The organism is Haloarcula sp. S1AR25-4, assembly GCF_031624555.1.
Taxonomy (GTDB): Archaea; Halobacteriota; Halobacteria; order Halobacteriales; family Haloarculaceae; genus Haloarcula; species Haloarcula pellucida.
This window is the reverse complement of sequence record NZ_JAMQOR010000002.1, coordinates 1-56337: the sequence shown is the minus strand read 5'-3', so window position 1 is coordinate 56337 and position 56337 is coordinate 1. Positions and strand designations below refer to the sequence as shown.

The window sequence follows — 56337 nt, the reverse complement described above, 5'->3', positions numbered from 1 at the left end:
GGGCGCCCCAGCGGCGAAGTGCATATTCTCACCGCTCGAGGTGATTCCGAGCGCGTCACATGGCTCGGCGGCCACGGTACCGCCTGTCACGTCGATGCGGACGAAACTGTGTTTTTTCGTCACCTCACAGGCCTCCCTGGTTACCGACCCGCCGTCATTCTTGACGACGACGACACGGACGACATCGCCGGTCGGGTTCCAGATGTGCATCTGCCATGTGTTCGTGTTGCCGCTCGCTGCGAGTGAGTCATCCCTGACCTCTATCTCGAACGACGTGGCGTTGTTCGATCCGTCTATCTCGCTCGCATTGATGACGAACGCGCGCGTAGCATTCTCGCCGGCTATCCCGGACCGCGTGACGTCCTCAGCGACCACGTAGTTCGCACTCCCCGATGTGGACGTGAAGTCGTCGCCGGTCGAACTATTCTGGGCGATGCGCCGCCCGTCGACGTTGGCGCCGGGGTCGCCGGGTCTGTACGAGACGTTCACCAGCGTGCCGGTCATCGCCTGCTGTTGCTCTGTCTGCATGCTCGTGTTGTTGACAGCGAACGTGATGGCCTCGTCACGGACGCTGTCGGTGCTGTAGTTGTATCGGTTGGCGTCGTCCAGCGCGTAGCCGGCGTTGGTCTCGACCATCGCCCGCATCGCCAGCGCGTCGTCGCTGCCCGCCGTCTCGCCCCGACTCGCGAGGTTCTCGGTGAAGATGGCGGAGTTGACGATGAGCGCCAGCGCGACGAACGTCACCGCGAGCGCGAACGCCGCGATGAGGATTATCTGCCCCCGGTCGTCGCGGTTTAGATCCGCCACGCGATCACCTCCACACGGACCGTGTTGTAGACGTTAGAGGGAAGGTTCGGTATCGGATACGTGTCCCTGTCGTCCCGTATGACCGTCGCGTTCCTCGTCTCGTTGGCGTCGTACAGGTGATCGTGGTCCATCAGCGTTATCGTGTGGCTCGCGCCGACGGCGTTGTCGCTCGGGACGCCGCTGTAGATGTACCGTCGACTGATGACGTCGCCGTCCTCGTTCTGGAACCAGAAGTAGACGTTGTAGGCGATGCCTCGCCTGTCGAACGACCGGTTGAGCATCTGACCCAGCGTGTTGTTCGGTGGCCCACTCGTATAGTAGCCTAAGTTCTCGTTCGTGCCGTGGAACTGCTCTGAGGTGTTGTTCCAGTAGAGGACGGCGGGCTTGAGCGAGTCGTTCTGTGCCGCCGCCGCCAGCACGCCACTCCCCGTCGCCTGCTGCTGGTTTTCGATGTGCTGGCTCGACGTACTCGCAGACAGCGGCGTCACCGCCGTCATCTGCAACGCGAAGACGAGACTCGACAGCAACATCAGTCCGGCGACGACTGCCTCCAGCGTGTGTGCTTGCCCGCGCATGTTACCACATCTCCACGTAGAGGGTGACGTCCTCCAAGTTCAGCGAGACGACCCGCAGTGCGGTCACCGTCTCGTCGTTCGTCGACGGCGGCGTGTCGCCGCGGGCGAGTCGGACATCGCTCCCCACACAGTCTGACTGCTCCAGTAACCGTTCGTCCGAGACATCCCAACACAGAATCTCCTCTCGTTCGCTCGGCTGTTTCGTCACGTTCCCACGGATGGTGACGTTGACGTGCTGCCGATTCGCGTCCAGTCCCAACTGCTCGCTTAGCGACTCGTCGTCGAACACACAGCGGCCCGGCCCGTTCCCATCGAAGAACTCGACGGTACAGAACCGGTCGATGGTGTACGGCTGGTCGGGCCCGCCGAGCGTCGACTTCGTCAACTGGTCTGCGACCCGGTTGGTGGTGACCGTCTCGTCCTGTGCCCCCGCCGTGAACGGAGACAGCAGGCCGGGAATGAACAGGAAGACGAAGATGAGCACCGCCAGAAAGAGACTCATCCCGATGGCGAAGTCGAGCGTCGTCTGTCCGCGCATCAGTTCCCCCGCCCCACTTCGAAGCCGTACCACTGACGGCCACCCAGCCTATCGGTGCTAGTTCCCTTGCCGTACATGTGTCGCCTCGCGCAGCCCCACGCTACGCGGTGTCTGACGGACTGTCGCACTCGACGCTCTTGTACATTGTGGCAGTCCCGGCTGGGAGTGCGGGACGGCAGCGACTCGCACGTTCGATTCGGTTCGATGGGTTTAAGAAAGCCCGTCGGATACGATTGGATGCAACGAGGGCTCGTAGATCAGGGGTAGATCACTCCCTTGGCATGGGAGAGGCCCCGGGTTCAAATCCCGGCGAGTCCACTCAAATTTTACCGGCGTAGCCGGGGAAATTACAACACGGAGAGCGAGTCGCTTCTTTCCGATTTCACCGGAATTGGGGTTCTGCGTATCTCCCTCTGGAAAGAGAGTTCACCCGGAATCCGGATGCACCCCTCGCTGTCCTGCGGTTATTTTGAGGGAGTGTCCTCTTTCGACATTTCTCGGAGGTGGTCGCTGTGTCGCGTAAGCGCGACCTCGCTCGTCCTACTACTGATTGGCCCTATCCTCGTGACGAGTTCGTCCGCGCGTCGCGCCTCCTGGAGGCGACCGACGAGGATGTTCGTCGAGCCATCGAGCGCCAATCACCGTCCGCACCAACTCGACCAGCCGGCAGCACCCCCTCGCGGGGTGACCCGGAAGCCCGAGCGTCTCCCCCGAACCCGGAGGGTGAGGGGAATCCTAACAGCGACACGCCGGGCCAGCACGTCGACGATGCCCACCCAACCAGTCCCGAATGAGCGTCGTCGAGCCGCCGGGACACCTGGGCGGGCTCGACCTCGCCGATAGATGTAACACTCCCGTACTGGCAGACCTCCTGGAAGAGCGCGATCTACTCGGTCACGGTCAGCTCATCGACGGAACTCTCACAGAACGTGACACAGATCGCGTGCGCGTCGCTAAGTTCATTGCGGCGCATCCAGAGGGTACACCGCTTTCTCACGTTGTTTCGTACGCAGTCAAAGGTGTCTCGCCCGAAGCCTGCGAGCGTGTCGAAGGCTCTGACCCCGACTACCAGTTTGCATACCGCTTCGTCGACGACCTCGTAGCCCCCGAAGACCCCTACGTGCGAAAATCACGGTCCTCAGGGGTCCTGATGGTGACCCCAACCCTCCGCCTTCTTGACTTGATTACAGAAGGCATTACTCAAACGGCCCACACAGAGGGCGTAACCTATGACCGCGAGTTCCTTCGTAACTACCTCTCTCGGGTTGATTCTGTAGACGATGACCTGCGGGAATTGCTGAAAGACGGTTTTACATCCTACCTGAATCGCATCAAAGACTACCGCCTGCTGTTTGACGTTCACTTCGTCGATCGCCGTGGTGGCGAGTCTACCCAGCGGATGACAAAGGACTACAAGACGCGATTCAACGACCAAGGCCGTGTCTCGAAACAGTTCGCCCGCTTCAACGATGCGCTGGAATGGGCGTACGAACACGCAGAGAACGCGGCAGTGGCGACGTTCACCACCGACCCGAAGCGTCAAAGTCCCTGCTCGACGGTGTGGACAGCATTAACCCGAACTTCAACCGGTTGCTGTCTTATCTCGATTCGGACCCGTCGACGAAAGACGATACACGTGACTCCGACGTGCGTGGTTGGCGGCCCGACCTCGATGATGACGTGACCGGGCGACCTCGGGAACGACCAAACTACATCAAGGCGCTGGAGTTCACCGAGAAGGGCTATCCACACCTGCACGTGCTTTTCTTCGATGTGCCGACCCGCGATGAAGACGGAATGCCGTGGCTGTGCGATAAGCCTGAACTGGCCGCGAAGTGGGCCGACTACGGACAAGGCGAAATCATAGACGTGTACCCGCTGACGTACCGCGACGACCTCGACGACCTCGAACCAGAGTTCCAGAGTGACGAAGGCTTTGTCGACTGGTACCGGTTCGGCGACCACGATCATGGAGAAGAGTGGGTCCGCGAACGGACCCGCTCACATGAGCTAATCGAGTTCGGTGATGACGGTCACGAGATGGAGTCCACCGCTGGTGCGTACCTCGGGAAGTACCTGAGTGCGACGTTCGGTTCCTTACTCGACGCGACCGAATCGTTCGTCGAGTCCGAGGAAGAACGCGAGTCGTTTGTCGACAAGGCGGCGACATGGAAGCTCGCTCTGTACTGGGCGACCAACCGCCGGTTCTGGTCTTGCTCCCAGTCGATCATCGAGGGAATCGACCCGAACGACCACCTGCAAGATCCAGATGTGCGTGAGGCCATCCGGTGGTGTTCACTTGACTCGACGAAAGTCGCGAGCGAACGCGAGATACGTGACGACCTCGCTCGGCGGCATTGGGACGATCTCGATGACCTCGACGCCGCAATAGAGCGGGCGATTTCCGACGTGGAACAGCCACGGGTACAGTCGACGTTGCCTGAAGACGTATCGTTCCGGTGTATCGTCGACTATATCGGAGCGTATGCGTACTGGGACCTCCCGAGTAGCGAGTTAGGAGACGGATCGCATGACTTCGAGGCCGCCGAGGACTGTATTGCTGATTGCGATGAGTTAGTTGTCAATAGTGAGAACGACCCGCCGATAGTTGATGTGTGGTCCTGACTTCCGAGCGGGAAACACCATATCGCAACGATAGTCCATAATTTCATAATTGTCGTCAAATAAATCCCAGATAATGGAGGACGACGAAGAGGAGATTATTATAGAGGAAACCGCCGAGATACTGTTCCAACAACAGTTTGAGATATATCAGCACATCCAAACACAGGCGGTAAATTTACTGAGGACTGTCATTGCTGCTGGAGCCTTTCTCATGGTCGCCGTCGGTACTATCTTGCCATCTAGTCCAACGAAGGTAATTAGCCAGTACAACTCAACAGCGGCATATCAGTCAGCGTCTCAAGAACTTGGGACAGACATTACAAATGTCCTATTCTTTGCCCTAAGCAGTCGTGTATCTGGTTTCACTATTTTGGCTGCTGGTGGACTTATTGGCATAGTTGGATTGATAAACGTCGCTAAAGTACTCCGTTCGAAGCCTTTTGATCCGGTATCCAACGATACACTGTATCATATTCTTCCAGAAGAGTGGAATTCAGGCCATGTTGATGAACAAAAAATAAGGCCAAATCCAAGATACTTTGAGAGTAAAATTGACCAAGAATGGTTAAATAAAAATAACGACAAAATATCTACTGCTCAAGCATTACTCTCAACTGGTCAGAAGGTTCTTGTTGCGTCTGGCGGCGTACTCTTTTTTGGCCTCGTTCTTATGGGTATGAGCTATTTAGGCGATATTAGAGGATTGATCATGGCGAACTTCACGATTGTCGCCACAACTCTGCTTATTTTACTTATGTATTCATGGGCAATAATTGTCGGTAGAGACCGCCAGTCTTTATCTTCTTTACTACCGGATATTTGGGATCTTAACGATGGTAACGTTATGTTATTAGCTATAGCCGCACTATTTGTGATTCTTGGTATAATTTTCAATTTTATTGGTGTATTTTTCTGGATAATATCGGTAGACTTCTATCCACTAGTCCAAATATAGCTTCTCGATTTCTTATCTTAACTGGAAAACTTGTTGTGGGCGGTGTGCATCAATTGAACTATTCTACTATAACTACCTAACTCTAAATGAAGGGTAATATTTTTGAACGGATTGTCTGTGCTCGATTCCGTGCTAGTTCGTCCTGATTCCACTCACTCTCGTTCCATGATATAGTCAATCTACCTGAATTTTTGACTGTGATCATATTTTCATCACCCCTTTTGGTATTCAGTTGCTTCACTTCAAGTGCATCAACAGCAGCGTCGATCACACTATTTCCTTGTAAATTTCCGTCTCCTTGTCCAGTACTGAATGTCAGTCCTTCACACAACTCTGCAAGATCTCCAATATCATCGCCGAGTCCATTCCCGGAGATATTCTCGCTGTCGCCCGGATGATTAAAGGCTATTTTACTAATAGTGTCTGCATTCTGGTACACCGACCTCATTTTATCACTCTCGAAGAACTTCCGAGTGAAAAAGTCGTTATCGACATCCATGTCAGCGATCTTCGCAATGAATGCGGGTATCCAGGCTTCTGCTATGTCTTGGCGAGTCTGGAAAGCGAATTCACCCGTGTCAAAATAGATTACGCTGGCTGTCTCTAGAACAGTCTCATTTTGTTCGACCTCTTCATTATCATCATTCCGTATTCTGAAACTTTCTGGAGTGTCTGTGACATATCGGAAATAGCAGAAATTGTACGAATCTCTGTTCATTTCATAGTGGGCGTTCCTACCCTTTTCGAGATAGTCTAGTGTCTCCCCACTGACTGGATCTTCCTCTTCATTTCTCTGTGAAAATTCGTCATTAATGTTCTCTGCTAATTCCTCTGGTGTAGGAAGCTCATCTTGCGGGAGATCAAACTCTGCAATCCTGAATGTCTGTCGAACCGTCATAATACCCCATTAAAGTGATGGTAATAAATACCTTCTGCTGAATCAGACCTCTCTAAAAATCAGTCATGTCTTTCAGACTGGTTTGGTGTCCACCAGATCCAGCTTCGTCCAGCTTGTTTACCATTGATACGAATCTCGTTGAGAAGTTCTTTTAATCGAACTCGTGTCTCATTGGATTTTATTGGGAGTTGTTCAGCAACTTCGTTAGTTGATAACACGGGATCGCTAGCCTGAGATAAGACTGAGATTATCTCGTCATCTGTCACAGGAGGTTATCCGCGAGACGTATCCGTTTCTCAAGAGTGGATTCACGAAACCGGATAAACGCCGTTATCCCATCTTCTGAAACCAGTAGTCCAGATACATCCTCTTATCCGTCAAATTGGACTCCTTGTATTTTGCCATAGGAAAATTTGTTAATATATGGAGGGATGATATTTCGATGAGGGTCATCAGATTAGAAAACTCGTCAGCAATCAATCCCTGTTGTATATGTTATTCAGGCGTAGAGAGGTTTAACATCTCTTCAAGCATTGATCGCCCAGACTCACTGAGAGCAACAGTAGAAAAGACGGTTTCAACCGGTAGGTAAGTCACTCCTTCAGGGATTTTGTCGGGTTTAGAGCTCTGTTTTGCAAACATCAGTACTCTAGCATTGCCAGTGTAATCCTCAAGAGTCTCCAATTTTGACCGAACAGTTCCTGTTCCGCCCATTGTTACTTGACCCCAAATTCGAGTATCACCTGAAATCCCCGAAATATCAATATCTGCCGAAGTACCACCAATTCCGGCTAATCGTGTGTAGTTTCCGTCGACGATTCGAAGAAATTCTTCACAGACTACTTCAAGTTGATCAGGCTTGAGAGAATGTACAGAAAACGGTTTTGAGGTCTGGTTAATAATCGCTCGGAGATGCTCTTCTCCATTCCACCAATTACATACAGACCAGTGACGAGGGCGCACGCCGCTTTCAAAGATTATAGGATGTTCTTCAATAGAAACTGTCTGAACATTGCTCAATGGTAGTGTTTTGAGAATCATTGCATCACCTGCCTCAGATGGGGTAGCTTGTCCTGGTTCTACAAATTCACGCTTGACGATATCTGCTCCATCAAAATACAGAAGTTCAATCTCAGATTCTGGTTCCACGACTCCCACTAACATTTCTGTTTTTGTCACATCGCGGTACGATGCTCCGACTATGGCGCCCTCTTCTGCAAACCCATTGAGGTTTGATATTTCTTGGGAGCCACGTCCTGAGTAGTCATCTGGATTAGCACTAGGCAGATCTTTCCAGTGAATTCCAATTTGTTGCTCTTCCCATAATATCTCAGCTCTCGGACTCGCTGCACCGCCTTTGTGTCTAGCAAAACCTGGATTGTATTCTTTGTACATACAGGTGGAATTCAAATCAACTTCTAATAATAATACTGCCTGACAATCAAATCTGATAACTATTATCTCTCCCTCGAAGTCTATTTTCACTTTCACCGAGCTTCAACCCCTAATTAAGTCCAATCACTCGGAATCTCTCCATGTATGGCAACTCAGGAAACGCCATCCTTCGACGACCTCGAACCAGTTGAAAGCAACTCCGACGACGACTACGATTCCGAGTGGATCGAACTCGAACCCGGAGAGAACGTCGTGGGCGAGATTCGTGATGTCGTCCCGAACTGCGGTCAGTACGACACCACCGTTATCGAACTCTCCCGTGGCATCGGTGATGTCGTCGCCATGTGGTCCAACAGCCAGATCGACAACGCCCTCGACGACAACGATCTCGGTGAGGGAGATGTCGTCGGCATCAAGCACACAGAAAAGACGCGTACGTTCACGACCGACGACGGTGAGGAGCGGAGTACGACGTGTGGGAAGTCCGCCAACTCGGTGGTAGCGAATGAGCTACCAGCGTAAGGCCAGCGGGATGATGGATGACTACCTGAACGTTCGCAACGCCCCGATTGGCCATCGTACACGCTCACGGCCGATTACGCCGTCATGGTGTCGCTTGGTGTGTGGGTCGTCGCGTTCGCTAGCTCGGAGCCCAAACGGTACCACTACCGTTCTTCGGCCGCTTCGCACCATCAGTCGTTCGTGAACTCGCCGAACGCCGTGCGTTCGCTCACTCTCGGCGAGTCCTGGCTCTCCCGTCGTGACCACAGTCCCGAGCGGTGTGCACGTTCGTCGACGCCCGGCTTGGAACCGCTGCCAGTCACGGCGCCGAGTGGAGCGAGGCGATCGCTCCCGCTGGGACGACGGTCCGGCGCGCTCCGCCTCCTCTCACAGCCCGAACGGTCCGAGGACGCCGAAGTCGATGCGGAGCGATTCGATCATCGTCGCGGCGTGGCTCTGCATGAACACGTCGGCGCCGCGGAGTCGGTCGTTCCCCCACGTCTCCAGCGTGGTGTCCGCCGCGACCCGCGACGTCTCGTCTAGATACGCCGCGAACGTCTCCCAGAGGTTGGTTGGCTGGCGTTCCCGGACGACCTGCCCGAGGTCCACCGTGGCGATGGCCTCGCGGCAATTCGCCTCCAGATCCGTAACGAACTCTCGCTGGGTCCGGACGTCCGCCGGCGTCCCGAGTCGAGTCAGGTGGCCGGCGACGAGCGTATCGAAGTCGTACTCGAGGATCTGATCGTGGGCCCTGATGTAGCCCGGAATATCTGACGACTCGGCGAGGTTCTGGAAGGGGATCCACCCCGGGAACACGACGTCGACGAACATGAGGACTCGGTGGGTTGGCGCGTGGATGAAGACGTTTCCGGCGGCGTGGTTCGGTCCGCGGTGTTCGAGTTCGAGGCGTTGGTCCCCGACTTCGAGGGTGTAGCTGTTGCCATCGACGTGTCGACGGTCGGGGCGTTCCTGCTGACCGGCAGTGCTCGGAGTGGCGTTCGTTCTCGGACCGAACACAGTCGTCGGAGACGGGCGGTTGTCGTCACCGACCCGGTCGAGGAATCTGGCGGTCCCCACGTGGGCGATGTACTCGGCGTCGTCGGGGTAGAGCGTCGCAGCGCCGATGTGGTCCGCGTGGTAGTGGCTGTAGACGACGTGGGTGATCGGTTCGTCAGTCACCTCGTCGATCGCGGCGAGGATGTTCTGCCCGATGGTCGGGGGTGCGTCGACGACGACCACGCCCTCGCCCGTCGTGAGAAACAGCATCTGGTAGACGCCCTCGGTGATCCAGTAGATGCCGTCGCCGAGTGCCGCCACCAGATAGCCCTTGTCGGGAATCTCCGGGTCTTCGGGGGCCGAAGTCTGTGCTGCGAGCGCGCTCGTCGCGTCTGAAAGGTCCTGTGCCGACACGGAACCGCTCAAGCCTGCCATCCCGAGCAGACCTGCCGCGCTGGCGGTGAGGTAGCTCCGTCGTGTGACGTCGGGGTCTACCGGACGATTGTTCCCCTGCATGGTGTCTCGACGACGAGTGACGCGCGCAAAGTTATGACCGAGATACCCCTCTCGTCCTGACGGTACCGGTACTGGACGGGGTCACGGGACGCGGATTACCGGCGTGAGCGAGACGGGTGGCGTGGCTCATACTGGTGGCTGTAACAAACTGAAGTAATTCGCCACCCGGGGTGGCGAATATCGTTACGAACGTACAGCCACCAGTATCACTCACAGAGTTGGCTCGGATTACTTCCGGCGGAGTGCGGGGGAGACGAAGAGTCTGCCACCGCGGGCGAGACACGGACGGGTTACCCGACGGCCATCCACACGACGAGCGCTATCGTCGAGAGGACGACGGCGAACTTCACGCCCGCCATCAGGTTCACCTCGCGGATATAGCCGGCGATGAACGAGGAGAGGAGCGCCTGCAGGGTGACAGCGTGGAAGAACAGCATCGACAGGAGGTCGACGTCGACGCTGCCACCGAACCCGCCGCCGGGCGCGCCGGACCCGCTGGCACCGGAGGCCTGACTCGACAGGCCGGACATCACGTCGAGGAACTGCGTCTTCAGCAGCGCCATCACGCCCAGCAGGGTGAGGTAGGTCATGATGATGATGACCATCTGCATCCGGGTTCGGGACTTCCGCTCGCGCTCGATGTCGTCCTGATTCTCCGAGGCCTGTGCGGCCGTCGAGAGGACGTCCTGAATCTGGCTGGAGGCTTCCTGTGCCTCGGCGATGAGTTTCACCGTCCGAGCCAGTCGCGGGACGTGGTACTTGTTGTTGAACTCTCGGAGGGCCTCCTTGAGACTGGTGCCGTAGTTGACCTTCGCGTGCATCGTCTCGAACTCGTCTGAGAGCTTCCCGGCGGACGTCTCGGAGACGACTTTGATGGATTCGAGCAGGGTCATTCCGGTGTCGTTCGCCGAGGCGAGTTTCCGGAGGTTGTCAGAGAGGTTGCCGATGATGGCTTTCCGCGAGCGTTGGTTCCACTCGTAGAATATCGTCAGCGGCACGAAGTTGATGTACATCGGGACGTACACCCAGAAGAACGTCCCCGGTACAGGCCGATTGATCATCCCGTCGAGCGAGAGGGGGGCTTGCCCGAGGACCACGGCGGCGACGATCGAGAGGATAGAGAGCGGAATCGTCAGCCCCAGCACGAGCATCGGGTGGTCGCGGAAGAACAGGTGTGGCTTCTTGAGAATCTGGAGGAACTCGTAGGTCCCTTCGCGACTCTTCACGCGGTCGAAGACGGCGTAACTGCCGCTGTACTGCTCGACGAGACCGAGGTTGAAGACGCCGATGCCTTCGTCGACGACGATGTCGTCTTCGCTGGCGTCTGGCCGGAGGTACCCATCACCGATGGAGTCCTGCGTGACCGTCGAGACGAGCACCAGGAAGGCCATCCCGGTCAGCGGGATGAGACCGTAGACGGTGCCGTAGATGAGCCGCTGCTGGGCGTTGCCCATCATCGACATGATGACGAGGATGATGATGAGCAAGAGCGGGAACAGCGAGAGGGTCATGTACATCTCGCCGAACAGTTCCAGCGTCTCCAGCATCTTCTCTTGCTCCTGCCGGGCGGTCCGCATGTGCTTTTCTTTCTGGTCTTCGAGGAACGAGGTCATGTCCCCACCGGAGTTGATGATAGAGAGCATGTCGGTGAGGAACTGAGAGAGGCTGTCGGAAGGGGTTTCGAGCGCCTGATTCCGAACGGCCGTCCGATAGTCCGTATCGAAGTATTCGGTCTCTAGAACGATAGACTGGAACTCGTGGGCGACCTCTCCGTAGGTATCGTCGGCTTTCGCCATCGCCTGGAGGATCTCGAGTTGGTTCAGCCCACCCACGGAGAGGGCGTACATAAACGAGATGGAGTCCGAGAGGAGGATGTTGATCTCGCGCTCGCGAGCACTGGCCCGGAAGTACGGAATCGAAACGAGCGAGCCGAAGCCGATGCCGAAGCCGATGGCACCGAAGACGACGCCCGTCACGAGAATCAGGAAGGGGAGTTTCAGCGCATCGATGATGGCAAGCAGCGTCTCGTTCTGGATGACGACGCCGATGAACGTCGGCCCCTCCGAGCCAGTAAACAGGATACTGACGAGCAGGTACCCCAGCAGGGTGCCGACGAGCCAGAGTGCCAGTCCCGCGATGACGCCGACGGCGAGGGCGCGTGCGAGGAACATCTCGACGTTGTCGGCCATCCGCGCCTCGGCGAGTTTCGTCTGCACGCTGTCGACGAAATCGCCCTCCTCGTCGAACAGCGTCTGGTAAGCGGGGTAGAAAGCGTCACCCAGAGCGCCACCGCTCCCGAGTTGTTGCTGGCCCTTCGTGTCGAGGCTCATCCGCTATCTGCCTCCTTCCCGGCTTTCGGGACGAACTGGCCGAAGCCGCCGGTCTCTTCTTCCTCTTTTTCGGCCTCCGCCAGTGCGTCGCCGTCCATCAGCGCCGAGACGATGTCGGTGGTGTCGCCGCTCGTGAACTGGTCGAACAGCGGGCCGGCGTTGTCCAGTACGCCTTTCGTCTCCTCGACCATCTCCGGTGGGGCGTCGGGCCGCGGGACCATCTCCTCTTTCTCGGGATCGATGTCGATCTTGACAGACTCCATCTCACGGAGGTCTTCGAGCGACTGTTCGAGTTGGTCGTTAGCGATGAGTGTGAGGATGGTCTCCGGGTCGTTGATGAACGCCTGAATCGTCGCGGCGACCTGCGTGTAGGTGTTTAGCCCCTGTTCGATGAGGTACGCGAGGACGACTTTCCGCTTGAACAGTTCCTCGTCGAGTTTCTCCTGGGTCCACCCGCGGTCGAACTTGACCTCCTCTAAGGTGTTCGAGTTCCCCATCTGGATGTACTCGTCCGTCTCGGCGCGCCACTCGTAGACGTCCCGGACGTTGATTTCGTCGTTCTCGGCGGAGTACTCGTTGATCTCGGTCAGAGACTTGTTCCGGCGGACCTTGTTGCCGTCGACCCGCGTCTGGGTCTGGATCGAGACGAGGTCGAGCGCGGTAAACAGCGTCTTCGAGACGTTGATCGGTTCGGTGGTGAAGCGCTTGATGACCTCGCCGACGGAGTCGGCGTGGAAGGTGGTGTAGGTGGTGTGACCGGTCGACATGACCTGAAACAGGGTGCGACCTTCCTCACCGCGAATCTCACCCATGACGATGTAGTCCGGACGTTGCCGGAGTGCGGCCTCCAGCAGGTCGAACTCGTCGACGTCGCCGGTGTCGTCCTCGCCGAAGGAGGGGCGGGTGACGCTCGCGACCCAGTTGCGCTGTGGCAGTTCCACCTCGCGGGTGTCCTCGATGGAGACGATTTTCGAGTTCGAGGGGATGAACAGCGAGACGGCGTTCAGACTCGTGGTTTTCCCGGATGCGGTCCCGCCCGCGAAGATGAGCGACTTGTGATTCTCGATACAGAGCCAGAGGAACGCCATCTCGTCCAGCGAGAACGTGTTCCAGTTGATGAGGTCGATGGGGGTGAAGGGGACGTCCTTGAACTGCCGGATGGTGTAGTTCGTCCCGTGGTCGGACACTTCCCGGCCGAGCGTCAACTGGGCACGCGACCCGTCCGGCAGCGTCGCGTCGACCTGTGGTTGGCGCTTCGAGATGCCCTTGCCCGAGCGCTGGGCGAGTTTGACGACGAAGTCGTCGAGTTCCGTCTGGCCGTGTTCGACGTTCGAGATGATCTGCTCGTAGTCGGTGTGGTAGACGAACACCCGGGAGTTGTACCCGTCACAGGAGATGTCCTCGACGTTGATGTCGTGTTTGATGCCGTCGATGCGGGCGTACCCGATGAAGTCCCGCTTGAGCATGTACAGCAGTTTCTCGACCTGGTACTCGTTGAGCGTCGCGGGGTCGTCCTCGAGAATCGCCGGTTCGGGCCGCGTCGAGATACCGTCGAGTTGCCCGGCCTCGTCCGGGTCTTCGGCCGCTTCGCCCATGTCGAACAGCTCTTTCACCTGGTCGAGGATGCCGCCGCCGTCGCCGCTGCCGGCACCGACTGTCCCGTCGTAGAGGTCGTACCGCGAGAGGAGGTTCTCGGCCTCTCGCTGGATGACCTCGGCTCGGTCGGCGTTCGACCCCTGAACGATGACCTCGTCCTCGGAGTACTTGATGGCCGTCTTGAGCTTTCCGGAGAGGAACTGCTTGAGGTCGTCCTCGATGGCGTTGAGGTACGGTTCGACGACGTAGTACTTCTTCTCGTTCTCCTTGCGGGAGTGGAAGATGACGACGCAGGCGTAGGGCTTGTTGACCCAGTAGCGCTCTAGCTCTTTGAAGTGAGACTTCTTGCTGTGTGGGACCGCCTTCTCTAGGTCGTACCGGTTGACGACCGTCGTGTGGCCGTGTCTGGTCGAGAAGAACGCGTCCTCGTCTAACTCCGGATTGACGTCGACGGTGTTCTCGTCGACGACGTCGGCCAGTTCGGACGCGAAGTCGTCGGCCTGTGAGAGTCGGGTCTCGGTGTGGTCCGGATCGAAGCCGAGATGCTCTTCGGCGTCGAACGGGACCACCTCGCCCTCCTCGTCCCGAGGGAGAGAGCCGTCCTCGTAGTAGTACTCTTGCTTGAAGTGTTCCCACGTGTAGGCGCCCTTCGTGACGGGCGTCGTCGAGGGGTCGAGATACTCCTCGAACGGCCCGTTCAGCGTGAGCGCCGTACTCGCTGCCGTCTCTAGCTTGTCTCCGAGTTGGCGTGGCTCGAACCCGAGATACTCGCTCCGGTCGAACCGACCTCCATCGTGGAACTCCCGTCGCAAGTCGTCCCACGTGTACTCCCCGACTGCCGCCGACTGGTCGGCACCAGTCCCACCCTCGCCGACCTGATTCGGCTCTGTCCCCCCTGTGTCATCAATTGCCATTATCTGTCATCTGCCGGTCGGCGTGAAAAAACTTATTGCCGGTGAATTGACCCACGATCCCCCGGACGGTGACCCTATGCTGCACGGTTTGACAGTGATTGTGGAGGAACTATCCTTAAGCTTTCGGCACCGCTATTGTGGTTGATAATTGGGTGTCCGCCCCGTCCCGAAACGGTTCTCGAGGCGCTACTGGAGGAACGACTCCATCCGGTTCATCGCCTCTTTGAGGTCGTCTAGCCCCGTTGCATAGGAGAGGCGAAGGTGGCCGTCCCCGCCTTCGCCGAAGGCGGTACCCGGCACGACGGCGACACCCTCGGACTGGAGCAACGACTCGGCGAACTCGCTCGCGTCGTCCCACGGACACTCGGGGAAAGCGTAGAACGCCCCCGACGCGGGGAAGCAGTCCAGTCCCATGCCATCGAGACGCGAGAGGACGTAGTTCCGCCGTCGGTCGTACTGCGAGGTCATCTCCTCGACCTCCTCCCAGCAGTTCTCCAGTGCCTCGATGGCGGCGTACTGAGCGGTGGTCGGCGCCGACAGCATCGTGTACTGGTGAACGCGGTTCATCGCGGTGATGGCCTCCGGCGGCCCCATCGCGTAGCCGAGTCTGAATCCGGTCATCGCGAAGGCCTTCGAGAACCCGTTGAACACGACGGTTCGTTCGCGCATCCCCGGGAGCGTCGCGATAGAGGTGTGGTCGTGTTCGTAGGTCAGGTCGGCGTAGATCTCGTCGGCGAACACCACGAGGTCGTTCTCCCGGCAAAAGGCCGCCACCTCTCGGAGTTCCTCGCCGGTCATCGTCGCGCCCGTCGGGTTGTTCGGGTAGCAGTAGACCAGCGCGTCGGCCTCGGCCGCGCCCGACTGTTCGAGCACCTCGCGGGTGAGTTTGAACTCGTCCTCGACGCGGGTCGGCACGTCGACGACGTCGACGCCGGCGAAGGTCGCACCCGGGACGTAGGAGACGTAACACGGCTGTGCGACCGCGATACTGTCGCCGGGGTCGAGCAGCGCGCGGAACGCCAAGTCGAGCCCCTCGCTCGCGCCGGCGGTGACCAGAATCTCCTCGTCGGGGTCGTAGGTCAGGTCGTGGCGCTCGGTCTCGTAGCCGGCGATGCGCTCGCGGAGTTCGCGCTTCCCGCGGTTGGCGGTGTAGGAGGTCTGGCCCCGTTCCAGCGAGGTTATGGCGGCCTCGCGGGCGGCCCACGGCGCGGAGAAGTCCGGTTCGCCGACGCCCAGCGAGATGATGTCGTCCATCTCCTCGGCCAACTCGAAGAACCGCCGGATACCCGACGGTGGCACCGCGTCGACTCGGTCTGCTGGCTCGAACGTCATGGCGAGACGGAGAGTCTGTCGTCGTCGTCGTGGTCGTCGAAGGTCATCCCCTGTTCCTTGTAGGACTCCATGATGTAGTGGGTGACCGTCTGCGTAATCTCGGGGATGGGCGCTATCTTGTCGCTGATGAAGTGCGACACCTCCCGCATGGAGTCGCCCTCGACTTCGAGGTCGAAGTCGTAGTCACCGCTGACGAGGCGCAGCGAGGTCACTTCGGGGAACTTCCCGATGCGGTCGGCGATGTCGCTGTAGTTGGTCTCGCGGTCCAGTGCCACGTTGAGTTCGACCGTCGCGCGCACTCGCTCCTCGTCGGTGTCGACGGCGCTCCAGTCGACGACGGCCTGATACCCACAGATGACGCCGGCCTCCTCGAACTCCTCGACGATGGTCTCGACCTCGCTCTCGGAGAACCCCGTCATGTGGGCGAGGTCCTCCGTCGTGTAGCGGGCGTTCTCCCGCAGCAGGTTCAGAATCTCGCGGCGACTGCTCATACACAGAGGCGGACGGTCCCGAACAAAAGCCTTGCTCAATGGTGAGACTGACTGGCACGCTTCCGGTCGGTCGCCGAAACCGACGCGAGGTTTAACTAGGTAGCGTCCTACGACTCGGCTGATGTTCGAGGAGGCCGCAAACGAAGAGACAGTCGAGACGGGGTGGGGGAACGTCGCGTCGTACGACGGCGCGCCGGCGGTCATCGACACGCTCCTGCGTCTCGACGCCGAGACGACGTACACCAAGACCGAACTGAGCGACGAGGCCGGTGTCCCCCTGAAGACGCTGTATCTCGATGGCACGTTAGAGCATCTCGTCGAGATAGGGTTCCTGGAGAAACACGAGGTCGAAGGCGACGAAGCGCTGTTCGGCGTCGCGACGGAGACGGACGTGTTTCGCGCCGCTGCGGCGTTCGACGAGGCGGTTTCGGCTCGATTGGCCGAGGAGGAGTGACCCCGCCGAACCACACCGTTCTTTGTGGCGGGCCGCACACCCTGCCCTATCGTGGTCTCTGACGCCCAGTCCCGTCTCGTCGTCGGCCTCGTCGGGGGGTCGCATCTGGTCAACCACGCCTACTTCATGCTGCTGCCGCCGATTTTCGGGCCGCTGAAGGCCGACCTCGGGCTGACCGACGCCCAACTGGGTATCGCACTGGGGACCGTCGGCGTCGTGGTCACGGCGCTCCAGTTGCCGTTCGGGTCGCTGTCGGACTCTCGGAGTCGGACCTCGGTGCTGGCCATCTCACTGACGTTCGGAGCGCTGGGTGCGATGCTCACCGCCACCGCCCAGAGCTACCGTTGGTTGCTCGTCGCGAGCGTCGTCACCGGAATCGGTATCGCCGGTCACCACCCGGCACACTACCCGCTCATCGGGGCGGCGACGACGCCAGACACCCGTGGCCGGGCCTACAGCGTCCACGGCTTCACCGGGGCGCTCGGCTTCGCCGCGCCGCCGGCCGTCGTCGCGACGGCGAGCACGCTCGGTGTCGACTGGCGCGTCGCCATCGGCGCTATCGCCGTCGTCGGCGGCGTCTACGGCGCCGCCTGTCTGCTCGCCTTCGACCGGCGCGTCGACGAGACCATCACCCATCCGACGAGCACCGAGCAGTCGCGTGACGCCTCGCTCGCGACGCGGGTCCGGAGCGAACTCCGGACCGTCCTCGCCTCGCCGCCCATCGTCGCGCTCACCGTCCTCTGGTTCGTCACGTCGATGGCCGGGTGGGGCATCAAACAGTACACGGCGACGCTACTCTCCTCGGGCTACCCGATTCCCGACGCCACCGCGAACTTCGCCGTCTCGGCGATGCTCGTCACCGGCGCGGTGCTCATCTTCGCCGGCGGATGGCTCACCGACCGCTACTCGCCGGGGCCGGTGTTGGTGGGCGGGTACGCCGCACTCGTCGTCGTCGCCGGGGTGCTGGCGCTCGGGACGCTCCCCGTTCTGGGGGCGCTGGCGCTCGTCCTCGTCCTCTCGGCCACCGTCGACGGCAGTCGGCCCGCCCGAGCGTCGCTGGCCGACGCCCTCTCCTCGGCGGACTCTGCGGGCAAGAACTTCGGCTTGCTCACCGTCGGTATCTCGGGCGGCGCGGCCGTCGCCCCGCCGGTCCTCGCTGTCGTCGTCGAACGCGCCGGGGTCGCCGCGGCGTTCTGGGTCGTGGCCGGCATCGGCGTCATCGCCATCGGCCTGACGGCTGTCGTGCTGGCCGTGGGTGGGTCACGAGCGACGGAGTCGGTCCAACTGGGGAACTGAGCGGGGTCCGTGGGCTTTTATCGAACGACGACGTAGCGTCGCCCACCATGGTTTCGCTCGACTCCGACTCCGACGTGCTCGAACGTGGCGACGCCGCACCGACGTTCGAACTGCCCGGTGCCGACGGGGCGACGTACGCGCTCGACGACTTCGCCGACTACGACGCGCTGCTCGTCGTGTTCACGTGTAACCACTGTCCCTACGCGAAGGCGAAGATTCCCGAACTGAACCGGCTGGCCGAGGCGTACGACGACCTCGCCGTCGTGGGCGTCAACCCGAACGACGCCGAGGCGTACCCGGACGACTCGTTCGAACGGATGCAGTCACTCGTCGAGAGCGGCGACGTGGCCTACGACGCGTACCTCCGCGACGAGAGGCAGTCCGTCGCGGCGGCGTACGGCGCTCGCTGCACGCCGGACCCCTTCCTGTTCCGGAACGACGGCGGGACGTTCCGACTGGCCTATCACGGTCGACTGGACGACGCCCCGAACCCCGACGACGAACCGAGCGACCGAGAGATGGCTGCCCACGTCGAGACGCTGCTGGCCGGCGACGAGATAACCAGCGCCGAGAAGCCGTCCCGTGGGTGTTCCATCAAGTGGACCGAGGGCAACGAACCCGACTACTGGGACGTCTAATCACCGACCCCGCTGGGCCGTCCGACTCGCCGCTGGGACCCAGCCGAGTCCGTCGAACGAACCGACAGGCACGCTTTTCGAGCGAAAACGCCCTCGCACACTCCTGACACGCCCCTCGCTCAGCTTTAAGGACCAGTGCGGCGATTGTCATCATGTACCATGAAGAAGCTCATCAACGACCCGGACGACGTGGTCGACGAGATGTTAGACGGGATGGTCGCGGCGTACCCGAACCGCGTCCGTCGGCTGTCGGATACGAACGTACTGGTCCGCGAAGACGCGCCGGTCGGCGGGAAGGTCGGCGTCGTCAGCGGCGGCGGGAGCGGCCACGAACCGACACACGCCGGCTACCTCGGCGAGGGGATGCTCGACGGCGCGGCCGCGGGGGAAGTGTTCACGTCACCGACGGCCGACGAACTGGAGGAGATGGTCGCCGCCGTCGACAGCGGCGAGGGCGTCCTGCTGGTCGTGAAGAACTACGAGGGCGACGTGATGAACTTCGAGACGGCCGGCGAGATGGTCGAGATGGAGGGGACCGAGGTGGCCGAAGTCGTCGTGAACGACGACGTGGCCGTCGAGGACTCGCTGTACACCTCGGGCCGCCGAGGGGTCTGCGGCACTATCCTCGTCCACAAGGCGGCGGGCGCGAAGGCCGCCGAAGGAGCGGACCTCGATGAGGTCCAGCGGGTCGCCCAGAAGGTGGTCGACAACGTCGGCACGATGGGGATGGCCCTGACCTCCTGTGTCACCCCGGAGAAGGGGGAACCGACGTTCGACCTCGGCGAGGACGAAATCGAACTCGGCATCGGCATCCACGGCGAACCGGGCGTCGAACGGACCGACATCATGGACGCCGACGCCATCACCGAGGAACTCACCGAGTCAGTGCTGGACGACCTCGATCTCGACGAGGGCCAAGAGGTCGTCACTATCGTCAACGGCATGGGTGGCACGCCGCAGATGGAACTGTTCGTGGTCAATCGGAAACTGCAGGAACTGCTCGGCGACCACGGACTGGAGACGTGGGACGCGTGGGTCGGCGACTACATGACCTCGCTGGACATGGCCGGGTGTTCCATCACGGTCTGTGCCGTCGACGACGAGTTGCAGGAGTTGCTCGGAGCGCCGGCCGACACCCCGGCGCTGACGGTCCGATGAGCGACGAGGGTGCCGCCGTCGTCGCCGCCGTACAGGCCATCGCGGAGCGGTTGGAAGCCGAACGGAGCTATCTCACCGACCTCGACTCGGCCATCGGTGACGCCGACCACGGAGGGAACATGGCCCGCGGCTGGAGCGCCGCCGCCGAGAAAGTCGCCGACCTCGACGACCCCGACCCGGCGACGGTAGTCAAGACAGCGGGCAAGACGCTCCTCTCGGAGGTGGGCGGCGCGTCGGGACCGCTCTACGGCGGGTCGCTCGTCTTCGCCAGTCAGGAACTCGACGGGGGCATCACCGCCGACACCGCGGTGGCGTTCGCCGAGACCTACCTCGAAAAAGTGCAGGACCGCGGCGACGCGCGAGTCGGCGACAAGACGATGGTCGACGCGCTGGTACCGGCCGTCCACACCTTCAAGAAGTCCGTCGAGACGGACGACCTGCCGCCGGTCGAGGCGCTGGCAAAGGCCGTCGCGGCCGCCGAGCGAGGCGTCGACTTCACGGTCCCCATCCGGGCCTCGAAGGGCCGAGCGTCGTATCTCGGGTGGCGCTCGGTGGGCCATCAGGACCCCGGCGCGACCAGCACGCTGTACATCTTAGAGGAACTGTTGGACGTCGCGACGGAACACGTAGACGTGGCCGAGACGCCCGCCGTCGACGCCACGTCGCCGACCGTTCCCGACGGCGAGGAGGCCGCCGAGGACTGATGGTCGGCCTCGTAATCGTCTCGCACAGTCGGAAAGCCGCCGAGGGGATCGCCGAGGTGGCCGCCGAGATGGGCGGGGACACCCGCATCGAACCAGTCGGTGGCGACGGACAGGGCGGGTTCGGGACGGTCCCCGACGACATCGAAGACGCACTCGCGGCCGCGGACGACGGCGAGGGCGTCGTCGTCCTCGTGGACCTCGGGAGCGCCGTGATGAACGCCGACGTCGCCATCGAGATGAGCGACGTGGACGCGGTCATCGCCGACGCGCCGGTACTGGAGGGGGCGGTCAACGCCGCCGTCGCGGCGACCAGTCCGAAGGCGACGCTGGACTCGGTTCGCGAGCAAGCCGAGGCCGCACGGGACGTGGACAAACTCTGAGACGGGTGGTCACTCGACGCCGTCGAGTCGGGCCACCACCGCCGCCCGCGTCTCGCAGGCCAGAATCTCGTCCGCGAGGGCCGCCGCCGTCTCGCTGTCTGTCTCGCGAACCCGCTGTTTGACCGCCGGGACGGTGACGGCGCTCATCGAGAGTTCGTCGAGGCCGAGGCCGACGAGCAGTTCGGTCAGGTCGGGGTCGCCGGCCATCTCCCCGCACATGCCGACCCACGCGTCGCACGCGTGGGCGGCGGTCACGGTCCGGTCGACGGCGCGGAGGACGGCGGGGTGAAGCGGGTCGTGGAGGTCCGCGACGCCGTCGTTCTCGCGGTCGGCGGCCATCACGTACTGCGTGAGGTCGTTCGTCCCGATGGAGAGGAAGTCGAGTCTGTCGGCCAGCGCCCCGGCCACGTAGGAGGCGGCGGGCGTCTCCACCATGGCTCCGAGGGCGGGTATCTCGTAGTCGACGCCTTCGGTGTCGAGTGTCGCGGCCACGGCCTCGATACGGCTCAGGACGTCCTCGACTTCCTCGACGCGGGCCACCATCGGCACCATCACCGCGAGGCCGTCGCCCGCGTCGGTCGCCGCCGCTCTGAGGAGCGCTCGTAACTGCGTCTCGAAGAGGTCGGCGTGGTCGCTCAGCGAGAGGCGGACGCCGCGCCGTCCGAGGAACGGATTGGGTTCCGCCGGGAGGTCAAGATACGGGACCTGCTTGTCACCACCTACGTCCAGCGTCCGGACGACGACGCGTTCGTCGGGGAACGCTTGCAGGGCGGCCGTGATGGCCTCGAACTGCTCGTCCTCGTCGGGGGGTGCGTCGCGGTCCAGAAAGAGGAACTCGGTGCGGTACAGACCGATGCCGTCGGCCCCACGCTCGGCGGCGGGGTCGAGTTCTGCCGGCCGACCGACGTTTGCGGCCACCTCGATACCGCGGCCGTCGGCCGTCGAGACGCGAGCAGCGACGACCGGTGCGTCGACGTCCGAAGCGGCCGCTCGCCGCTCCTCGTTCGGGTCGACGACGACCTCCCCCGCCTCGCCGTCGACCAGCACGGTCGCACCCTCGGTGACGTCGTCGAGGCCGTCACCGACGCCGACGACGGCCGGAATCGCCAGCGACCGGGCGATGATGGCTGCGTGGGAGGTGCGACCGCCGGTCGCCGTCGCGATGCCGGCGACGGCCTCGGGGTCCAGTTCCGCGGTGTCGCTGGGCGTGAGTCGGTCGGCCAGCAGGACCGTCCCCTCGGGGAGCGAGCCGAGGTCGATGGCCGCGACGTCGAGCAGTGCCCGCAGGAGGCGGTCACGGACGTCCCGCAGGTCGTCGGCGCGTTCGGCCATCCGTCCCTCCATCCCCTCGAACTGCGCGATGGCGTCCGCGTAGGCGTCGGAGACGGCGTGTTCGCCGGGGCTTCCATCGTCGATAGACTCCTCGATAGCGTCGACCAGTTGCGGGTCGTCGAGGAACTGCTCGTGGGCCTCGAAGACGGCGGCCTCGTCCTCGCCGACGGACTCTGCGGCCCGGTCGCGGGCGGCCCGGATGGCCTCGCGGGCGTCGCGCTGTGCGCGTTCGAAGCGCTCGCGTTCTGCCTCCCTGTCGACGGACGCGGGGTCCGGTCGCGCCGGGAGTTCGAGCGCCGTCGGTCGGTACCAGCGGGCGGTCCCGACGCCCGACAGCGGCGTACTGCCGACACCGGTGAGCGCCCTCACGAGGCCTCGCCCCCTTCGTCGACTGGCGTCGTCAGCACCGTTTCGAGGGCGTCGAGCGCGTCGCTCGCGTCCTCGCCCTCGGCGACGATGCGGACGGATTCGCCGTGTTCGACGTTGAGGCCGGTGACTGCGAGCATACTGCTCGCGTCCACCATGCCGTCCTCGCCGTCGTCGGCCCGGCCGACGGTGACGGTGGCGTCGTACTGGTTGACGGTCTGGACGAACTTCGAGGCCGGGCGGGCGTGCAGTCCGGCCTCCGGGACGACGTCGACGGTGCGCTCCATACGCCCCAATGGTGTGCGTGAACTATTACCGTGTTGGCGCCACCGAACCGTTTAGTCCTCCCCTCCCGTCGGGCACTGGTGTGAGTCGTCCAGTCGGGTATCTGTCGCTCGCGATGGCCGTCGTCTGTGCCGGCGGCGTCGCACTCGTCCGGCGAGTCGGTGTCGAAGGGAGCGTTCAGGGCATCGCAGTCGCTTTCCTCGTCGTCAAACTCCTCTCGCTCGCGGCCGTCGGGTTCGCCACGTACGGCTGTTACCGCATCCTGCTGAGTGTCTACGACCGTCGGACGGCGGACAAGCGCCGCCGGCACGACGCGAAGAACCTCTTCCGGCTCGGGTTCGGTCTCGCCGGGACGCTGGCCGCGCTCGGGGTCGCCACCGAGCAGTGGGTCGGACTCCTGTTCTCGCTGGGTATCGTCGGGTTCGCGGTCACCTTCGCGCTCCAGCAACCCCTGTTCTCGCTCATCGGGTGGCTGTACATCATGGTCAAGCGGCCGTATCAGGTCGGTGACCGCGTCGCCATCGAGGACTCGAAGGGCGACGTGGTCGAGGTCTCCTTCCTCGTGACGACGCTGTGGGAGATAAACGGGGACCTCGTCTCCTCGAACCAGCCGTCCGGACGGACCATCACGCTCCCGAACAGCGTCGTCCTCTCCTCGCACGTCAAGAACTTCACACAGGAGGAGTTCCCGTTCGTCTGGAACGAACTCGCGGTGCAGGTGGCCTACGAGACGGACTTCGAGTTCGCCACCGAGACGATGCGGAGCGTCGCGGACGACTATTTGGGCGACGAGATGGCCGCCCGAATCGGCCGGTATCGGGAGCGCCTCGACGAGACACCGGTGGAACTGGAGGTGCAGGACCGGCCGACGGTCAACGTCGTGCAAGAGGAGTCGTGGGTGGAGTTCCGCCTGCGGTATCTGGCCCACCCGCGACGGGGACAGCGAGTGAAGAACGAACTGTACCGGCGCATCCTCGCGGCGTTCAACGAACACCCCGACCGGGTGAAGTTCCCCGTCAGTCGGAACCGGTGAGGCGAGACTTTACCCTCTACCCGGTCGGACGCTTCCCTATGGACGAGACGCCGCTGCCGGACGTGACCGAACAGTTCGCCCGAACGCTGGCCCCCGACCGAGACGAGGTCATCGCCGAGATGGATAAAAAGGCCGACCGCGAGGGGTTTCCGACGGTCGGGCCCGCCGTCGGGGGGTGGCTCAGGATGCTCGCCCGCATGACCGACGCCGACCGCGTCTTCGAGTTCGGCTCTGGCTTTGGCTACTCGGCGTACTGGATGGCCCCGGCGATCCCCGCCGACGGCGACATCGTGCTGACGGAGATCGACGCCGACGAACTCGACGAGGCCCGGGAGTTCCTCGCACGCGGGGGCTACGCCGACCGGGCGTCGTTCGAACACGGCGACGCCATCGAGGTGGTCGAGACGTACGACGGCCCCTTCGACGTGGTGCTGATAGACAACGAGAATGACCGGTACGCCGAGGCGTTCGCGGCCGTCCGAGAGAAGGTGCCGGTCGGCGGCGTCGTCGCCGCCGACAACGTCGTCGAGGCCGGAACGCTGGACTTCGAGGCGGTTCGAGCGCTCCTCGCCGGCGAGGACGTGGACGCCAACGCGACGAGTCGCGGCATCGCGACCTATCTCGAACGGGTGCGGGACGACCCGGACTTCGAGACGGGGTTGTTACCGCTGGGCGAAGGCGTCGCCGTGAGCGTGAGGGTGGCCTGAAAATTCATGCCATCGGCTCGGCCGACCCGAAGAATGATTCGTGTCCGTGTCGATAGTTCACGTACACCATGGCAGAGAGTGGTTCGGATTCCACGGCGGACGTGTTCGGGCTAGACGGTGCCGTCATCGACCGGACGGCCGAGAAAGCCGAGATGGAGACAGACCGGTTGGTGGGGGCACTCGACATCCTCCACGCCGAACTCATCGGCCGACACTCGAACCTCGAACGTACCACGGAGTACGTCACGGAGGGCGGCGTCCGTGCGTACCGCGTCGAGGAACCCGTCTGGGACGACTTCCTCGACGAGTTCGACTTCGAGTCCACCACCGAGGCCGCCGTCCGCTACGCCCACACCGAACAGGCCAGACTCCTGTTTGCGAAGTCGGTGCGCGGCGACGACCACTTTGGACCCCGCGAGGAGGGCGTCGTGGTCGGTATCGACACGGCCGAACAGTTCTGACGGCTCTCATTCTCGCCTGCGAAAATGGGGGTGCATAGCTTATGTGGCAGGCCCGGCAAGTCAGCGCCAACCGACCACACATGAGTTTGATGATAGATATCCGGAAGCTCGGGCTGTTCAATCAGATGGCCAAGGAAGGGGGAAATACCGTCGCCAACCACCTGAGTCAGATGACTGGGATGGAGACGGAAATGGAGATAACGAAGATCAACTTCATCGACATTCCGGACATCAAGACCCACGTCGGCGACGAGAAGCAGATCGGCATCAGCATCGAGATGGTCGAGAAACCCCACGGCCACATCCTCTTTCTGTTCAACGCCCGAAACGCGAAGGACCTCGCACACGGTATGATCGGCGACATGGGCGAGACGGACCCCAACGCGAACGGCTTCACCGACATGGAGCGGTCGGCGATTCAGGAGATCGGCAACATCATGACAAGCGGGTTCATCGACGGGTGGGCGAACGTCTTAGAGACGACCATCGACATCTCGACGCCGAACTTCACGTTCGGTCCCGGTAGCGGGATGGTCGACCAGTTGGTCGGGGACCGAGACAACGAGATGGCGCTGATGTTCGACTCGCGGGTGCACGCGCTCGACGCCGACATCAACGTCAAGGTGTACACGTTCCCCGAACTCGAGGAACTGGTCGACCTGATGCAACAGATCGAGGTCTGAGACGAGAAACAACTGCTGTTCCTTCACGATTAATTTACTTGCTTTCTTGTAGTATGCGCTCTATCCACACGGTATGCCAGGTGGCTCAGCTCAGACCCTGCGACCCTTCCTGTGGCGCGCGGACCAACTGTACCCGGACACGGAAATCGTCTCTCGTACACACGAGGGTATCGTCCGCTACGACTACGACGAGTTCGCCGACCGGGCCGCCCAGTTAGCCAACGCGCTGGACGCGGCGGGCTACGGCGACGGCGAGCGAATCGGAACGTTCTGCTGGAACCACCACCGGCACTTCGAGACGTACTTCGGGATACCGGGGATGGGAGCCCAACTTCACACTATCAATCCGCTCCTGCCGGATAAGCACATCCAGTACATCGTCGAGAACGCACAGGACCGGACCATCTTCGTCGACCAGTCGCTCCTGCCGAAACTCGAAGGCGCAGTGGCAGACGACGCCGAACCGTTCGAATCCGTCGAGCGTTTCGTGGTGATGGGGGAGTCGGTCCCGGACACGGAGTTGGACGCGGTCGCCTACGAGTCGTTCGTCGCCGACCAGCCGACGACCTACGACTGGCCAGACCTCGAAGAGGACCGCCCCGCGGGGCTGTGTTACACCTCCGGGACGACGGGCCGACCGAAAGGCGTCGAGTACACCCAGCAGATGCTGTGGAGTCACACGATGGCCATCCAGTCCCCGCAGGGGATTCCGCTTTCCGACGACGACGTGATGATGCCCGTCGTCCCGATGTTCCACGTCAACGCGTGGGGCCTGCCGTTCTCGGCGACGGCCGGCGGTGCCAAACACGTCTACCCCGGCCCCCAGCCAGAACCGGCGGATCTCGCTCACCTCATCGAAGAGGAGGGCGTCACTGTCACCGCCGGCGTCCCGACGGTGTGGCTCGGCCTGATGGAGTACGTCAAGGAAAACGACGTGGATCTCTCCTCGCTCGAGCGACTCGTCGTCGGCGGAAGCGCCGCGCCGGAGGCGATGATTCGCTTCTTCGACGACCACGACGTCGAACTCGTCCACGCGTGGGGGATGACGGAGACGGCACCGGTGGGAGCCGTCGCCCACCTCAAATCGGACCTCGAAGACGCCGACTACGAGACGCAACTCCAGAAGCGGTCGAAACAGGGGCTTATCGCGCCCGGACTGGAGTATCGAGTCATCGACGACGACGGCGACGAGGTCCCACACGACGGCGAAGCGTTCGGCGAACTCCAGATTCGCGGCCCGTGGGTCACGACCGAGTACTTCAAGCGTCCCGAAGCCAACGAGTCAGAGTTCGAGGACGGCTTCCTGAAGACCGGAGACGTCGTCTCCGTCGACGAGGACGGCTACATCAAGATCGTCGACCGGGCGAAAGACGTCATCAAGAGCGGTGGCGAGTGGATCTCTTCACAGGAACTGGAGAACGCGCTGATGGCCCACGACCACGTCTCGGAGGCGGCGGTCATCGGCGTCCCCCACGAGCGCTGGCAAGAACGACCGCTCGCCCTCGTCGTCCCGACCGACGACGCAGACGCCGACTCGCTGGCCGACGAGTTGCGCGAACACATCCTCGAAGAGTACCCCAAGTGGTGGGTGCCGGACAACGTCGTCATCATCGACGAAGTGCCGAAGACGGCGACGGGGAAGTTCAACAAACAGGCGTTGCGTGAAGAATACGCCGACGAATCGCTCGTCGAAGGCCGCGTTCCCGAGGACGCGTCACCGGAGTAAGCCACAGTCCTTCGACGGCCGTCTCACTGGACGCCGGCGACCAGCGAGCGCACTTCCTCGCGGTATGCCTCCGGTTCCAGACCGAGGTCGATGTCGACGGTGACGCTGATGCCCTCGCTCAGGTCGCTGTCGATGCTCTGCTCGAAGTTCTCTTCGGGGTAGGCGCCGCCGGACACCAGCACGTAGTCCCCGTGGTGCCACACCGCCAGTATCGCGCTGATTCCGATATCTGTGGGTGGTATCTCGACGCTCTCGGTCTCGCTGATGTCGAAGCTGATGCCCTCGAACGGGTAGACGGCACCGAGATTCACCGTCTCGGCTGTCTCCCCGGTGTCGATGTCGACGCTCCCGGTTCCAGTCCGCTCGATGCTCGTTAGCCCCTGATTTTCCATCTGCTGTTCGAACTGGTCGCGGGCGTTGGCCTGCACCTGATCGACGATTTGTGCCTGCCCGACACCCGCCGGGAGGTTGTCCAGATTCGGACTGAAATCGATGCGCGATGCGAACCAAACCGACAGCGCCGTCTCCATCCGCCCGAGCGTCCTGTCGGCGACCGTCTGTTGCAGTGCCACGTCCTGATACTGGAGGGTGTGCTGGACCGCTTGCAGGGTCACCGGTCCGTACGACTCTTCGAGGACGGTGCCGCTGTTCTCTCCGGATTGCTCCCAGCCGCCCGATTCGAGTCGGTCGGAGGGAACCGACGGCTTCGGCGTCTCTGCGGCCGCAAAGAAGGACGAACACCCGCTCATTGCGGCGGCGCCGACGCTCGCTCCGACGGCCAGATAGTCACGTCGATCCATATCGTTGCCTCGTGGGTACCATCAAAAAGCATGCTGGCCCAATTATCAGGAACTTCGGGAAAACAACTTCAGAGGGGTTTCTGTGAGTTCCACGAGGTATATGGTGACACCATCCATGATAATCCCTATGGAGTTACTCTCTGAGTACCCGGTTCCGGACCACGCACTCGACGTCAAGCAGGAGGCACGGGAGTTCGCGGAGGAACACATCGCGCCTAACGCCGCCGACTACTACGAATCCGGGGAGTATCCACACGACATTCTCGAAGCGGGGATGGACGCCGGCCTCGTCGCACAGGACCTCGGCGAGGCGGTCGGTGGGAAGGGGTACGACCTACAGCAGATGCTCGCCATCGCCGAAGAGTTCTACAAGGCCGACGCCGGCATCGCCCTGACGCTCCAGCTAGCGAGTTTCGGTGCGGAGATCGTCGAGGAACACGGCGCCGACTGGCAACACGAGGAGTTCCTCCGGCCCGTCGCCCAGAACGACCAGATTACCGGTCTCGCCGTCTCCGAACCCGAGACGGGGAGCGACCTCGCCGGGATGACAACCAGCGCCGAGAAAGACGGTGACGAGTGGGTCATCAACGGCGAGAAGTACTGGATCGGCAACGCCGTCGAAGCCGACTGGCTCACCCTCTACGCGAAGACTGGCGACGACCCGAACAACCGCTACGGCAACTACTCGATGTTCATCGTCCCGACCGACGCTCCCGGCTACCACGCCGAACACATCCCGGAGAAGATGGGGTTCCGAGCGTCGAAACAGGGCCACATCGTTCTGGAGGACTGTCGCATCCCCGAGGAGAACCTCGTCGGCGTCGAGGGCGCCGGGTTCTACATGCTCGCGGAGTTCTTCAACCACGGCCGCGTCGTCGTCGCGGGCCACGGTGTCGGCCTCGCGGCGGCCGCCATCGAGGAGGCCTGGGACTTTGTCCACAACCGCGAGGCGTTCGGCAAGACCGTCGACGAGTTCCAGGCCGTCCAGCACAAACTCGCCGATATGCATCTGGCCTTCCAGTCGGCCCGCTCGCTCACGTGGGACGCCGCAGAGCGGGTCGCAAATCGGGAGAACGCCGGCTACTGGGCGGCCCTCGCAAAGACCGAGGCCACCGAAGCGGCCACCGACTGTGCCGAGAAGGGGATGCAACTCCACGGCGGTCGCTCGGTGCTGACCGAGAACCGCATCTCCCGGGTCTATCGCGACGTACGCATCCCGGTCATCTACGAGGGCGCAAACGACATCCAGCGCAACCTCATCTACCGACAGGCCCCGCAGTAGGGCCGACCCGAATCCGTCGCCGTCGGGTGGTAACGGTGACGAATGCTCGATCGTGTGTGCACGTCTCACGCCGCGTTTTTGCTTTCAGAGCCCCTACATCTACCATGGACGATATCAGCGTCACGTTCGTGGACCGCGGGCGGGTACAGGCCGACCGCAACTTCGTCGTCGACGGTACCAGCGTCGCGACGGCGTCGGACCCCGACCCCGACCACGAGTACGAGACGTACGTCGTCTGGAACCTCGTCATAGAGACGCCAAACCAGACGATTCTCTGGGACACTGGGTCGCATCCAGAGGCCGGCGACGGCTACTGGCCCGAACCGCTGTACGAGGCGTTCGCCCACGTCGACGCCGCCGAGCACTCGCTGTCCGACGACCTCGGGGCCGTGGGCTACGGCATCGAAGACATCGACGCTGTCGTGATGAGCCACCTCCATCTGGACCACGCCGGCGGCCTCTACAACTTCGCCGGCACGGACACCCCCATCTACGTCCACCGGGAGGAACTCCCCTTCGCGTACTACAGCGCGAAGACCGACGAGGGCTCTATCGCCTACCTCGCCAGCGACTTCGACCACGACCTGAACTGGCAGATAGTCCACGGCGACAGCTACCACCTCGCCGACGGCGTCGAACTGCTCCACCTCCCCGGCCACACGCCGGGCCTGCTGGGTGCGCTCGTCGACAGACCGAGCGACCCCTTGCTGGTCGTCGGCGACGAGGCCTACGTCACGGCCAACTACGACGGCCAGCCGATGGCGACCAGTCTGCTCTGGAACAACGGCGCGTGGAAGGAGAGTCTGGCGCGGTGCCAGAACGTCCAGCGTCAGACGGGTGCCGAGGTCCTTCTGGGCCACGACCTCTCGGTGTTCGAAGCCCTCGCGTAGGCCGCTAGCCGTCGACGGGGACGAGCGTCAGTTCCGCACCGTCCTCGGTCCGCACCGTCCACACGTCGTCGGTCCGGTCTACCGCGCTCCAGACGCCGAAAAACAGGTGCAGGTCCAGTTCGAGCGCGTTCACTCGCTGGCCGGTCGCTTCGATTCGGTACGTGTCGGGATCGGTGTCCATCTGTTCTCGGTTCGTTTCCCTCTCCGCTTCGCTTCGAGGGCCGCGTTCCCTTCGTCACGCGCCCCTCGCTAACTCACGGGTCACTACGTTCCCCGTTCGCGGTCGGAGACCCCTCGCCATGCTCGGCGTCTCCCTACTGCTCTACGAACCCGTAACTCGACTCCAGATGATCGATTATCCAGTCGACCGTATCCTCGTCGTAGGTCCAGAAGCCGTAGAACTGCCGTGGCTCGCGTTCCTCGGCCAACAGGGCGCACTTCTGGCTGGGGTCGCCCCCGCCGTCGAAGACGACGAACCACGAGTCGGCTATCTCGTCGCTCCGTTCGAGGTGGAGCGTGAAGGCGCTCCGTTCGGGTGGGTCTACGTCCGGCACGGCGTAGGCGTGGACGTCGACGGCGGACTCGCCGAGTCGCTCGTACAGGTCGAGTTCGCCCTTCAGCGTCGAGAGGGTCTGGAAGCCGGCGTACAGGGCCCCCTCGCCGACGCGCCACGCCCGGTCCTCTATCTCGCGGGAGGCCGCGACCATCCGTTCGATGGACCACGAGGTGAACATGGTCTCGTCGAGGTGGTCGAGGATGGACCGGTACGGCCGTTCGTCGGCGGTGAGGTGTCGGTCGCGCGTCTCCAAGGCGTCGTAGAACGCATCGAGGTCCGTCGCGGTGACGACGCCGTCGTCGTCGCTCAGCGTGAGAAACTCTCCGGGGCGTCCGCTCTCCGTCCGCTCCGTGACGACCCGGACGTTCCGGTCGGCGAACTGCTCGCGCAGTTCGGCGGCAGTCGATTCGTCGGCGTTGAACACGGTGAGTGTTTTCTCGTGATGTTCAACCCCGGCGATAAGTTCCGTGAGCGACATTCACACGAAGAGTGTGGTGAGCGACCGGTTTAGGCCTTGCGACGACCGACAGTTTCGGCCTCTCACAGGGGGCTCTTCCTTTCGACGTTTCCGCCACAAAACTGAGTCACAGCCCTCATTAATCACGATTAATGAACCTTGATGTAGTGGAAAATCTTTAGTCGTGGCCCCCCAATTTCCCGGTACGGCACCAGAGCTGGGGCCGAGGATTTCACCATGACAGACAATGAACTAATCTGGCGAATCGCTGGCGGTTCCGGTGACGGAATCGACTCGACCAGCCAGAACTTCGCGAAGGCCCTGATGCGTTCGGGACTTCACGTTTTCACACATCGTCACTACCCGTCGCGCATCCGGGGCGGCCACACGTACGTAGAGGTACGCGCGAAGGACGAACCCGTCCAGTCGCGCGGCGACGGCTACAACTTCCTGCTGGCACTGGGTGACTCGTTCGCCCGGAACCCGCAGGAAGAGGCCTACTACGGCAAAGAGGAACTGAAGCCACTGTACGAGAACTTCGACGACCTCCGCGAGGGCGGCGTCCTCCTGTACGACGAGGGCCTCCTCGACGAGGAGGACGTCGACGAAATCGAACTCGAAGAGGCCGCCGAGGAGAACGACTGGCACGTCGTTCCGATGGACCTCCGCGGCATCGCCAAGGAGCACGGCCGCGAGATCATGCGGAACACGGCCGGTATCGGTGCGACCGCCGCCATCCTCGACATCGACACGGCGGAGTTCGAGGAACTCATCGAGCAGAACATGGCCGGCGACATGCAGGAGGCCAACCTCAACGTTCTGCAGGACGCCTACGACGCGGCGGCCGAACTCGACATCGACCACGACATCGAGGTTCCCGAGAGCACCCACGACGAGGAGCAGGTCATCCTCTCCGGGTCGAACGCCATCTCCTACGGCGCGCTCGACGAGGGCTGTCGGTTCATCTCGGGGTACCCGATGACCCCGTGGACCGACGTCTTCACCATCATGTCCCAACACCTGCCGGAGTTCGGCGGTATCTCCGAACAGGTCGAGGACGAAATCGCCGCGGCGGCACTGGCGCTGGGTGCGTCCCACGCCGGCGTGAAGTCCATGTCCGGATCGTCCGGTGGGGGCTTCGCGCTGATGTCCGAACCGCTCGGGTTGGCCGAGATGACCGAGACGCCTATCGTGCTGGTCGAAGCGATGCGTGCCGGTCCGTCGACCGGGATGCCGACCAAGCCCGAACAGGCCGACCTCGAACACGTCCTGTACACCTCACAGGGTGACTCCGCTCGCGTCGTGTTCGCGCCCGCGAACATCCGCGAGTGTTACACGCAGACGCGCGCCGCGTTCCGCATCGCCTACGAGTACCAGATTCCGGCCATCGTCGTCTACGACCAGAAGATACAGGGCGAACTCCGGAACCTGCCGGCGAGCCACTTCGACGAGGAACCGAACGCCGACCCCGGGTCGGTCCTCACCGAAGAGGAGATTCAGGACGCGGCCCACCACTCCTCGGGCAAGTTCCAGCGCTTCCTCCACGAACCGGAGGACGGCTCGAACGTCAGTCCGCGCTCGGTCCCCGGGCAGAAGGACGGGCGCTACCTCGCGACGGGTAACGAACACAACCCCTCGGGCCACATCAGCGAGGACCCCGAGAACCGCATCGCGCAGATGAACCGTCGGCTGAACAAGCTCGACGACATCCGCGCCGACCTCGACGAGAACGCGAGTCATCAGGCCTACTACGGGCCGGACGACGCGGAGTACGGGATCCTCGTCTGGGGCAGCCAGCAGGACACCGTCTTCGAGGCCGTCGACCGCCTCAACGAGAACGGCCACTCCGTGAAGGCGCTGGGCGTCTCCGACATGATGCCCTACCCCGTCGAAGAGGTCAGCGAGTGGCTCGACTCCGTCGACGAAGCGCTCGTCGTCGAGATGAACGCCACGGCCCAGTTCCGCGGGCTGACCCAGAAGGAGATCGGCAAGTACGGCGATAAGCTGTCGAGCCTCCTCAAGTACAACGGCAACCCGTTCGAACCCGCCGAGATCGTCGACGGGTTCGAGTCCAGTATCAACGGCGAGGACCTCGCCGCGACCAACATGAAGTACCTCCCCGCAGCGGGTGACTAACCATGAGTGCATTCAGCGCAATCGGCGAAGAACGCGAGATCGACCGTGACGAGTTCACACCCGGCATCGAACCGCAAGCGACGTGGTGTCCGGGCTGTGGTGACTTCGGCGTCCTCAAGGCGCTGAAACAGGCCATGCCCGAGGTCGGGAAGAACCCCGACGAAGTCGCGCTGTTTACGGGTATCGGCTGTTCCGGGAAGCTCAACAGCTACTTCAACAGCTACGGGTTCCACACCATCCACGGCCGCTCGCTGCCCGTCGCCCGGGCCGCGAAACTGGCCAACCCCGAACTGGAGGTCATCGCCGCCGGCGGTGACGGTGACGGCTACGGTATCGGTGGGAACCACCTCATCCACACGGCCCGTGAGAACCACGATATGACGTACATCGTGTTCAACAACGAGATTTTCGGGCTCACCAAGGGCCAGACGTCGCCGACGTCGCCGAAGGGTCACAAGTCCAAGACCCAGCCTCACGGCTCGGCGAAGTCGCCCATCCGACCGCTCAGCCAGTCGCTCAACGCCGGCGCGACCTACATCGCCCGGACTGCGGCCGTCAACCCCAACCAGGCGAAGGAGATAATCGCCGAGGCCATCGAACACGACGGCTTCGCGCACATCGACTTCCTGACGCAGTGTCCGACCTGGAACAAGGACGCGAAACACTACGTCCCGTACACGGACGTCCAACAGTCCGACGAGTTCGACTTCGACGTCTCGGATCGCGTGGAAGCCGCCGAGATGATGCGCAAGACCGAAGAACGACTGTACGAGGGTGAGGTCCTGACCGGCCGGATGTACGTCGAGGACGCCCGCCCCTCCTACGGACAGGAGAAGCGCGCCATCGGCGAGATGCCGGAAGAACCGCTCGCAGAGCGGTACTTCGACGAGGACGCGGAGTGGGAGCGGACCTACGACAACCTCCTCGAACACCACAAGTAACCACCTCGGTCCGGGCCTCCCCGTGCCGTTTCTCGGGGCGCTCGAAACCGGGTTTCTGGTTCGGAAGATATTTTTTCGTCCATGGAAAAGAAACGTACATGAGTGCCGAGTCTACGGAGCGTCGAATCCTGTCGGTCCTAGAGGACGATGCTCAGGCATCCTACGCAGAGATAGCGAACCGGGCCGACGTCTCGAAGCCGACGGTCCGCAAGTACATCAAGAAACTCGAAGAGGAGGGCGTCATCGTCGGCTACTCAGCCGACGTCGACCCGAAGAAACTCGCGGGCCAGTCCATCGCGATGGTCGGTATCGACGTCGCGAGCGAACGCTACGTCGAGGCCACGCGAAAGCTGAAAGGCATCGACGCCGTCGAGTCGCTGTACACTTCCAGTGGCGACCACATGTTGATGGCCGAAGTCCGCGCGACGGACGGCGACTCGCTGGCGGCGGTCATCGAAGACGAGATACTCGCGCTCGACGGCGTCACAGCGGCTCACCCGTCGTTCCTGCAGGAACGACTGAAGTAACGGGTTTTTAGACGCTCCAGAGCGGACCAGAACCCATGCCGTCTCGGTTGGTGCTTGGAGCTGGTTCGACTGCACTGGCGCTCATCGACGCCGCAAGCGTTAGCCACCGCCCGCTCCACGTCGTCACCGACGACGAACATCGCGCCGAGACACTGCGGACCGACGACATCGCCGTGACGGTGGCCGACCCGGCCGACCGCGCGACGCTCGCTGGTATCGACATCGACCCGGACACCGTCGTCGTCGCGACGGACGACCCAGCAGTCAACACCGTCGCCGCAGAGACCGTCGAGACACTGTTTCCAGACGCGTTCGTCCTGTGTTATACGGGGTATGAAGCGACGCCCGACCAGCGAGCGACCCTCGAGCGGGTCGCCGACCGAGTCGTAGACGCCGAGGCGGTCGTCGTCGACGCCCTCAACCAGACTGTCGGGGCCGAAGGAACGCGGGTCCGCCAACTACAGCGGGTCCTTCGGGACATCGACGGCCACCTCGCTATCTTCGCCCACGACAACCCGGACCCGGACGCCATCGCCAGCGCCGTCGCGCTGGGAGAACTCGCGGAACGGGCAGGCTGTACCGTCTCCATTTGCTATTACGGCGACATCTCCCATCAGGAGAACCGTGCGTTCGTGAACTTACTGGAGTACGACCTCGTGAACCTGACAGCGGAGGACGCGGACGCACTGGCGGAGTACGACGGGTTCGCACTCGTCGACCACTCCAGACCCGGCGTCAACGACCAGTTGCCCGAGGACCTCGCCGTCGATATCGTCATCGACCACCACCCACCGCGTCTCCCGGTCGAGGCCCGCTACGTCGACCTACGGAGCGCCGTGGGGGCGACTAGTACGCTACTGGTCGATTACTTCCAGCGGTTCGGCGTCGACATCCCGGACCCGATCGCGACGGGACTGCTCTTTGGCATCCGAGTCGACACGAAAGACTTCCGCCGAGAAGTCTCGGTCGAGGACTTCGAGGCCGCCGCCCACCTCGTCCCCCGGGCGGACATGGAAGCCCTCCAGCGCATCGAGGACCCGAGTGTCAGCGCCGAGACGCTGACAGTCATCGGCCGAGCCATCGACAACCGGGAGAAAGAGGGGTCGGTGCTGTTGAGTTGCGTCGGCGAACTCGGCGACCGCGACGCACTGGCACAGGCCGCAGACAGGCTCCTCGACTTAGAGGACGTGCAGGCGACGATGGTGTACGGCGTCATCGACGGGACTATCTTCGCCTCTGCGAGAGCACGCGGTGCCGACATCGACCTCGGGGAGGCCCTGCGAGACGCCTTCGGCCAGATCGGGTCCGCAGGGGGCCACGCCGACATGGCCGGCGCCCAGATAACGCTGGGCGTACTCGACGCCATCGACGACCGGGACGAGTCACTCCACGACATCGTCCGGTCGGTCGTCAACGACCGGTTCCTCGAAGCGGTACAATCTCGTTCCCACCGGTTGCTCGGCAGCGTCTACGGAACCTCGGAGTACGGGCCGGAGACGTACGCCGAAATCGTGCCGGAACCAGTCGAGAATTCGCCGGGCGACGACGAGGAGTAGCCGAGACTTTTTCACCACTCCCGGTCAATTCCGGGGTGATGGACGACCCGAGTCGACCGACGGTCGGCGAGTACATGACACGGGAGGTAGCCACCGTCGAACTCGACGACACAGTCGACGAGGTCGCGACCCGTATCGCCGAGAGCGACGAGTTCAGTGGCTTCCCGGTGACCGACGGACGACGCGTCGAGGGCTTTGTCAGTGCGCGTGACCTCCTGCTGGCGGACGACCACGAACCGATGTTCCGGGTGATGAGCGGCGACATCCTCGTCGCCCACCCGGACATGGCGGTACAGGACGCCGCCCGCGTCATCCTCCGGTCTGGCATCCAGAAACTCCCGGTCGTCGACGACGCGGGCCACCTCGTCGGCATCATCTCCAACGCGGACGTCATCCGCTCGCAGATAGAGCGCGCGACCCCGGACAAGGTGGAGAAACTCGGTCGCACGCTGGAGAACATCCACGGCATCACCACCCACGAGGAGCGGCGCGAAGTCGAGTTGGCCGATCTGACGCCGACACAGAAGACGGTGTACGCCGACGAACTGGAAGGCCGAGTCTACGAACTCGAACGGGGACTGGCCGAACCGCTGGTCGTCATCGACAACGGCGGCGACCTGTTGCTCGCCGACGGCCACCACCGAGTGAAAGCGGCCGACCGCCTCGGTGTCGGCCGGATGGACGCCTACGTCATCGTCCTCGACGGGCCCGTCGAACTCGGCATGGCGGAGACGGCCGCCAACTCCGACCTCGAACGCATCGACGATATCGAAGTCGTCGATTACGCCCGGCATCCACTGGTCGAGACGACACAGCGGTTACAGGACGAGTAACGGACGTTTTGCTGACAGTATGGCCGTTTTCACGAGGGCATCCGGACGACATCTCCGACCGTCCGACGCCGTCGTCGCGGACGGAGCGGGGGCCGCGCCCGAACACTCTTGCGGACTGGTGACATATGGCGCGGTATGTACGACGAGGAGGACCTCCAGCGCATTCGGGACGCCAAAGACGAGTGGGAGCGCGAGACACTCGACCCGGTACTCGACGCCTACGGTGAGCGCAGCGAGCGGTTCGCGACCGTCTCGAATCTGGAGGTAGATCGCCTGTACACCCCGCTCGACGTCGCCGACACCGACTACGAGACTGAACTCGGGTTCCCCGGCGAGGAACCGTACACACGCGGCGTCTACCCGACGATGTACCGCGGCCGCCAGTGGACGATGCGGCAGTTCGCCGGCTTCGGCACGGCCGAGGAGACCAACGAGCGGTTTCACTATCTCACCGAGGAGGGCCAGACCGGCCTCTCGACGGCGTTCGACATGCCGACGCTGATGGGACTCGACTCCGACGCCGCGATGGCCGACGGCGAAGTGGGCAAGGAGGGCGTCGCCGTCGACACGCTGGCGGACATGGAACGCCTCTTCGACGGTATCGACGTCGGTGCGGTGTCCACGTCGTTCACTATCAACCCCAGCGCACCGGTCGTCTACGCGATGTACCTCGCTATCGCCGACCAGCAGGGCGTCCCGCGCGAGGAGATTCGTGGCACCCTCCAGAACGACATGCTCAAAGAATTCATCGCACAGAAAGAGTGGGTCGTCCCGCCGGAACCCTCGCTGAAGTTAGTCACGGACGTCATCGAGTTCGCCTGCGAGGAGACGCCGAAGTTCAAGCCCGTCTCCGTCTCCGGCTATCACATCCGCGAGGCCGGCGCCACGGCCGTCGAGGAACTCGCGTTCACGCTCGCCGACGGGTTCGCCTACGTCGAGGACTGTCTCGACCGGGGACTGGGCGTCGACGAGTTCGCCCCGCAACTGTCCTTCTTTTTCAATTCCCACAACGCCATCTTCGAGGAGGTGGCGAAGTTCCGTGCGGCCCGACGCATCTACGCCCGCGTGATGGACGAGTGGTACGACGCCGAGGCCGACGCCAGCAAGCAACTGAAGTTCCACACCCAGACCGCTGGACAGTCACTCACCGCCCAGCAACCACTCAACAACGTCGTCCGCGTGACGATTCAGGCACTCGCCGGCGTGATGGGCGGGACCCAGAGCCTCCACACCAACAGTTTCGACGAGGCGCTCGCGTTGCCCTCGGAGGACGCCGTCCGGGTCGCCCTGCGAACCCAGCAGATCATCGCCGAGGAGTCCGGGGCGGCCGACATCGTCGACCCACTCGGCGGGAGTTTCGCCGTCGAGGCACTGACCGACGAGATAGAGGAGAAGGCCATGAGCTACATCCACCACGTCCGCGACGAACTGGGCGACGGGTCGGTCCGTGACGGCGTCCTCGCCGGCATCGAGCAGGGGTACTTCCAGCGGGAGATACAGGACTCGGCCTACGAGTACCAGCGACGCGTCGAGGACGACGACGAGGTCGTCGTCGGCGTCAACGCCTACACCGTCGCGGAGGACACCGAGCCGGACGTGCTAACCGTCGACGAGGACGTCCAGCGTCGCCAGCGGGACCGCCTCGACGCGGTCAAGGCCGACCGCGACGACGCTGCCGTCGAGGCCGCACTCGACGACGTCCGGGCGGCCGTCGAGGCCGACGAGAACGTGATGCCGGCCATCGTCGACGCCGTGAAGGCGTACGCGACGATGGGCGAGATAATGGCCGTGTTCGAATCCGAGTACGGTGCCTACCGAGAGACGGCGGGCGTCGCCTGAGGCCGGTCGGCGAGGAAGGCCACGATAGCCGCTCCGGAGGTTTATATCGCATACCGAGCGAGCCCGCGCTATGGGACAGACGACCAAGAGGAGGCCGGGAATCGCACAGCAGCTACGACTCGTCGTTGGGACCGTCCGTCCACTTCTCCGGTATCCCGCACCGCTCCTTTACCCGGTGCTGAAAGCGCTGTCGGGGACACTCGCTATCGTCGCCGTCGGGGCCATCGCGCTGTCACCCGTCGACGGCATCGGACCGGACGTTCCCATAGGTATCCCGACGCTACTGCTCGTCGTCGGGAGCTGTCTGTTCTCGCTGTACGTCGTCGGCCCGATACTGGTCGTCCTCCTCGACGTCGCGTACTGCTACGAACTGCACGCGCTCTTACAGGGCACTCGACCGACGCCGGGTTCGGGACTGGCCTACGCCGTCCGTCGACTGCCGGCCATCTCTCTGGGTGCGCTCGCCGTCACGGGAACGTTCTTCGCCGGCTACGTGACCGATACCGGGAGCCTCCGAGTCGGGTCGGACGTTCTCGGGACGTTCCTCCCCCCGGCGCTAGCCATCGAGGACCGCAGTGCCAGCACGCTCGTCACTCGGATAGACGGTGCCATCACCGACCAATGGGGGAGTGCGGTCCTCACTGTTTACGGTGCGAGGACGTTCGAGTACCTCGCGGGGTGCCTCGGAATCGCGACCGCGGTCGGCGTCGTCGTCGGCCAAGTGCTCGGCGTTTTCACGGTCGACAGCGGTGTCCTTCCGGTCGCACCCGGCCTGCCGCAGGCAGCGTTCCTCGCCGTCGCCGTCTTCCTCGGCGGCTTCGCTCTCACGGCGTTCCTCCGTGGACTCGTACGCGGTCCCGTTTCGACGGCACTGTACCACTACGCCACGAGGGACAGCGTCCCGGAACGGTTCGCACTCGACGCTGGAGAGATGGTTCACATCGACTGAAAAGACGGCGGGCGACGGCGAACTACTGTCGTTCGCGCTGGCCGTCGTCGTCCGTGTGTCGGGAGATGTAGACCACCAGCGCCAGCAACACGCCGAGGCCGAGACCGACGGTGACCAGACCGTAGATGGCGACGCCGAGTGGCGTCGGCGGCAGTGCGATGACCCCGAACAGTTCCGGTTCGAGGTCGGACGGGCGGATGTTGCCCAGCACGAACCCCATCACGCCAGCGAGGGCGACGATGACGACGTACAACTGGACGACCACTCGTTCACCGGACCGCCCGACCGGTTGCTCGCTCATGCCCGCAGGTAGGTGACCGAGACGATTAGCCTTTTTCACTTCCGGCCCGTAGCTTGCCTATGAGTCAGAAAGAACTGCTGTTCGTCGTCCTCGCGGGTATCGCCGTGATGATGTTCGTGACGGCTATCGTGCTCGTCTCCGGCGCCTGAGCGATAGATCGCTTCCGCGAACAGCGCCGGTACTAGCACTAGGAAAACGGACCGTCTTCAGTCGTCGCTACGCGCTCCGGTCAGTGCGGATTGCTCCTCTTCTTCACCGCCGTCCGTGACGGTCGTCTCGAGTTTGCGGTCGAACCACTGGAACTCGCGGTCGAGCATCCCGTCGCGCTCGAGGTTCCACGGGTCGCCGTCCTCGACCTTCGGGCCTTCGAGCCACGACTGGACGACGTTCCAGACGAAGATGAGCTGACCGACGAACAGGATGAGCGCGCCGGCAGTGGCCAGCAGGTGGTACGTCTCGACCTGTGCCAGTGGCGCGATAGCGCCGTCGAACTGGTAGGTCGCATAGCGGCGGGGCATCCCGAGGTAGCCCAGCGCCAGCATCGCGAAGAACGTGAGGTTCGTTCCGACCATCGAGAGCCAGAAGTGGGCCTTCCCGAGGGTGCGCTGGTACATCCGCCCGGTGAACACCGGGAACCAGTAGTAGATGCCGGCGAAGGCGGCGAAGCCGATGGCCCCCATCACGATGTAGTGGAAGTGGCCGACGACGTAGTAGGTGTCGTGGAGGATGAGGTCGACCGGAATCGCGGCGAGGAAGACGCCGGTGACGCCGCCGATGATGAAGTTCGAGATGAAGCCGATACAGAACAGCATCGGCGTCGTCAGGCGGAGTCGCCCGTTCCACATCGTCGTGATCCAGTTGAACGTCTTGACGGCGCTCGGGATAGCGATAGCCAGCGAGACGGCCATGAACGAGGCCCGCAGGCGCGGGTCCATCCCCGTCGAGAACATGTGGTGTGCCCAGACGCCGAACGAGAGTACGCCGATAGCCAGCGTGGAGTAGACGACGAACTTGAAGCCGAACAGTTTCCGGCCGGCGAACTTCGGCAGGATGAGGCTCACAAGGCCCATCGGCGGGAGGACGAGGATGTACACCTCGGGGTGGCCGAAGAACCAGAACAGATGTTGCCACAGCAGTGGGCCACCGCCCTCGACGGCGAAGAACGTCGTCGCGAGGTTGCGGTCCAGCAGGAGCATGACGATGGCGCTGCCCAGCAGCGGGAACGCGAAGAGGATGAGCGCCGACTGGGTCAGGATCGTCCACGAGAAGATGTCGAGGTTCGCCCAGCTCACGTCGTCGTCACGCTCGGTGAAGATGGTCGCGATGAAGTTGATCGCACCCATCGTGGCGGCGACGCCGGAGAGGTGCAGGCCCAGCAGCATCAGGTCGACGCCGGGGTTGGTCTGTTCGACCGACAGCGGCGTGTACATCGTCCACGCCGTCTGTGCGGGTTCGATCATGTTCTCGGTGACCGGTGCGAGGAAGAACCCGGCCCAGATGAGCAGGGCCGCCGGCGGGAGGAGCCAGAACGCGATGGCGTTGATGCGCGGGAACGCCATGTCGTCGGCCCCGATGAGGAGCGGGATGAAGTAGTTCGCGAACGCCGCGATGATGGGCGTCCCGAACAGGAACAGCATCGTGATGCCGTGACTCGTTAGAATGGAGTTGTAGGCGTTCGCCCCCAGCAGCGCCCCTCCGGGAGTGACGAGTTGAAGGCGGATGAGCATCGCCATGATGCCACCGACGGCGAAGGCGATGACGGCGTAGACGCCGTAGAGGATGCCGATGTCTTTGTGGTCGACTGTCGTTAACCAGCGAACGATACCTGCGGGCTTCTCACGGTGAATGACGGTCTCGCCGGTCGCGGTACCGCCGCCCGCGAGCGGTGTGTACGACCGCCAGTTCTCGATGCGCGTGAGTAGCGCGGCGATACCGACGAGGAGGACGGCCATCAACCCCGTCAGCACTAGATCTCCTGCTGCCATGGTCGCACGTCAGGACTGGCCGATAATGAAAGGGTCGGTTCCGCGGTGCCCGCGGTTGATTCGGCTTACTCGTCTTCGAGCTCGCCGGGTGCGTCTTCGTCCTCGAACTCGGCGACTTCGTCTTCCGGCTCGTTCACCGCGCTGGCTTCCTCGAGGGATTCCTGTGCGTGCTCTGCGTTTTCGATCGCTCGCCCAGCGTAATAGGTCAGCACCGCCAACAGGAGGAACATCGAGATCATCAGCGCGAACTGAAGCCCGCTGAAGACGGGGTCCGTGCCGAACGCGGGAACGACCGCGAACGCCGCGATGAAAAAGAGGATGATGCCCAGTGGAATGACGTTGACGGTGAGGTCGAGCAGGGTGTCCTTTTCGAACCCGAACAGTGCCATGTATGACTCGGCGTTGGCGTAGGCCAGTAAATAGGCTGTTGGTTTCGCTCAGACCTTGGTCTGTTCGACGACGGACCCGGCCCCGCCCATCGCGACCATCACGGCACCGGCGACGACGACCGCGACCAGACGGGTGAACAGCGGTCCTTCGCCGACGTTCGCGAGCGTGAACGCCGACGTCGGTAACTGGAGGACGGCGACGAGCGCTGCGAGCAAGACGAGCAACACGCCGACCCCGACGAGCGTCGGCCACGGGCGAGTCGCGTAGCCAGACTCGGTGAGGATACCGGCGATGCTCCCGCCAAAGAGGATGAGGCCGAACACCGCGACCGGGAACAGCCCGATGAAGACACCGATTTCCGAGAGCGCTAGTCCCAGAGCGACGAACACCGGCCACGGACTCGACATCCGATACTGGTCGCTCAACCCCGGTTGCTCTTCCATACCCGCCGTTCGGTCTCGGCCGGCATATGCCCATCGGACTCTCCGTGATCCCCGTGCGTGTCGGTGGCGAGCGGAGCCGAGACCGCCGGTCACGTCCGCGTCTCTCGGCGAAACCGATCACCGTAGAGACACGTGTCTGACGGGGCACAAACTATTTGTCTGCCATCCGGCTTGATGAAGGTAATGAGTACGCAGACGGTAGAACTGGTTTCAGAGTGGGACTCGGTGCCCTTCGACGGCGGGTACGAGGGGCTCCGGACACTCGCAGACCAGGAGTTCTCCGGTGCCGTCGTCGCTGGCCCCACCCGGCTGTTCATGTTGAACGGGACGGTCATCGGTATCATAGACGGCGACATCGAAGCCTTCGAGACCGACAGTGGAACTGCCCGGGAAGCACCACACGACGCGCTTCCGCTTCTCGCAGTGATGCAAGAACGAAACGACGAGGTCCGTGCGAAGTACTACACGCAGGAGACGTCGATAGCCGACGTCGACCGGACGCTTTCTGACGGGAACTTCACCGGGTTCGTCGAACTCTCCGAGAACGTTCTCTCTGGCGATTACTATCTGGTCTATCATCAGGGTCGCTCGATGAGCGTCGCCTGGGTCGGGAGCGCCGAGCGACTCATCACCGACGACGAAGCCTTCGAACAGGCAGACGACGAAGTGGGCATCTACGAGGTCAAACCCGCCGAGATCTCGCCCGTCGAGATTCCGGAACCGTCGACGGCAGCAGACGCCGCCGATGTGACCGATGGACAGGCTCCGAGCGACGGTACCGCCATCGACGACGCCTCGTCGGCCGACCCCTCGTCGACCGACGAGGGACCGGTTTCCGAACCAACGGGAGAGACACAGCCTCCGGATTCGACGTCCGACAACGACGTCGCCGAACCAGCAGGAGAGACACAGCCCCCGGATTCGACGTCCGACAGCGACGTCGCCGAACCAGACACGGGTGAGTCGACCGCAGACCGTCGGTCGGGACCGGCCGCCGGTGGCCCACCGGGGTCGAAAGCCGCCGGTGCGAACCAGGGCGCCGCAGCGAATCGGACAACGGACCCCGAGACGACGGACGCGGGGACCGCGACCGAGCAGTCCCGGCAGCGCCAGTCACAGGGCCGTGACGACGTAGCGGAGCAAGCGAGCGCCGAGCCACAGTCGGCAGAGCCAGACGCACAGACGACCGAGGCGTCCACGACGGAGTCACCGAATCCGTCGTCGGCAACTCGGCAGCGCACCCGTGATTCGGAGCCGACCCAACAGACCGACCCGGCACAGAGAGAGCAGCGCTCGCCCGCAGAGCCACAGTCGCGACCGGACGCGTCCTCGTCACAGCGCCCGAGCGCGGACAGCGGGGGTGAAAGCGCCGCTGCAGCGACGACGGCGGACCTCGAGACGCGCGCGATTCCGTCACTCGACCCCGACCGGTCTACGAACTCGCCGAACACCTCGGCCGCGAGCGACGACGCGGCCACGCAACCGACGGGCGACCAACACACGGAGGACCGCTCGTCACGCACGACGACGGAGCAGGCACCAACCCAGACGACGCAGACGCCGACGTCGCCTGCACCGGAGCGAGTGGCCGACCTCGAAGCGGAACTCGACGGCAAGGAGGCCGAAATCGCCCGCCTCGAATCGGAGATAGACGACTTAGAGACGACGAACGAGGAGCTACGGGCCGAGCGTGACCGCCTTCAGTCCGAGCTAGAGGCGGCACGGACAGAGATCGAACGCCTCGAAGACGGACTCGCAGAGGCCCAGAGCGAAGACACCCCGTCGGCCGGGACACGCCTGTCCGGGGCCGAAGCTATCGACGGGACGAACCTCTTCGTACGCTACCACTCGAAGGGCGAGGCGACCCTCGCTCAGGCCCACGACGGGGACGCCAACCCGACACAGGTCGAGGAGAACCTCCGACTGGAGTATCACACCCAGTTCGACGCCACCGACGCTGCCGTCGAGGGAACCGAGTTCGAGACGTTCCTTCAGGACAGCATCCACTACCGGTTCGTCGAGTGGCTGATTCGGAACCTGCTGTACGAGATTCGTGACACCGGCCACGCGGGCGCGATGCAGGTGCTGTACGACGCCTTGCCCGAGATAGACCGGGCCGAACTGAACGGCAAGGTGACGGTCACCTACACCGAAGACGGGCAGGAACACCGCTCACAGGAGCAGTTCGACGTCGTCGTCCGCGACCGGATGGGCAACCCGCTACTCGTCGCGAACATCAACGACTCCCGTCAGCCAGCGACCGAGGGGCAGATGACCGACATCGTTCGGAACGCAGAGCGCGTGGGCAACGCCTCTGACTCGCTGGCGGCGGCGTTTCTCGTCACCAGTAGCTTCTTCGAGCCGGAAGCGCTCGAAACCGCCGAAGAAGCGACCTCCAGCGGTCTGTTCAGCCGAGACAAGCGCAAAAGCTTCGTGAACCTCTCGCGGAAAGACGGATACCACCTCTGTCTCCTCGAGGCACGAAATCAAGAGTTCCACCTCGCCGTCCCGGAACTCTGACGACACGAGGAAAGCGCGTTAGCCTTCTATTTCGGCCGCGTCCTCGATTTTCATTCCTTCGAGCTTCTCGATGATTTCGTCTATCTTCTCGTCTAGGTCGTCGACGAATTCGCCCGTCTGCTCGGTCGTGATGGCTCCCTGACTGGAGGGCTCGATGAGGTTCTCCTCTTCGAGGACGCGCAGCGAGTAGCGCACCTTGTGGTGTGGGTAGCCCGTCTCGTTGGACATCTTCACGATACCGATAGGCTCGTTCTCAATAACCATGCGGAGCACCTGCAAGTGACGCTCCAGCATGTCGACTTCCTTCTCAAGCCTGTCTATCATGGCAATTGTTAACTTGTGTTTGCAGGGTTTAAAAGTTGCCCTCGTGTACCCGTCTTTGCCGGTTTTTTGGTTCGGAGAGGTGTGTATTAAATGCGTCGTAACGATTCCCATGCCAAACAGTCACCCCCATAACCGCGCCGAGAGGGACCGTAATCTGTTTATCACGGTGGCCGGAACGTCCGTGCGATGACCGTAACCATCGTCGGCTCACAACTCGGCGACGAGGGGAAGGGCGGCATCGTCGACCTGTACGGCGACGACGTGGACGTCGTCGCGCGCTATCAGGGCGGCGACAACGCCGGCCACACCGTCGTCCACGAGGGCGAGGAGTACAAGCTCTCTCTGGTCCCGAGTGGAGCCATCCGCGGCAAGGTCGGCGTCCTCGGCAACGGGTGCGTCGTCAACCCGCGAACGCTGTTCGACGAGATAGATACGCTGCAGAACCGTGGTCTCGACCCGGACGTACGCGTGGCCGAACGGGCACACGTCATCCTCCCGTTCCACCGCGTACTGGACGGTATCGAGGAAGAGGTAAAGAGCGAGACGGACGACGAAGTCGGGACGACCGGTCGCGGCATCGGCCCGACCTACGAGGACAAGGCCGGCCGCCGCGGCGTCCGTGTCGGTGACCTGCTCGACGCCGACGTGCTTCGCGAGCGACTCGAGTACGTCGTCCCGCAGAAGCGGGCCGTCGTCGAGGACGTCTACGGCCTCGACGTCGAGGACCTAGAGGACCCCGACGCGCTGGACGTCGACGCACTCTTCGAGGAGTTCCGCGAGTTCGGCCGCCGCTTCGAAGCGGAGGGGATGACGGTCAACGCCGGTGCCTTCCTCACCGAGGCCATGGAGGACGGCCAGAACGTCATGTTCGAGGGGGCACAGGGGACCATCATCGACATCGACCACGGCAACTACCCGTACGTCACGTCCTCGAACCCGACGGCCGGCGGCGCCGCGGTCGGGACCGGCGTCAGTCCCGGCGTCGTCGGCGGCGGCGAAGTCGTCGGCATCGTCAAGGGCTACCTCACGCGCGTGGGGAGTGGCCCGCTGCCGACCGAACTCGGCGGCGTCGTCGGTGACACGCCCGGCTACGACGAACAGGGAGCAGGCGAGAACGAGGAACTGGCACATTACATCCGCGAGGAGGGCGGCGAGTACGGCACCGTCACCGGACGCCCGCGACGCGTCGGCTGGCTGGACATGCCCATGCTCCGACACGCGACCCGCGTCTCCGGGTTCACCGGTCTCGCTATCAACCACCTCGACGTGCTGGCCGGTCTCGACGAAGTGAAAGTCGGCCACACCTACACGCTCGACGGCGAGGAACTGACGTCGATGCCCCCACGCACCGAGCAGTGGGCGGAGTGTGAGGCGAACCTCCGTACCTTCGAGGGCTGGGAAGCGTTCGACCCGGCCGCCGTCGCGAGCGAGGGCTACGAGGCCCTGCCCGAGAACGCACGGACCTACGTCGAGTACATCGAGGACGAACTCGACACCCCGGCCTACGCTATCGGCGTCGGCCCGGGCCGCGGCGAGACTATCGTCCGCGAGTCGCCGTTCTAACGGTTCAGTATCTCGTTTTGGCGGTCCCGCGACGGCCGACAGCGGCCGCTCTCGTCGGACTCGGAATCGTTCTCGGCGGATTCGATTCTCACCTCGCCACCGAGGCGGTCGGACAGCGACTCACCCGCGAGTTTGCACGCCCAGCCGGGTGAAGAGAAGTTCCGCGCCTCGCGCCAGACAGTACGCTTTTAGGGCTACCGGACCGACGCAGGTGTATGAAAGAGGACCTGATGGACATCATCTGCTGTCCGCTGGACAAACACGACCTCGACCTCGAGGTCGAGGAACGCGACGACGAGGAGATTCTGTCCGGACAGTTGGTCTGTACGGAGTGTGGCGAGGTGTTCCCCATCGAAGACGGTATCCCGAACCTCCTCCCGCCGGACATGCGCGACGAAGCGCCGGCCTGATAGTGGCTGTCGTAGCGATTTATCGGTACGCGCCGACCCCGGGGTCGGCCCGATACGGAAACGATCTACGACAGTCACTATGAGACCCCTGCACCTTTTTTATGTGTCCCCGCCGACATTCCGGTGTGCCTGACTCGCTCCTCGTCCACGTCAACCGCGACGAACTCCACGGGCTAGCGGTACCGACGACGTTCGAGACGAGCGAGAGCTTCGACGTCCGCCTGGTCAACCACGGGGAAGCCACGCACGTCCACCTCCACCTCGACGACGCGCTCTCCAGTCTCGCAAGCATCGAAGCGCCCAACCATCACGTCGAACGAGACAGCGAACGCCGGGTGCGGGTGACCCTGACCCGCGACGGGGCCGTCCGCGGGAAACTGAAAGTCGTCACGGCCTACGGCGCGACGACGCGCTACGTCGACGTCGTGGTCACCGAACCGGACCGGAGCGACGACCCGGTCGAAGTCGACGAGGACCTCGCGAAACCACAGCCGAAACCAGAACCCGGATCCGACTCCGTCCTCGCCGACGTCCCCGACGTGCCGGTGCTCGCGGTCGGTGGCGTCGCCCTGCTCGCGGCCGCCACCGCCGCGTTCTTCGTCCAGAACGTGGTGGTGTTGCTGGCGGCGCTCGCCGTCGTCGTCGGCGTTCTCGTGACGGTCTACGCCGTACTCGCGACTTAGTCGTCGGTCTCGACGCCACAGAGGTTGCCGTCGTCGTCGAACAGTTTCGCCCGGAGGAAGCGCGCCCGGTACCGGTTCGCCCCGTCGGCGGTGTCGGCTTCGCGGATGTCGGCGGCCCGGCCGTCGGCGACGGCGTCGACGATGGCCTCGACCTGCGCTTTCTCGCTGGGGGTCAACTCGAACTCGTAGGTCTGGGACTCCTCGGCTTCGAGTTTGGTCCACTTGCGTGCGGCCGAGACGACGAGCGAGCAGGGTTCCCGGCAGGGGAACTCGCCGTCGCCCCCGTCCACGTCGAGGTCGGTGTCGGCGTCGTATCCCCACTCGCGGCGTTTCAGACACTGCGAGTCGTCACAGCAGGCCTCGGCGACCCAGTTGACGTGTTCGTACCCCTCGCCGCGGTCCCACGTCTTGACGACGCCGTAGATGCCGGTCTGCCGTTCGACGGTCTCGTGCCAGTGGGTCACGTCCAGTTCGCCCTCCCGTTCGCGGTACCAGTTCTGGACCGTCGCGGGGTAGAACGTGTGGACGGCCTCGAGCAGTGCGGCAGGGCCGAGCGACGGGAACGCCCAGCCGCGCTGGAGCGAGGGTGCGGTCTTGAGCGGTCGGTACCGCCCCCGGTCGTCGTGTTTCGCGATGTCACGGGCGGCGGCGGGGTCCTCGTACGTGTCCAGGTCGTCGACCGCCGTCCCGACGTCGGCCTCGTGCCGGAGGTCGTAGACCCGCCCGCCGTCCTCGGTCAGTGAGACGGTGACGGCGAGTTCGCCCCACTCGGTCGTGCGGCCGCCGGAGAGCGCGTCGTATCGCTCGGGGACCGGCGTCGACTCGGCACCCTCCAGCCACCGGAGGAACGCCCACCGTGGCTCGGCCTGTGGGGCGGTGGCGTGCCAGAAGTACCAGTTGGCGGCATAGGGCGAGTCCGTCGCGACCGAGCGGAAGTCGTCTTTGCCGAGGTCTTCGTGGGACTCCTCGGGCGTCTCGAACGTGTAACGGTCTTCCTCGCGGCCGACGTGGAGGCCGTCGAAATCGATACCGTCCGGCGCGGTAGCCACCAGCGCGTCCACGGAGTCCTCGTCCATACTGAATCACGGGACTCCCGCGGAAAAAGTTAGCCGGTTCGCCCGTCTGTTGCCGATTGTTACGGGTAGACGCAGTCGCTGGCCGTCACCGGGTTAGTCACCCGTCGCCGGGTTCCCGTTGCCGGTCTCCTCGCGGACCTGTTCGATAGCCCCGCTCACGTCGGCGCCCGCGTCGGCGGCGCGTTCGAGGACTACGTCGGCCATGAGCGGTTCCGTCCCGACGGCACCGGCGTACCAGATGTCGTGTCCGTCGACGGTTTCGGGGGTGTCCCAACCGGTCCGGTAGTCGTCGGTCAGGCCCATGTCCTCGGGGATGTCCTCCTGCGTGTGGTAGCCGTCGGCGATAAAGAGGGGGACGACGACGACGTCCTCGCTCTCGAAGTAGTCGGTGACGTCGTCTACCTCGGGGTCCTCGTCCATGAACAGCGCCTGCACCTCGTCGAAGCGGTCCATCTCGCCGATGCGCTGGGCGTGGTACTCGATGGCCTTCGCGGAGTTCTCGTTGCGCTCGGTGCCGTGGCCGACCACGGCGAGTCCGAACCCCTCGCCCACGTCGGGGTCGTCCGTGACCGACTTCGCCCGCTGGACGATGACGTCGCTCATCGAGTCGTGAGTACCGACCGGGCCACAGTAGTGGACGGTCTGGCCGGTGTCGTCGGCGGTCAGCGTCGCGTGGGTGGCGCTCGTGCCGTCGGAGTCCCACATCTCGGGGTCCCACTCGTCGAGGCGGAACTCCCGGGGGATGACCTGTTCGGTGAAGTACCCCTCCGAGATGAACAGCGGCACCAGATACACCTCCTCCGCGTCGACGGTGCGTAGCCCCTCCCGGAACGACGGCTCCTCCTTCCAGAAGGCTTCCCGGACCTCGTCGAACGCGCCGGTCACACGGATGGTGTCCGCGTGTGAGAACGTCGGCGTGCTCGACTCGGCGTTGAGATGCGAGCCGTGGGCCGCGATGACGAGCGCTTCTTCCATACCACGCCGTTGGGACGAACCGCTCTTAGGGGCTTCGCTGGCGGTCCACACCGCCGGCGCTCCGGTGTCGGCCGAGCACCCCTCACTCCGAACCGGACGCCAGCGGTTCAGAGTCGGCTTTCACCGAGGCGAAGACGCGCTCTGCCCACTCGCGGGCGACGGCGTCGTCGGTGTCGACGAACACCTCCATCAGTCCCGTCTCCTCGTCGTAGCCGCCGACGCCGACCCGGTCGTCGAATATCGCGAGGCCGTACGGGAGCGTGTCGCGGGTCCGGAGCGTCAGGTGGCCGCGGTCGATGGCCTCGCTCGCCCGCTCCGGGTACGTCTCGAACAGTTTCTCGGCGATGTGCGGGAGATAGATGATCTCCGTGTCCGTCGCCTCGAACACCTGCTGGTGGAACTGCCCGAGGACCAGCGGTGCCATGTGGGTGGTGTTGAACCCGCGGAGGGTCTCGGAGTTCCGGACGAGCGAGACGAACCGCTCGACCGGTTGGTAGGGGTCCTCGGGCGCCGCAGTCGTGACGGTGGCGTTGACGAACGGTTCGATGACGAACTCCTGATGGTCGTCACAGATGGCGTCCAGCAGCGGCGTCAGGCGGTGGGCGGTCCGGACGTTCGCCTCGAACCGGAGGACTTCCTCCGCGACCGTCTGGCCGCGCCCGGTGAGTCGAAATCGTCCGTCGACCTTCTCGACGAAGCCCTGCCTGTCGAGCCACTGCGTGAACCGGTGGCTGGTCGCCCGCGAGACGTCGAGTCGGTTCTCTATCTCCCCGCGGTCGAGTGGCCGTTCGAGGAGGGCTTCGAGGACCGGCCCGTGACGGACGATGTCGCCGAGGTAGTCCGTCCCGACCCGTTCGTCCGCCGCCGCAAGTCGCTCGCCGAGATACCGACGGGTTCGTGCGTTCTCTAGGACGGATTCGAGGACCGGCGACCCCGGCGATGGCTCCGCACGCTCGGACGCGTCGTCGGTCGTCTCGTCCGTTCGGTCCGTCGCCATGGGTCTCTCTAGCTAGGTACGGTAGCCCACGGTAGTAACTCTAGCTACGCCACGACACGAGACGCGTTTCACGGACCGAAACGCTGCTCGCCCCGCCGAACGCTCGGTGACGAATGAGGCTAACAGCCCACACGGCGTCCGTTCGAGTATGAGTCAGGAACACGAGACGCTCCCGGGAGTCGAGCGGTTCGCCGACGGCGTCCACGGGGCGGTGATTCGACCGGGCGACGACGCCTACGACGACGCCCGGGCCGTCTGGAACGGGATGATAGACAAACACCCCGCTGCCATCGTCCGGTGTGCGGGCGTTAGAGACGTCATCGAGACGGTAGCGTTCGCGCGTAAAGCGGACGTGCCCCTCGCAGTTCGCGGTGGCGGCCACAACGTCGCCGGGACCGCTGTCTGTGACGACGGCGTGGTCTGTGACCTCTCCGAGATGACCGCCGTGCGAGTCGACCCCGCGGAGCGAACGGCGTGGGTGCAGGCGGGCGCGACGTGGGCCGACCTCGACCGCGAGACGCAGGCGTTCGGACTGGCGACCCCCGGCGGCGTCGTCTCTGACACCGGCGTCGCCGGCCTGACCCTCGGCGGCGGCATCGGACACCTCCGCTGTCGGTACGGCCTGACCTGTGACAATCTCCGGGCCGCCGACCTCGTCACCGCCGACGGCGAGTTCGTGACCGCGAGCGAAGACACCCGCCCGGACCTTTTCTGGGCGCTCCGGGGCGGCGGGGGGAACTTCGGCGTCGTCACGGCGTTCGAGTTCGACTGCCACCTCGTCGGTCCGGAGGTGGCCACGGCGCTCGTCTTCTACTCCGGGTCGGAGGCGAAGTCGTGTCTGCGAGCGTACCGGGAGTACGTCGAGACGGCACCCGACACCGTGAGCACGCTCACTTCGACGGGCGTGATGTACGACGAGGACCTGTTCGACGCGGACGTCGTCGGCGACCTGAAGTTCGCGGTCATGGGGTGTTACGCCGGGCCGCCCGAAGAGGGCGAAGCCGTGCTTGCCCCCCTCCAACAGTTCGCGGACCCGCTCGTCGACGTCAGCGCGGTACGGCCCTACACAGAGTTCCAGCAGATACTTGATGCGGATTACCCCGACGGCATGCGCTACTACTGGAAGTCGCTGTACCTCGACGCCCTTTCGGACCCGGCCATCGACCGCATCGAGTACTGGGGTGAGAAAGCCCCCTCACCGCTGTCGACTGTCGACGTCTGGGAACTCGGCGGTGCCATCACCGACACCGGCATCGAGAACAGCGCCTTCGCCGGTCGACACGCGCCGTTCTTGCTCGGTGTCGAGGCGAACTGGGAGGAGCCGGCGATGGACGACGCGAACGTTCAGTGGGTCCGAGACTGTCTCGATGACATGCGGCAGTTCTCCGACGGGTCTGTGTACCTGAACTTCCCGGGCTTCCTCGAAGACAACGACGAGACGATGGCGAGGACGTTCGGGACGGCCTACGACCGACTCGTCGCGGTGAAAGACGCGTACGACCCGACGAACCTGTTCGCGCTGAACCAGAACGTCAAGCCGTCGGGCGACGGTGAGCACGCCGGATAGGCGTCGACGACGACTTGCTGTCGAACCCGCCGCTGACGGGTCGTCGGTTCTCCGAGAAGGGTCGGTGAGTCGTGAATCGACGCAACCGGTGGTTACAGCGCCGTTAGCAGCAGGAACGCCAGCGTGACGGCGGCCCCGACCAGCGCGGCGTGTCCCGCCACACCGACAGCGAGGACGATTCCGGCGACGGTGCGCTCTATCGGTGCGAGTGGGTGTCCGAACGCCTCCCGCTCTCGTTGTGCGATGGCCATTTGTCTTCCCTCGTGTGGAGAGACGGCCGGTCGCCTATCAATACTACAGGACGGTTCTCAGTAACTGGGAGGTCCGATAGAACGGTTTTTGCACCTGCCGTCGTGAGCCTCGGGTATGTCACTCGCCGCCGCCACTCGCGAGGCCGTTCGAGCGCGTCCGTCCCTCTACGACGCGCTTCGGGCCGGCGTCGTCAACTACACCGCCGCCGCACGGACGTTAGACGTCGACGGGGACACGGACGCCGTCGCCACGGCACTGCGTCGCTTCGCCGAGGAACTGCCCGACGACCCGGCACACGAGAGCGAGGCCCGCGTCTCGATGCGGAGTGGAGTCGGGCGAGCGGACGGGGGCGACAGCGACGGGGACGTGCTTCTCGAGATGGGCGACACAGCCTTCCTGGACGGCGCAGGCTCACTCACCGGCATCGTCGCCAGCGGCGACCTCTCACCGGCGGCACTCGGCGACGTGCTGGGTCGGTTGCGGGCCGCGGAGGTCCCCGTCGAGGCGGCCGGCGTCGCCGACGACTCGCTCGTGGTGGTCGTCGAGCGACGCGACGGGCCCGACGCGCTCCGGGTCGTCGAAGCCGCGGTGGGCCGCTGAGCAGGGCGGCGTCACAGCCCGGTTCCGACGCCTTGAAGCGGCCCCACACAGTCTGATTCGACAATGACGCTGCGCGTGACGAACACGCTGACCGGCGAGACAGAGCCGTTCGAGCCACGCGACCCCGACTCCGTTCTCCTGTACTACTGTGGCCTCACGACCTCTGACCCGCCGCATCTGGGCCACGCTCGCGGCTGGGTCCACGTCGACGTGATGTGTCGCTGGTTGGAGTGGCTGGGGTACGACGTGCGCCACGTCGAGAACTTCACCGACGTGAACGAGAAGATAGTCGCCCGCGTCGGCGAGGACGGCGACAGCGAGGCGGACGTGGCCCGCCACTACATCCAGCAGGTCATCGAGGACATGCGCTCGCTCAACCTCGACCGGGCAGAGGTGTATCCTCGCGTCTCCGAGCACGTCCCCGAGATCATCTCGCTCGTCGAGCGACTCGTCGAGAGCGGCCACGCCTACGAGGCCAACGGGTCGGTGTACTTCGACGTGACGAGTTTCGAGGACTACGGCAAACTCTCGAACCAGACCGTCGAGGACATCGAGGCACAGGGTGAGGACGCCGAAATCGAGAAGCGCCACCCGGCAGACTTCGCCCTCTGGAAGGCCGACGGCGTCGACCCCGAGGACATCGAGGAGCACCGCCATCCCGAGGCCGCACCTGCCGAGGAGGCCTGCGAGACGGCCCAGACGTGGGACTCGCCGTGGGGCGAAGGACGACCGGGCTGGCACATCGAGTGTTCGGCCATGTCGATGACTCACCTCGACGAGACCATCGACGTCCACGTCGGCGGGCAGGACCTCGTCTTCCCCCACCACGAGAACGAGGTGGCCCAGAGCGAGGCCGCGACCGGCCAGCGCTTCGCCGACTACTGGCTTCACGTCCGCCTGCTGGAGACGAAAGGCGAGAAGATGTCCTCCTCGCTGGGGAACTTCTTCACCGTCGCCGACGCCGTCGAGGAGTTCGGGGCCGACGTGTTGCGGACGTTCCTGCTCTCGACGGCGTACTCCTCGCGGGCCACCTACAGCGAGGAGACCATCGGCGAGGCCGAAGAACGCTGGGACCGCCTCCAGCGGGGCTACGAGCGAGCGGTCGAGGCCTGCGACAGCGTCGACGCCTACGCGAAAGTGACCGACGAGACGCTTCGTGACGCCGTCGCGGCAGTCCGCGCGGACTTCGAGGCGGCGATGAACGACGACTTCAACACTCGCGAGGCGACGACGGCGCTACTCGACCTCACGAGCGCCATCAACACGCACGTCGACGACCACGACGACGCCTACGACTACCGTGGTCTGCGGCGGGCCGTCGAAACGTTCGAGGAGTTCGGGGCCGGCATCCTCGGGCTCACCTTCGGCGACGAACACGCGGAGAGCGACGTCACACTCGCCGGCGATATCGTCGAACTCGTCCTCGACGTGCGCGAACAGGAGCGTGCGGCCGGCAACTACGAACGCGCCGACGAGTTGCGCGACGAACTCGAAGCGCTCGGCGTCGAGGTGCAGGACACGGACGACGGCCCGACGTACCGCCTCTGAATCGACGGCGCGGTTCAGTCACCGTCAGCACACTTCTCTAATAAAACAGCTGCGTACGCGTGCTATCTCCCGATAGTACGTATTTATATCCTTTCGAGATACATATGTATTCGTCATGATGGCACTGTCTAGTTGAGCGAGTTTGAGAAGCGAGGAGGCCGTAGCGAGAAGTGCTCATGCAACTCGCAAACCTCCTCAGAGAGACGTTAGATGAGGACAGCCAAGACGTTTGGGAGAACGAGCAC

At 63.4% G+C, this 56337-nt stretch carries 55 protein-coding genes and 1 tRNA gene (1 of these 56 only partly in view); 32 read left to right on the top strand and 24 right to left on the bottom strand.

The features are described from left to right. The 3 genes in view from NDI85_RS08930 to NDI85_RS08920 are tightly spaced (at most 1 nt apart) and all read right to left on the bottom strand, a layout consistent with a single transcriptional unit that may run on beyond the window. Window positions 1-807, bottom strand: the 5' portion of a protein-coding gene (locus tag NDI85_RS08930; protein WP_188998321.1) for a hypothetical protein. 249 nt of this gene lie to the left of the window's left edge; the window shows 807 of its 1056 coding nt (coding positions 1-807); the start codon lies at window positions 805-807; its stop codon lies off the left edge, out of view. Then, window positions 795-1382, bottom strand: a complete 588-nt coding sequence (locus NDI85_RS08925; RefSeq protein WP_188998318.1) for a hypothetical protein — start codon at window positions 1380-1382, stop codon at window positions 795-797. The genes NDI85_RS08930 and NDI85_RS08925 overlap by 13 nt, the downstream gene beginning before the upstream one ends. A 1-nt stretch (window position 1383) precedes the next feature. Beyond that, entirely contained in the window at window positions 1384-1920 is a 537-nt protein-coding gene (locus NDI85_RS08920; protein WP_310915568.1) for a hypothetical protein, read from the bottom strand. A 246-nt stretch (window positions 1921-2166) separates the two neighbouring features. Between NDI85_RS08920 and NDI85_RS08915 the strand changes: the two genes are divergently transcribed. From NDI85_RS08915 to NDI85_RS08900, 4 genes are all read left to right on the top strand, one after another. After that, window positions 2167-2238, top strand: a tRNA-Ala gene (locus NDI85_RS08915). A gap of 472 nt (window positions 2239-2710) precedes the next feature. Then, window positions 2711-3604, top strand: coding sequence for a hypothetical protein (locus NDI85_RS08910; protein WP_310915567.1), 894 nt, complete (start codon window positions 2711-2713; stop codon window positions 3602-3604). Continuing rightward, window positions 3568-4545 carry a hypothetical protein gene (locus NDI85_RS08905; RefSeq protein ID WP_310915566.1) on the top strand — a complete coding sequence of 326 codons (978 nt, stop codon included), beginning with the start codon at window positions 3568-3570 and terminating at the stop codon, window positions 4543-4545. The genes NDI85_RS08910 and NDI85_RS08905 overlap by 37 nt, the downstream gene beginning before the upstream one ends. Window positions 4546-4618: 73 nt before the next feature. Continuing rightward, window positions 4619-5500 carry a hypothetical protein gene (locus NDI85_RS08900; protein ID WP_310915565.1) on the top strand — a complete coding sequence of 294 codons (882 nt, stop codon included), beginning with the start codon at window positions 4619-4621 and terminating at the stop codon, window positions 5498-5500. Window positions 5501-5582: 82 nt separating this feature from the next. Here the strand turns inward: NDI85_RS08900 and NDI85_RS08895 are convergent, their stop codons facing one another. Both NDI85_RS08895 and NDI85_RS08890 read right to left on the bottom strand, forming a co-directional pair. Further along, on the bottom strand, window positions 5583-6398 hold the full coding sequence (locus tag NDI85_RS08895) for a hypothetical protein (protein ID WP_310915564.1): 816 nt from the start codon (window positions 6396-6398) through the stop codon (window positions 5583-5585). A 495-nt stretch (window positions 6399-6893) separates the two neighbouring features. Further along, the gene (locus NDI85_RS08890; protein ID WP_310915563.1) at window positions 6894-7889 is read right to left on the bottom strand and encodes a hypothetical protein; all 996 of its coding nucleotides are present in this window, start codon (window positions 7887-7889) and stop codon (window positions 6894-6896) included. 48 nt (window positions 7890-7937) lie between these two features. Here NDI85_RS08890 and NDI85_RS08885 point away from each other — a divergent pair, with 48 nt between their 5' ends. Then, the gene (locus tag NDI85_RS08885; protein WP_310915562.1) at window positions 7938-8315 is read left to right on the top strand and encodes a hypothetical protein; all 378 of its coding nucleotides are present in this window, start codon (window positions 7938-7940) and stop codon (window positions 8313-8315) included. A 366-nt stretch (window positions 8316-8681) separates the two neighbouring features. On the opposite strand, the gene NDI85_RS08880 is transcribed toward NDI85_RS08885, so the two are convergent. The 5 genes from NDI85_RS08880 to NDI85_RS08860 form a co-directional block, all read right to left on the bottom strand. Beyond that, the gene (locus NDI85_RS08880; RefSeq protein ID WP_310915561.1) at window positions 8682-9806 is read right to left on the bottom strand and encodes an MBL fold metallo-hydrolase; all 1125 of its coding nucleotides are present in this window, start codon (window positions 9804-9806) and stop codon (window positions 8682-8684) included. Window positions 9807-10096: 290 nt separating this feature from the next. Next, the gene (locus tag NDI85_RS08875) at window positions 10097-12136 is read right to left on the bottom strand and encodes a type II secretion system F family protein (RefSeq protein ID WP_188998299.1); all 2040 of its coding nucleotides are present in this window, start codon (window positions 12134-12136) and stop codon (window positions 10097-10099) included. Further along, window positions 12133-14646, bottom strand: a complete 2514-nt coding sequence (locus NDI85_RS08870) for a type II/IV secretion system ATPase subunit (protein ID WP_310915560.1) — start codon at window positions 14644-14646, stop codon at window positions 12133-12135. Before NDI85_RS08870 ends, NDI85_RS08875 begins: the two co-directional genes overlap by 4 nt. A 186-nt stretch (window positions 14647-14832) precedes the next feature. Next, window positions 14833-15978 carry a pyridoxal phosphate-dependent aminotransferase gene (locus tag NDI85_RS08865; RefSeq protein WP_188998294.1) on the bottom strand — a complete coding sequence of 382 codons (1146 nt, stop codon included), beginning with the start codon at window positions 15976-15978 and terminating at the stop codon, window positions 14833-14835. After that, window positions 15975-16469: an Lrp/AsnC family transcriptional regulator gene (locus NDI85_RS08860; RefSeq protein ID WP_188998290.1), complete on the bottom strand. Its 495-nt coding sequence runs from the start codon at window positions 16467-16469 to the stop codon at window positions 15975-15977. The genes NDI85_RS08865 and NDI85_RS08860 overlap by 4 nt, the downstream gene beginning before the upstream one ends. A gap of 121 nt (window positions 16470-16590) precedes the next feature. On the opposite strand from NDI85_RS08860, the gene NDI85_RS08855 reads away from it, so the two are divergent. From NDI85_RS08855 to dhaM, 6 genes are all read left to right on the top strand, one after another. Beyond that, window positions 16591-16923 (top strand): hypothetical protein, encoded by a 333-nt coding sequence (locus NDI85_RS08855; protein WP_188998287.1) that lies wholly within the window; start codon window positions 16591-16593, stop codon window positions 16921-16923. Between the two features lie 51 nt (window positions 16924-16974). Beyond that, entirely contained in the window at window positions 16975-18219 is a 1245-nt protein-coding gene (locus NDI85_RS08850; protein ID WP_310915559.1) for an MFS transporter, read from the top strand. Window positions 18220-18266: 47 nt separating this feature from the next. Beyond that, window positions 18267-18857: a thioredoxin family protein gene (locus NDI85_RS08845; RefSeq protein ID WP_188998278.1), complete on the top strand. Its 591-nt coding sequence runs from the start codon at window positions 18267-18269 to the stop codon at window positions 18855-18857. 159 nt (window positions 18858-19016) lie between these two features. Next, entirely contained in the window at window positions 19017-20015 is a 999-nt protein-coding gene (gene dhaK, locus NDI85_RS08840; RefSeq protein ID WP_310915558.1) for a dihydroxyacetone kinase subunit DhaK, read from the top strand. Beyond that, a complete protein-coding gene (dhaL, locus tag NDI85_RS08835; RefSeq protein WP_310915557.1) occupies window positions 20012-20719 on the top strand; it encodes a dihydroxyacetone kinase subunit DhaL in 708 nt (235 codons plus the stop codon). Before dhaK ends, dhaL begins: the two co-directional genes overlap by 4 nt. Next, window positions 20719-21099, top strand: coding sequence for a dihydroxyacetone kinase phosphoryl donor subunit DhaM (gene dhaM / locus NDI85_RS08830; protein ID WP_188998269.1), 381 nt, complete (start codon window positions 20719-20721; stop codon window positions 21097-21099). Before dhaL ends, dhaM begins: the two co-directional genes overlap by 1 nt. 9 nt (window positions 21100-21108) lie before the next feature. On the opposite strand, the gene ptsP is transcribed toward dhaM, so the two are convergent. Both ptsP and ptsH1 read right to left on the bottom strand, forming a co-directional pair. Beyond that, window positions 21109-22800, bottom strand: a complete 1692-nt coding sequence (gene ptsP, locus NDI85_RS08825) for a phosphoenolpyruvate--protein phosphotransferase (RefSeq protein ID WP_310915556.1) — start codon at window positions 22798-22800, stop codon at window positions 21109-21111. Next, window positions 22797-23084: a phosphocarrier protein HPr gene (gene ptsH1 / locus NDI85_RS08820; RefSeq protein WP_188998258.1), complete on the bottom strand. Its 288-nt coding sequence runs from the start codon at window positions 23082-23084 to the stop codon at window positions 22797-22799. Before ptsH1 ends, ptsP begins: the two co-directional genes overlap by 4 nt. Window positions 23085-23164: 80 nt before the next feature. On the opposite strand from ptsH1, the gene NDI85_RS08815 reads away from it, so the two are divergent. The 5 genes from NDI85_RS08815 to NDI85_RS08795 all read left to right on the top strand — a co-directional run bounded on the left by NDI85_RS08815 (window position 23165) and on the right by NDI85_RS08795 (window position 27692). After that, complete coding sequence (locus NDI85_RS08815; RefSeq protein WP_310915555.1) at window positions 23165-24115, top strand: mechanosensitive ion channel domain-containing protein; 951 nt, start codon at window positions 23165-23167, stop codon at window positions 24113-24115. Window positions 24116-24153: 38 nt separating this feature from the next. After that, window positions 24154-24822 carry an O-methyltransferase gene (locus NDI85_RS08810; RefSeq protein WP_188998252.1) on the top strand — a complete coding sequence of 223 codons (669 nt, stop codon included), beginning with the start codon at window positions 24154-24156 and terminating at the stop codon, window positions 24820-24822. Window positions 24823-24890: 68 nt separating this feature from the next. Beyond that, on the top strand, window positions 24891-25283 hold the full coding sequence (locus NDI85_RS08805) for a hypothetical protein (protein ID WP_310915554.1): 393 nt from the start codon (window positions 24891-24893) through the stop codon (window positions 25281-25283). An 80-nt stretch (window positions 25284-25363) separates the two neighbouring features. Further along, entirely contained in the window at window positions 25364-25966 is a 603-nt protein-coding gene (locus NDI85_RS08800; RefSeq protein WP_166971279.1) for a chemotaxis protein CheC, read from the top strand. A gap of 73 nt (window positions 25967-26039) precedes the next feature. Continuing rightward, entirely contained in the window at window positions 26040-27692 is a 1653-nt protein-coding gene (locus tag NDI85_RS08795; protein ID WP_310915553.1) for a long-chain fatty acid--CoA ligase, read from the top strand. A gap of 23 nt (window positions 27693-27715) precedes the next feature. Here NDI85_RS08795 and NDI85_RS08790 read toward each other — a convergent pair whose 3' ends face one another. Then, entirely contained in the window at window positions 27716-28492 is a 777-nt protein-coding gene (locus NDI85_RS08790; protein WP_310915552.1) for a hypothetical protein, read from the bottom strand. Window positions 28493-28619: 127 nt separating this feature from the next. Between NDI85_RS08790 and NDI85_RS08785 the strand changes: the two genes are divergently transcribed. After that, window positions 28620-29774 carry an acyl-CoA dehydrogenase gene (locus NDI85_RS08785; RefSeq protein WP_310915551.1) on the top strand — a complete coding sequence of 385 codons (1155 nt, stop codon included), beginning with the start codon at window positions 28620-28622 and terminating at the stop codon, window positions 29772-29774. A 104-nt stretch (window positions 29775-29878) separates the two neighbouring features. Next, complete coding sequence (locus NDI85_RS08780) at window positions 29879-30664, top strand: N-acyl homoserine lactonase family protein (RefSeq protein WP_310915550.1); 786 nt, start codon at window positions 29879-29881, stop codon at window positions 30662-30664. 4 nt (window positions 30665-30668) lie between these two features. Here the strand turns inward: NDI85_RS08780 and NDI85_RS08775 are convergent, their stop codons facing one another. After that, window positions 30669-30845, bottom strand: coding sequence for a hypothetical protein (locus tag NDI85_RS08775; protein ID WP_166971269.1), 177 nt, complete (start codon window positions 30843-30845; stop codon window positions 30669-30671). A gap of 133 nt (window positions 30846-30978) precedes the next feature. After that, window positions 30979-31698 (bottom strand): DICT sensory domain-containing protein, encoded by a 720-nt coding sequence (locus NDI85_RS08770; RefSeq protein ID WP_310915549.1) that lies wholly within the window; start codon window positions 31696-31698, stop codon window positions 30979-30981. A gap of 216 nt (window positions 31699-31914) precedes the next feature. On the opposite strand from NDI85_RS08770, the gene NDI85_RS08765 reads away from it, so the two are divergent. The 7 genes from NDI85_RS08765 to NDI85_RS08735 all read left to right on the top strand — a co-directional run bounded on the left by NDI85_RS08765 (window position 31915) and on the right by NDI85_RS08735 (window position 40458). Next, window positions 31915-33813 (top strand): 2-oxoacid:acceptor oxidoreductase subunit alpha, encoded by a 1899-nt coding sequence (locus tag NDI85_RS08765; RefSeq protein ID WP_188998223.1) that lies wholly within the window; start codon window positions 31915-31917, stop codon window positions 33811-33813. A 2-nt stretch (window positions 33814-33815) separates the two neighbouring features. After that, a complete protein-coding gene (locus NDI85_RS08760) occupies window positions 33816-34754 on the top strand; it encodes a thiamine pyrophosphate-dependent enzyme (protein WP_310915548.1) in 939 nt (312 codons plus the stop codon). A 98-nt stretch (window positions 34755-34852) separates the two neighbouring features. After that, window positions 34853-35281, top strand: a complete 429-nt coding sequence (gene lrpA1, locus NDI85_RS08755) for an HTH-type transcriptional regulator LrpA1 (RefSeq protein WP_166971261.1) — start codon at window positions 34853-34855, stop codon at window positions 35279-35281. A 35-nt stretch (window positions 35282-35316) separates the two neighbouring features. After that, the gene (locus tag NDI85_RS08750) at window positions 35317-36837 is read left to right on the top strand and encodes a DHH family phosphoesterase (protein WP_310915547.1); all 1521 of its coding nucleotides are present in this window, start codon (window positions 35317-35319) and stop codon (window positions 36835-36837) included. Window positions 36838-36875: 38 nt separating this feature from the next. Further along, window positions 36876-37670 (top strand): CBS domain-containing protein, encoded by a 795-nt coding sequence (locus NDI85_RS08745; protein ID WP_310915546.1) that lies wholly within the window; start codon window positions 36876-36878, stop codon window positions 37668-37670. 135 nt (window positions 37671-37805) lie between these two features. Beyond that, complete coding sequence (locus tag NDI85_RS08740) at window positions 37806-39509, top strand: methylmalonyl-CoA mutase family protein (protein ID WP_310915545.1); 1704 nt, start codon at window positions 37806-37808, stop codon at window positions 39507-39509. Window positions 39510-39579: 70 nt separating this feature from the next. Further along, complete coding sequence (locus NDI85_RS08735) at window positions 39580-40458, top strand: hypothetical protein (protein WP_310915544.1); 879 nt, start codon at window positions 39580-39582, stop codon at window positions 40456-40458. A 22-nt stretch (window positions 40459-40480) separates the two neighbouring features. Here the strand turns inward: NDI85_RS08735 and NDI85_RS08730 are convergent, their stop codons facing one another. The 4 genes from NDI85_RS08730 to NDI85_RS08715 form a co-directional block, all read right to left on the bottom strand. Next, the gene (locus tag NDI85_RS08730) at window positions 40481-40759 is read right to left on the bottom strand and encodes a cox cluster protein (protein ID WP_166971251.1); all 279 of its coding nucleotides are present in this window, start codon (window positions 40757-40759) and stop codon (window positions 40481-40483) included. Between the two features lie 206 nt (window positions 40760-40965). Further along, window positions 40966-42744, bottom strand: coding sequence for a cytochrome c oxidase subunit I (ctaD, locus tag NDI85_RS08725; protein WP_166971249.1), 1779 nt, complete (start codon window positions 42742-42744; stop codon window positions 40966-40968). 65 nt (window positions 42745-42809) lie between these two features. Further along, window positions 42810-43133, bottom strand: coding sequence for a DUF6684 family protein (locus NDI85_RS08720; protein WP_188998204.1), 324 nt, complete (start codon window positions 43131-43133; stop codon window positions 42810-42812). Between the two features lie 48 nt (window positions 43134-43181). Beyond that, a complete protein-coding gene (locus NDI85_RS08715; protein WP_188998201.1) occupies window positions 43182-43577 on the bottom strand; it encodes a hypothetical protein in 396 nt (131 codons plus the stop codon). A gap of 183 nt (window positions 43578-43760) precedes the next feature. On the opposite strand from NDI85_RS08715, the gene NDI85_RS08710 reads away from it, so the two are divergent. Then, complete coding sequence (locus NDI85_RS08710; protein ID WP_310915543.1) at window positions 43761-46097, top strand: hypothetical protein; 2337 nt, start codon at window positions 43761-43763, stop codon at window positions 46095-46097. Window positions 46098-46115: 18 nt separating this feature from the next. Here the strand turns inward: NDI85_RS08710 and NDI85_RS08705 are convergent, their stop codons facing one another. Then, on the bottom strand, window positions 46116-46421 hold the full coding sequence (locus tag NDI85_RS08705; protein WP_135304560.1) for a hypothetical protein: 306 nt from the start codon (window positions 46419-46421) through the stop codon (window positions 46116-46118). A gap of 186 nt (window positions 46422-46607) precedes the next feature. Between NDI85_RS08705 and NDI85_RS08700 the strand changes: the two genes are divergently transcribed. The 3 genes from NDI85_RS08700 (at window position 46608) to NDI85_RS08690 (ending at window position 49077) form a co-directional block, all read left to right on the top strand. Beyond that, a complete protein-coding gene (locus NDI85_RS08700; RefSeq protein ID WP_188998195.1) occupies window positions 46608-47984 on the top strand; it encodes an adenylosuccinate synthase in 1377 nt (458 codons plus the stop codon). A gap of 215 nt (window positions 47985-48199) precedes the next feature. Further along, the gene (locus NDI85_RS08695; protein WP_166971241.1) at window positions 48200-48394 is read left to right on the top strand and encodes a methytransferase partner Trm112; all 195 of its coding nucleotides are present in this window, start codon (window positions 48200-48202) and stop codon (window positions 48392-48394) included. Window positions 48395-48519: 125 nt separating this feature from the next. After that, window positions 48520-49077: a hypothetical protein gene (locus NDI85_RS08690; protein ID WP_310915542.1), complete on the top strand. Its 558-nt coding sequence runs from the start codon at window positions 48520-48522 to the stop codon at window positions 49075-49077. Here NDI85_RS08690 and NDI85_RS08685 read toward each other — a convergent pair. The 3 genes from NDI85_RS08685 to NDI85_RS08675 form a co-directional block, all read right to left on the bottom strand. Continuing rightward, entirely contained in the window at window positions 49074-50153 is a 1080-nt protein-coding gene (locus tag NDI85_RS08685) for a DR2241 family protein (RefSeq protein ID WP_310915541.1), read from the bottom strand. The genes NDI85_RS08690 and NDI85_RS08685 overlap by 4 nt on opposite strands. Window positions 50154-50246: 93 nt before the next feature. Then, window positions 50247-51128 carry a CbiX/SirB N-terminal domain-containing protein gene (locus NDI85_RS08680; protein WP_310915540.1) on the bottom strand — a complete coding sequence of 294 codons (882 nt, stop codon included), beginning with the start codon at window positions 51126-51128 and terminating at the stop codon, window positions 50247-50249. An 82-nt stretch (window positions 51129-51210) separates the two neighbouring features. After that, entirely contained in the window at window positions 51211-52125 is a 915-nt protein-coding gene (locus NDI85_RS08675) for a winged helix-turn-helix domain-containing protein (protein ID WP_188998181.1), read from the bottom strand. 148 nt (window positions 52126-52273) lie between these two features. On the opposite strand from NDI85_RS08675, the gene NDI85_RS08670 reads away from it, so the two are divergent. Continuing rightward, window positions 52274-53692: an FAD-binding oxidoreductase gene (locus NDI85_RS08670; RefSeq protein ID WP_310915539.1), complete on the top strand. Its 1419-nt coding sequence runs from the start codon at window positions 52274-52276 to the stop codon at window positions 53690-53692. A gap of 92 nt (window positions 53693-53784) precedes the next feature. Here the strand turns inward: NDI85_RS08670 and NDI85_RS08665 are convergent, their stop codons facing one another. After that, the gene (locus NDI85_RS08665; protein ID WP_188998173.1) at window positions 53785-53943 is read right to left on the bottom strand and encodes a hypothetical protein; all 159 of its coding nucleotides are present in this window, start codon (window positions 53941-53943) and stop codon (window positions 53785-53787) included. Between the two features lie 115 nt (window positions 53944-54058). Between NDI85_RS08665 and NDI85_RS08660 the strand changes: the two genes are divergently transcribed. Then, complete coding sequence (locus NDI85_RS08660; RefSeq protein WP_310915538.1) at window positions 54059-54544, top strand: hypothetical protein; 486 nt, start codon at window positions 54059-54061, stop codon at window positions 54542-54544. A gap of 63 nt (window positions 54545-54607) precedes the next feature. Then, window positions 54608-56092, top strand: coding sequence for a cysteine--tRNA ligase (gene cysS / locus NDI85_RS08655; RefSeq protein ID WP_310915537.1), 1485 nt, complete (start codon window positions 54608-54610; stop codon window positions 56090-56092). Window positions 56093-56337 lie beyond the last annotated feature (245 nt).

Bases quoted from the DNA above. Each gene is read 5' to 3' on its own strand.
- NDI85_RS08925 (WP_188998318.1), bottom strand. From the start codon at position 1,382: ATGCGCGGGCAAGCACACACGCTGGAGGCAGTCGTCGCCGGACTGATG.
- NDI85_RS08920 (WP_310915568.1), bottom strand. From the start codon at position 1,920: ATGCGCGGACAGACGACGCTCGACTTCGCCATCGGGATGAGTCTCTTT.
- NDI85_RS08910 (WP_310915567.1), top strand. From the start codon at position 2,711: ATGAGCGTCGTCGAGCCGCCGGGACACCTGGGCGGGCTCGACCTCGCC.
- NDI85_RS08900 (WP_310915565.1), top strand. From the start codon at position 4,619: ATGGAGGACGACGAAGAGGAGATTATTATAGAGGAAACCGCCGAGATA.
- NDI85_RS08895 (WP_310915564.1), bottom strand. From the start codon at position 6,398: ATGACGGTTCGACAGACATTCAGGATTGCAGAGTTTGATCTCCCGCAA.
- NDI85_RS08885 (WP_310915562.1), top strand. From the start codon at position 7,938: ATGGCAACTCAGGAAACGCCATCCTTCGACGACCTCGAACCAGTTGAA.
- NDI85_RS08880 (WP_310915561.1), bottom strand. From the start codon at position 9,806: ATGCAGGGGAACAATCGTCCGGTAGACCCCGACGTCACACGACGGAGC.
- NDI85_RS08875 (WP_188998299.1), bottom strand. From the start codon at position 12,136: ATGAGCCTCGACACGAAGGGCCAGCAACAACTCGGGAGCGGTGGCGCT.
- NDI85_RS08870 (WP_310915560.1), bottom strand. From the start codon at position 14,646: ATGGCAATTGATGACACAGGGGGGACAGAGCCGAATCAGGTCGGCGAG.
- NDI85_RS08865 (WP_188998294.1), bottom strand. From the start codon at position 15,978: ATGACGTTCGAGCCAGCAGACCGAGTCGACGCGGTGCCACCGTCGGGT.
- NDI85_RS08860 (WP_188998290.1), bottom strand. From the start codon at position 16,469: ATGAGCAGTCGCCGCGAGATTCTGAACCTGCTGCGGGAGAACGCCCGC.
- NDI85_RS08855 (WP_188998287.1), top strand. From the start codon at position 16,591: ATGTTCGAGGAGGCCGCAAACGAAGAGACAGTCGAGACGGGGTGGGGG.
- NDI85_RS08845 (WP_188998278.1), top strand. From the start codon at position 18,267: ATGGTTTCGCTCGACTCCGACTCCGACGTGCTCGAACGTGGCGACGCC.
- dhaK (WP_310915558.1), top strand. From the start codon at position 19,017: ATGAAGAAGCTCATCAACGACCCGGACGACGTGGTCGACGAGATGTTA.
- dhaL (WP_310915557.1), top strand. From the start codon at position 20,012: ATGAGCGACGAGGGTGCCGCCGTCGTCGCCGCCGTACAGGCCATCGCG.
- dhaM (WP_188998269.1), top strand. From the start codon at position 20,719: ATGGTCGGCCTCGTAATCGTCTCGCACAGTCGGAAAGCCGCCGAGGGG.
- ptsH1 (WP_188998258.1), bottom strand. From the start codon at position 23,084: ATGGAGCGCACCGTCGACGTCGTCCCGGAGGCCGGACTGCACGCCCGC.
- NDI85_RS08810 (WP_188998252.1), top strand. From the start codon at position 24,154: ATGGACGAGACGCCGCTGCCGGACGTGACCGAACAGTTCGCCCGAACG.
- NDI85_RS08805 (WP_310915554.1), top strand. From the start codon at position 24,891: ATGGCAGAGAGTGGTTCGGATTCCACGGCGGACGTGTTCGGGCTAGAC.
- NDI85_RS08800 (WP_166971279.1), top strand. From the start codon at position 25,364: ATGAGTTTGATGATAGATATCCGGAAGCTCGGGCTGTTCAATCAGATG.
- NDI85_RS08795 (WP_310915553.1), top strand. From the start codon at position 26,040: ATGCCAGGTGGCTCAGCTCAGACCCTGCGACCCTTCCTGTGGCGCGCG.
- NDI85_RS08790 (WP_310915552.1), bottom strand. From the start codon at position 28,492: ATGGATCGACGTGACTATCTGGCCGTCGGAGCGAGCGTCGGCGCCGCC.
- NDI85_RS08785 (WP_310915551.1), top strand. From the start codon at position 28,620: ATGGAGTTACTCTCTGAGTACCCGGTTCCGGACCACGCACTCGACGTC.
- NDI85_RS08780 (WP_310915550.1), top strand. From the start codon at position 29,879: ATGGACGATATCAGCGTCACGTTCGTGGACCGCGGGCGGGTACAGGCC.
- NDI85_RS08775 (WP_166971269.1), bottom strand. From the start codon at position 30,845: ATGGACACCGATCCCGACACGTACCGAATCGAAGCGACCGGCCAGCGA.
- NDI85_RS08770 (WP_310915549.1), bottom strand. From the start codon at position 31,698: ATGTCGCTCACGGAACTTATCGCCGGGGTTGAACATCACGAGAAAACA.
- NDI85_RS08765 (WP_188998223.1), top strand. From the start codon at position 31,915: ATGACAGACAATGAACTAATCTGGCGAATCGCTGGCGGTTCCGGTGAC.
- NDI85_RS08760 (WP_310915548.1), top strand. From the start codon at position 33,816: ATGAGTGCATTCAGCGCAATCGGCGAAGAACGCGAGATCGACCGTGAC.
- lrpA1 (WP_166971261.1), top strand. From the start codon at position 34,853: ATGAGTGCCGAGTCTACGGAGCGTCGAATCCTGTCGGTCCTAGAGGAC.
- NDI85_RS08750 (WP_310915547.1), top strand. From the start codon at position 35,317: ATGCCGTCTCGGTTGGTGCTTGGAGCTGGTTCGACTGCACTGGCGCTC.
- NDI85_RS08745 (WP_310915546.1), top strand. From the start codon at position 36,876: ATGGACGACCCGAGTCGACCGACGGTCGGCGAGTACATGACACGGGAG.
- NDI85_RS08740 (WP_310915545.1), top strand. From the start codon at position 37,806: ATGTACGACGAGGAGGACCTCCAGCGCATTCGGGACGCCAAAGACGAG.
- NDI85_RS08735 (WP_310915544.1), top strand. From the start codon at position 39,580: ATGGGACAGACGACCAAGAGGAGGCCGGGAATCGCACAGCAGCTACGA.
- NDI85_RS08730 (WP_166971251.1), bottom strand. From the start codon at position 40,759: ATGAGCGAGCAACCGGTCGGGCGGTCCGGTGAACGAGTGGTCGTCCAG.
- ctaD (WP_166971249.1), bottom strand. From the start codon at position 42,744: ATGGCAGCAGGAGATCTAGTGCTGACGGGGTTGATGGCCGTCCTCCTC.
- NDI85_RS08720 (WP_188998204.1), bottom strand. From the start codon at position 43,133: ATGGCACTGTTCGGGTTCGAAAAGGACACCCTGCTCGACCTCACCGTC.
- NDI85_RS08715 (WP_188998201.1), bottom strand. From the start codon at position 43,577: ATGGAAGAGCAACCGGGGTTGAGCGACCAGTATCGGATGTCGAGTCCG.
- NDI85_RS08710 (WP_310915543.1), top strand. From the start codon at position 43,761: ATGAGTACGCAGACGGTAGAACTGGTTTCAGAGTGGGACTCGGTGCCC.
- NDI85_RS08705 (WP_135304560.1), bottom strand. From the start codon at position 46,421: ATGATAGACAGGCTTGAGAAGGAAGTCGACATGCTGGAGCGTCACTTG.
- NDI85_RS08700 (WP_188998195.1), top strand. From the start codon at position 46,608: ATGACCGTAACCATCGTCGGCTCACAACTCGGCGACGAGGGGAAGGGC.
- NDI85_RS08695 (WP_166971241.1), top strand. From the start codon at position 48,200: ATGAAAGAGGACCTGATGGACATCATCTGCTGTCCGCTGGACAAACAC.
- NDI85_RS08685 (WP_310915541.1), bottom strand. From the start codon at position 50,153: ATGGACGAGGACTCCGTGGACGCGCTGGTGGCTACCGCGCCGGACGGT.
- NDI85_RS08680 (WP_310915540.1), bottom strand. From the start codon at position 51,128: ATGGAAGAAGCGCTCGTCATCGCGGCCCACGGCTCGCATCTCAACGCC.
- NDI85_RS08675 (WP_188998181.1), bottom strand. From the start codon at position 52,125: ATGGCGACGGACCGAACGGACGAGACGACCGACGACGCGTCCGAGCGT.
- NDI85_RS08670 (WP_310915539.1), top strand. From the start codon at position 52,274: ATGAGTCAGGAACACGAGACGCTCCCGGGAGTCGAGCGGTTCGCCGAC.
- NDI85_RS08665 (WP_188998173.1), bottom strand. From the start codon at position 53,943: ATGGCCATCGCACAACGAGAGCGGGAGGCGTTCGGACACCCACTCGCA.
- NDI85_RS08660 (WP_310915538.1), top strand. From the start codon at position 54,059: ATGTCACTCGCCGCCGCCACTCGCGAGGCCGTTCGAGCGCGTCCGTCC.
- cysS (WP_310915537.1), top strand. From the start codon at position 54,608: ATGACGCTGCGCGTGACGAACACGCTGACCGGCGAGACAGAGCCGTTC.